Consider the following 57,671-nt stretch of genomic DNA (forward strand, 5'->3'; position numbering starts at 1 on the left):
TGTATCGAAGACCTCCAAGTAAAGCATATGGTGAAAAACCGCAAGTTAGCCAAATCGATCACGGATGCCTCGTGGTCGGAGTTTGTCGCGATGCTTACCTACAAGGCAGCCTGGCATGGAAGAAACGTGGTGAAAGTGGGGAAACAGTTCCCTTCTAGTCAGCTTTGCCCTTCCTGTTGCTACCGAAACAAGGATGTAAAGAACCTCCACCTTCGGGCATGGACATGCCCTACATGTGGCTCTCACCATGACCGAGACATCAATGCATCCAAAAACATCTTGCAAGAAGGACTTCGAGTACTTGCAGTCGGGCAGACCGTTTAAGCTTGGATATGATCCTATCAGTAGACGGGAGCTCCCAAGAATCCCCTGCCTTCAGGCATGGGGAGTGTCAAATAGATGAAGGATATTCAGCAAAGGATACAAACCGACCTGAGCTCCAACGAATGATCCAGGATATCGAAGAGAAAAATATCGATGTTGTATTAGTATTTCGGCTTGATCGATTAACCCGGTCCGTTCTAGATCTGTATAAGCTTCTTGAACACTTCGAAAAGCATAACTGTGCTTTTTCAAGTGCCACTGAGGTTCGGCCGTTTATTTCTCACTCTTGTTGCAGCCCTTGCGCAATGGGAGCGAGAGAATCTTGCAGAACGTGTGCGTTTTGGAATGGAAGAGATGGTTCGACAAGGAAAAAGACCTGGTGGTAGCGCGAGTTACGGCTATAAAAGTGTGGAAGGAAAGTTAATTCCTGTTGAATCGGAAGCAACCATTGTCCGTGAACTGTTTGATCGATATGAAAAAAACCAAGGCATACGTGAGATACAAAGGTGGCTTGAAGATGAAAAGATACCTGCTCCCAAAAAGAAATGGAGTACAACCACCATCAATTACATTCTACGTAGTCCAATCTATATCGGAAAAATCCGATGGAATCTACGCAAAAAAGGAATAGGAAAAACAAATCAAGAAATCATCGTTGACGGAAATCATGAACCCATTATAAGTGAAAACCAGTTTTTTCGTGTTCAAAAGATATTGGACCAACGAAAAAGCGTTGCACCTGTTGTGCTGCAACCAGCGATTTTATCTTTGCGGGGATTACTAGATGTGCAAAGTGTGGATATTCCATGTCTAGTACTTCACGCAAATATAACGGCAAACGATTCAAATACTACGGGTGTGTAAACAGACAAAAAAACTTTCACTGCGATATGCCTTATTTGCGTGAAGAATGGTTGAGGAAGCCATTTTAGATTACATAAAAGTCAACCTGGATAAAAACGATATCGACGAGATCGTAAGTCAGATTGAGAAAGACAAAGAAAAAGAACGGTTAGTTAATCAGGTTGAACAGCTTAAAAAGGATTTGGAGAAGATACAAACGAGGAAACGTAAGTTTCAAATGATGTATGTTGATGATCTCATATCAAAAGAGGATTATATTGAACGTACACAAGAAATGACAACAGAGGAAAAACGCATCAAAGCAACATTGAATGAAATGGTTATACCAAGTGATGAGGATATCCACTACCAAGAAGAACTTCACAACATGCTTTCAGAGTTTCAAAGTATATATGGATCACTGAGCGTCGAAGAGTGGAAAACAATGGTGAACGAAATCATTAAGAACATCACATTGAACGCTTTTAAAGAAAGTCCTCGACAACGGCCAGATATTAAGGTGAACATTGAATACAAATAAAAAGAACAGGTCTTGTCCTGTTCCTTTTTCCCTATGGTGCTGGTGGAGGGAATTGAACCCCCGACCTACGCATTACGAGTGCGTTGCTCTACCGCTGAGCTACACCAGCATGATGCTTCTTTTATGACATTCGGTCTGCCAGCTGAGCTACATCAGCATGTTTGTTTTGGTAGGTATTTGGTGGAGGCGAGCGGAGTCGAACCGCTGTCCGAAAACATCGCCACGTCGGATTCTCCGAGCGCAGTCGCTGTATTGAGATCTCACTCTTTGAACTGCCCAACGACAGGCGCTTCAAAGAGCCAGCTATCTAAGGTTCGCTTTCCGGCCGATAGCGCCTCCAGTCAGCTAGCCCGCTTCAGTTATGAGACCCAAGAACTCCACACGGGCGATGGAGCCATGGATCCTGGCCAGCTATTAAGCAGCCAGAGCGTAGTTTTCTTGTTTGCCAGTTACATTTAGGCAATCCGCGTTTTTAACGAAGGACGCAGCCCCACGGCTCGCTACCGACGCTCGAACTGTTCCCGTCGAATCCCAAAACGCCCCCAAGGTGACAGGCAGGAAATTGAGCGTTAACGAAATATATTGTAACAAAATAATCAACAGATGTAAAGCGTTTCCCTTAAAAAAGGTGCAATTACCGCATCATCTGTTGTTTCAGTTGACGTCGAATTTCTCGGTCAGCATCCCGTTTGGCAACGGCCTGTCGCTTGTCATGCAACTTTTTCCCTTTAGCGAGGGCCAGTTTGATTTTGGCAAACCCATTGCGAAGGTGCAGATCCAAGGGAACCAGCGTAAATCCTTTTTGCTGTGTTAAACCGATCAGCTTATTGATTTCGCCTTTATGCAAAAGGAGCTTTCGCGTTCGGGTTGGATCGTGGTTAAACCGGTTTCCCTGTTCAAAAGGGCTGATGTGCATGTTGAGAAGGTAGACTTCGCCTCTGTCGATCAAAGCGTAGCTGTCCTTCAGATTGACCCGACCCTGTCGGATCGACTTGATTTCGGTCCCAGTGAGCACGATGCCTGCTTCATAGGTATCTTCCACATGATACTCATGCAAAGCTTTTTTGTTCCGTGCAATCACTTTGCTTCCACCCTTTGACATGCGTGCTCACCTCCTTGAAGAATCCATTCTTTACTATAACAGCATCAACGAAGAATCGTCAATAGATCAATTGGCTCGATGCTTCCGTTTGCTTTTTTTCTTTTTCATACGGCTTTTTTTGAAACCCAATCCGTTTTTGTTTCCATTTCGTTTCCGGGCTTCGTTATTGTTTTTTCGTGGTTTGCGCTTTTTCTGTTCCGCCGTCTTCTTCGGGGTCCCCAACCGTTTGGGACGGTGTGGTGGCTTTTGAGCGTTACCTTCTTCCACAAATTCAAAATCCACCTTGCGTTCATTTAAGTTGACTCCAGCGACCCGAACCGTAACTTTGTCACCGATCCGATATGCCTTTTGCGTTCGCTCTCCCACCAAAGACATGGAGCCTTCATGAAAATGATAATAATCATCGGTCATATAACTGACATGAACCATGCCTTCCACCGTATTCTCCAGCTCCACAAAAACCCCGAAGGACGTGACACTGCTGATGACTCCTTCAAATGTTTCTCCCACTTTATCCTGCATAAACTCCGCTTTTTTCAGATCATTTGTCTGCCGCTCTGCATCGACTGCGATCCGCTCCCGCTCAGATGCATGCTGGGCGGCACCTGGCAACCATCCATTCAATTCCGACTTCCGCTTATCGGGGAGGTTCCCATGGTTGTCCAACACTTCCCGGATAATGCGATGAATCACCAAGTCAGGGTAACGGCGAATGGGAGATGTAAAGTGAGAATAGTAGGATGCGGCCAATCCAAAATGACCCAGGCACTCCGGGGAATATTTTGCTTGTTGCATAGAGCGAAGCATCACGGTACTGATTACCGGCTCCTCCGGTTCTCCCTTAATCTCCTCCAATAATTGCTGTAAAACGCGTGGCTTGATCTTGTTCGCTTTTCCTTTGGCCTGATAACCGAAGTGGGTGATAAACTCAAAAAATGCTTGCAGTTTTTCCGGGTCCGGATGTTCGTGAATCCGGTACATAAACGGTATCTTCATTTTAAAGAAATGCTCCGATACCGTCTCATTAGCCGCCAGCATAAATTCTTCAATCATCTGCTCCGCAACAGTTCGAGGCTTGGGAACAATGTCTACCGGTTTTCCCTGATCATCCACAATGATTTTGGCTTCAGGAAAGTCAAAATCAATCGCCCCCCGTGCAAACCGACGCTTTCGCAACACTTCAGCCAGTTGACCCATCAGCCGAAAGTCCTCCACCAAGGATTCATATTGATGGATCACTTCCGGATCTTCATCCACCAATATTTGTTTCACCGCTTGATAGGTCATCCGTTCATTGGTCTGAATCACACTGGGGTAGATTTCGTGATCCACCACATCTCCCGATGAATCGATTTCCATATCGCAGGTAAGGGTTAACCGATCCACCTGGGGGTTGAGACTGCAAATGCCGTTGGACAAGCGTGGGGGCAGCATGGGGATCACCCGATCCACCAAGTATACACTGGTGCCTCGCTCATACGCTTCCCTGTCCAGAGCGGTTCCTTCTTGGACATAATAGCTGACATCCGCAATGTGAACACCCAGACGGATATTTCCGTTCTCCAACGCTTCAACCGATACCGCATCATCCAAATCCTTTGCATCGGCTCCGTCAATGGTAACCATAGTGCGTTCCCGCAAGTCGCGTCTCCCGGCCATCTCCACGACTGAGATGGTATCCGGCACTTCCTCCGCCTCTTTGATCACATCATCCGGAAACGCTTCCGGAAGCTGATGTTGTCGAATAATGGCCAAAATATCCACACCGGGATCTTCTTTGTGACCCAAAACCTCTTTCACTTTTCCTTCGGCGCTCCGACGCCCTTTCGGATAATCGGTCAGTTCAACGACAACCTTATCTCCTTCCTTTGCCCCGTTTTTGGCTTCTTTGGGAATGAAGATATCGGAAGATAACCGCTTATCATCAGCAATGACAAACCCAAAATGTTTGGACGCCTTATAAGTGCCCACCACTTCCGTGCGCCCCCGTTTCAGGATGCGAACAATCTCACCTTCCGGACGCAATCCTTCCTTTTTCATACTGTGTATACGGGCCAAGACCAGATCCCCGTCCATGGCTCCATTCATATCATTCCCGTGGATAAACACATCCTGTTGAAACGGGAAATCCGCATCGGGAATGGCAAAGCCAAATCCCTTTGCGTTTCCCTGAAGCCTCCCCCGAACCAGATTGAGTCTTTCCGGGACACCGTAACGTTTGGTTCGGGTGCGAACAATTTTTCCCTCAGCCTCCATTTGATTCAAAAGAGCAATGAAGGCATTCCAGTCTTCGATGCCGAATGCATGTTGCAATTCTTCTGCTTTCATCGGTTTGTATGCTTTTTTTCGCATATATTCCAAAATCTCATGTTCTTGCATCAACGCTTCAATTCTCCTTTCCCTCCGGTGCGTTTCTCTCACGGTTTTCCGTTACGCGCCGGATAAAGGCATCAACTTCGGTAAACAGTTGCTTCCTTTCTTGATCCAATGTAATAATATGGCTTGATTTTTCAAACCATATCAGCTGTTTGTCCTTGGAAGATATATGATTGTATATGTAACGGGCACTTTTGGGATGGACCGTTTCATCCCTGACGGCCTGAACCACCATTGCCGGTACTTCCACCTTGGACAAACGACGGCGAACATGGCGGATCAATCCGTTTAAACTGGAGATACATTTCAACGGGGTACGATCATACGGTGTCAGATGCACTTCAATATGGGGCGGCTTCTCTCCCTTTCGCTCCAAGTAAGGCTTAAACCAGCGAACCATATTGACAAACCGATGCCTTTTATCTTGTAAATAAACAGGAGCACAAAGGGGGACAACACCGGCCACTTCTCTTTCCTGTGCCAGTTTGAGAGCAAGGGCTCCGCCCATGGAAAGCCCTACAGCCACAATCTGGCGCACTTTCCCTTGCAGGCGCAAGCGGTCATAGGCGTTGAAAACACACGCCCACCAGTCCTTCCATGAAGTGCATTCCATTTCCTCCGGAGAAGTACCGTGACCGGGCAAAAGTGGAGCATAAACAGTATAACCCTGCTTCTCCAGATATCGCCCCATGGGTCTCAATTCTGAAGGTGTACCTGTAAAACCATGAATCAGCAGAATACCGGTCTCTGACCCTTGATAAAAAAAAGGGTCTGGAGGGCGGCGTCGAATCTTCATTTACACAGTCGCCTCCCATTTGATCTCTCCTTGATCCGGTTCCCGGTGTATTCCCATATAGTAAGCCTTTATGGTTCAGTCTTTCCAACCATATCAATTTCAACCAAGAGAGTTTCACCGGAATCACAGGAACGTTATGTTATCAACGATATCACAGAACGACGTCTGGCGAAACGGCAAGACCTCAGAAGAAGTCCATAAAAAAGACAGCTCCTGCGAGCTGTCTTTTTGCCACATGGGCAAATGTATGTTGCCTGGCAACGTCCTACTCTCCCAGGGGCTCGCGCCCCAAGTACCATTGGCGCTGAAGGGCTTAACTTCCGTGTTCGGGATGGGAACGGGTGGGTCCCCTTCGCCATCATCACCAGACAATCTGTATATTATCATGTAACACTAAATGTGACAAGAGGGGAATACATATTTATCATAAAGTCCTTTTGGAATGATATAACCCTTATCAGGTTGAACAAATTACCAATGATCTCCCGACAGTTATTTCTTTTCAGAAATCTGTCCCATGTTAGAATGGACGATGACAACCAAAACGTGAAAGGAGGGTGTATCGTTGCATTGGCTGAATAAAATCCTTTTTTCTCCCCGGTTTCATCGCATCCGTATTATGTATGAACTTTTCGTTGTTTATTGACGCTTACCTATACGATTGTTCTGGTCAGCCAGTGGCTGGATGTTCACCACCAAAACGACTGGATGATGGACCGACTTCAATGGTTTGACCGTATGCTATTAATCTGGTTTGCTGTTGAATACTTGGTTCGCTTTTGGGTTGCATCGCATAAAAAACGTTTTGTGTTGGAAAACTGGTTTGACCTGTTGGCCATTATTCCTTTGGATGAATTTTTTCGCCCTCTTCGTCTGTTACGCTTGATCCGTCTGATCCGTCTGATCCGAATGTCCTCTTTTCTATGGGGGTTTATCCGAACACGGGAAGTACAATTATCCATTCTCGTGGCAACAGTCATTGTATTTTGGGGGTCTGGAGGTTTCTATCTTTTGGAAAAGGACTTTAATGAAGGAATCCAGTCCTTTAATGACGCGATCTGGTGGGCAATTGTCACAACCACCACGGTGGGTTATGGAGACATTTCTCCCGTTACGTTTGGCGGACGCATGATTGCGATTGTATTGATGCTGACCGGAATCGGACTGATTGGCTCCGTCACTGCTAGTGTGGCCACCCATTTCAACCAAGTTCTCAAGGAACATCAACGGGAACAGCGAGAAGAAAATCAAATAAGAGAAGAACTGATGCAGACCGCCAAACAATATATAGAACAGATCAATCAATTATCCCCGGCGGAATATCAAACACTGCTTCGCACTTTGGAAACATTAAGGAGTCAAGATTCCCCTAAAAAAGACAAAATGGAGTGAAAGGAAACGATACAAAAAAACAGCCGGGTTAACCCTGCTGTTTCTCGCTTCATGCGTTAAAGCTATGAGTGTTGTCCTTATTTTACAAAATAACCGGCCAAAAGCGTCAGAATCATAAAAAGAATCGCCAAAACCACAGTTATTTTGCCCAGCAGAGCATCAATCCCACGGGCTTTTGTTTTTCCCAACAACTGTTCAGAAGCGCCGCCGATTGCACCGGACAGACCGGCACTTTTACCTGACTGTAACAGAACAACCAGAATTAATGCCACACTCACTATAGCCAACAAAATATCCACGGCGATTTTCATACGTGGTACACCTCTCGTCAGGGATTTCCCCTTCTTATCACTGGTGATACTGTATCACAACTGTCCCCTCTTTTCAACAAATGGATTTTCCATACAACGAAAAAGACATACCAGGCTTGGTAGCTCTGGTATGTCTTCGTCTTCGGGATCTTTATCTCTTTTTCAGGTGATAAAATGCTCCTTTACCCGGATACTCTGCACATTTGTTCAATTCTTCCTGAATCCGCAACAGCTGGTTGTACTTTGCCACCCGGTCCGTCCGGGAAGGAGCTCCTGTCTTGATTTGTCCTGCACCTGTCGCCACTGCGATATCCGCAATGGTGGTATCTTCCGTTTCCCCGGAACGATGGGAGATTACAGCAGTATAACCGGCCCGTTTGGCCATTTCCACCGCATCAAAGGTTTCCGTCAGTGTACCGATTTGGTTCACCTTGACCAGGATCGAATTTCCCACGCCTTTTTCAATTCCCTCACGCAACCGTTCCGTGTTGGTAACAAACAGGTCATCCCCCACAAGTTGCACCTTGTGTCCGAGACGTTGGGTCAGTTGTTTCCATCCATCCCAATCATCTTCGGCCAAACCATCTTCAATGGAGACAATCGGATATTTTTCCACCATCTCTTCATAATAGGCAATCATCTCTTCTGCCGTTCGGGTCACTCCTTCGCCTTCCAGGTGATAGGAGCCCTCTTTGTACAGCTCGGTAGAAGCTACATCCAAGGCAAATACAATATCGGCCCCCGGTTCGTACCCGGCCCGTTTGACAGCTTCCATAATGGTTTGCAGCGCTTCTTCGTTGGAGGAAAGATTGGGAGCAAACCCGCCTTCATCCCCCACCGAGGTGGAAAGACCTTTTTCTTTCAAGACAGCTTTCAATGTGTGGAAAACTTCCGTTCCCATCCGAAGTCCTTCACGAAACGTATTCGCGCCGACCGGCATTACCATAAACTCCTGAATATCCACATTATTATCGGCGTGCTCTCCACCATTCAGGATATTCATCATGGGTACAGGAAGCACTTTGGCGTTAAATCCGCCAAGGTAGTTATACAAATGAATATCCATTTCATCCGCAGCCGCCCTGGCGACAGCCATCGAGACGGCCAGGATGGCATTGGCTCCCAATCTCCCCTTATTCGGGGTTCCATCCAGCTCGATCAGGGTCCGGTCAATCTCTACCTGATCCGATGCATCCATCCCTTCCAACTTCGGAGCAATGATTTCATTGACGTTTTGAACGGCTTTCAGTACCCCTTTTCCCATAAAGCGCTCTTTGTCTTGATCACGGAGTTCCACGGCTTCATGGGCTCCTGTGGAGGCACCGGAGGGAACAATGGCCCGACCCCAGCTACCGGACTCCAGTATCACTTCCACTTCTACGGTTGGGTTCCCTCTGGAATCCAGCACTTCTTTAGCGTGTACACTATAAATCGTTGTCATTTCGGTCTCCTCCTTGAAGATCAGTACCTCGTCAAGATTCATGGTTCAATCAGGGAACAACCCGTCATTTCTTCCGGTTGAGGTAGGTCTAACAGTTGTAATAATGTGGGAGCCACATCGGCCAATACTCCGCCTTCCCTCAAGGTAACGGAAGGGTCGGTGACGATGCATGGAACCGGAAACGTCGTGTGCGAAGTCACGGGTTCATTCTTTTCATTAAGTACCATATCTGCATTGCCGTGGTCAGCGATGACCATCGCTGTTCCTCCCATGTCATCCAACGCATTCATAATGCGTCCAAGACATTCATCCACCGCTTCCACTGCCCGGACGGTAGGTTCCAGTTTTCCGGAATGCCCCACCATATCCGGGTTGGCGAAGTTTAGAATGATTGAATCATATGTCTCTTCCCCCAACTTCTGAAGCAGGGCTTCCGTTACTTCATAGGCACTCATTTCCGGTTTTAAGTCGTAAGTGGCTACCTTGGGAGAATCAATCAACAGGCGATCTTCTCCAGGAAAGGGTTCCTCACGGCCCCCATTGAAGAAAAAGGTAACATGAGGATACTTTTCTGTCTCGGCAATTCGCAGTTGTTTGAGATCCTGTTGAGAAAGTACTTCCCCATAGGTATTGTCCAAATCCGTCGGCTTATAAGCGACATAACCATCCACGGTTTCGCTAAACTGGGTCAGACAAACATAGTAAAGGTTCTCCGGTCTTCCATCACCCCGGTCAAATCCGCGAAAATCTTTATTGGTAAAGGCCAGGGAGATTTGAATGGCTCGATCCGGACGGAAGTTGTAAAAAATAATCGCATCATCCGATTGGATCAAACCGACTGGTTTTTTATCAGAACCTACAATAACTGTAGGCATTACAAACTCGTCAAAGATGCTTTTTTCGTAAGATTCTTTAACAGCCTGAACCGGGTCCTGATACGTTGGACCCTCCCCATATACCATCGCGCGATAAGCCTTTTCTGTCCGATTCCAGCGATTATCCCGATCCATGGCATAATAGCGCCCCTGGACGGTCGCGATTTGACCGACCCCCAACTGATCCATCTTTTCCTGTAGCTGTTGGATATAGCGTATACCGGAATCCGGAGCCACATCACGTCCATCCAAAAAAGCATGAACATAGACCTCTTTCAGCCCTTCTTTTTTAGCCAGCTCCAGAAGGGCAAACAGGTGTTCAATGTGACTGTGAACCCCGCCGTCAGACAATAAACCATACAGATGCAACTTACTTTGTTTTGCTTTTACATGCTGGATGGCACCGAGAAACGTTTCATTATCAAAAAATGACCCTTCCTCGATGGACTGACTGACCCGGGTCAAATCCTGATACACCACCCGACCGGCCCCAATATTCAGATGACCCACTTCCGAGTTTCCCATTTGCCCCTCAGGGAGTCCGACAGCTCTTCCCGAAGCTTGAAGCGTGGTATGGGGATATTGCGACCACAGACGGTCAAAATGGGGCTTATGAGCCTGAGCCACCGCGTTGCCGTGCACTTCTTTTCGCAGACCGAAACCATCGAGAATAATCAGAGCCACAGGTTTTTTGGGGCTCACCGTTCATCCCCCCGTCGGCTGGCAGCTTTCACTAACTGGGTGAAGGTGTCCGGGTCCAGGCTGGCTCCCCCCACCAAGGCCCCGTCGATATCCTGGTTGGAAAGGAAGGAGTCGATATTGGCCGGTTTGACACTTCCTCCGTATAAAATCCGTACTTCATTGGCAACCTGCTGATCATACTGGTCTGCCACGATCTTTCGAATCCATTGGATCACATCACCGGCATCTTTTTCGGTGGCTGATCGACCGGTCCCAATCGCCCAAACGGGCTCATAAGCCAAAATCAGGCGACTTACTTCCTTGGAACGTAAACCCTGAATGGCCTCAACCACTTGCTGGTGAACCACTTCCTGGGTATTTCCATTTTCCCGTTCTTCTAAGGTTTCTCCCACACAGACGATCGGAATCAGGTCATGATCCAGAGCCGACTTGGTCTTTAAACGAACCTGCTCATCCGTCTCGGAAAAGTAGGTTCGACGCTCCGAGTGGCCGACAATCACATAGGAAACATTCACGGCTTTCAACATGGTTGGGCTGATTTCACCTGTATAAGCCCCTTCCTGCTCCCAATGCATGTTCTGGGCTCCGATTCCAATTCCGCTCCCCTCTGCTTTTTCTGTTAGTGCAGACAGAGCAAGGAATGGAGCGCACAGAACCGTTTCCACTCCCTCATTTTTCACTTCGGCTTGAAAGTTAGACAAATATTCCAGCGACTCCTTCACCGTTTTGTACATTTTCCAGTTTCCTGCGATTACGGGTTGACGCATGGAATCACCACCTTATTCCTTATTATTGAGAGCGGCCACACCGGGAAGCACTTTTCCTTCCATCAACTCCAGAGAAGCTCCTCCCCCTGTGGAAATATGATCCACTTGATCATCCAGTCCAGACTTCTTGATGGCTGAGGCGGAATCTCCGCCCCCAATCACACTGAATGCTTTGGAATCGGCAACCGCACGGGCCACCGCAAACGTTCCTTCAGCAAACCGGGGAAATTCAAACACACCCAATGGTCCGTTCCAGATGACCAGCCGGGATGCATGAATCATCTGTGCAAAACGTTCCCGTGTTTTGGGACCAATATCCAATCCCTGCTGATCACGCGGAATCGCATCAACATCCACTGTTTCAGCCTCCGCATCAGCAGAAAATTCCTTTGCAATCACTGTATCTTCAGGAAGCACCAGGTTAACCCCTTTTTCTTCCGCTTTGTTCATAAAGGATTGAGCCAACTCCACCTTTTCAGCTTCCAGAAGAGACGTTCCAATTTCAAATCCTTTTGCTTTTAAAAATGTATATGACAATCCTCCGCCAATTAAAAGATTGTCTACTTTATCCAACAAATGATCGATGACACCGATCTTATCTTTCACTTTGGCGCCACCGATAATCGCCGTAAAGGGACGTTCCGGACTTTTTAATGCCTTGCCCAATGTCTCCAGCTCTCTTTGCATCAGGAACCCGGCCACAGCCGGCAGGTGTTCGGCAATCCCAGCCGTTGAAGCATGAGCCCGGTGGGCGGCACCAAATGCATCATTGACATAAAGATCCGCCAAAGAAGCAAAAGAACGGGCCAATTCTGGATCATTCTTTTCTTCACCCGGATGGAAGCGAACATTCTCTAACAGAAGAATATCCCCTTCTCTCAATTGCTCCACCTTTTTCTGCACATGTTCGCCAACGAGTTCATCCACCTTCAGCACCTGTTTTTCCAATAATGCGGAAAGACGCTCCGCCACTGGATTGAGACGAAGCTCTTCCACCACTTGGCCTTTGGGTCGCCCCAGGTGGCTGGCAAGAATCAATTTCGCCCCGTGTTCCGACAGATAGCGAATAGTCGGTAATGCCGCTTGAATACGGTTGTCATCCGTGATTTTCCCATTTTCCAATGGCACATTAAAATCCACTCTGCAGAATACGCGTTTTCCTTTGAGGTCCACATCTTGAATTGACAACTTGTTCATCGGGTTGTTCCTCCCTCAAGCGTGCATGAGAAAGAGGAGAGATGTTCCTCCCCTCTGATCTCTTCCTCTCTATTCTAGTCTTCCAAACCTTTGTTGGCAACGTGAAGCATCAAGTCAATCATCCGGTTGGAGAATCCCCACTCGTTATCATACCAAGCAACCACTTTTACCATATTTCCATCCTGGATCATGGTGGAGAGACCATCCACAATCGATGAATGTGGGTCCCCATTATAGTCTTTGGATACCAGTGGTTCATCAGAGAAATCCAGAATTCCTTTCAAGCTCCCGTGAACTTTTTGACGCAATGCCTCATTCACTTCATCCACACTGACGTCTTTCTCCACTTCAGCCACAAAATCCACCACAGAAACATTCGGGGTGGGAACACGCATGGCAAATCCGTTCAGCTTTCCTTCCAGATGGGGCAACACTTTGGAAACGGCCTTGGCAGCACCTGTGGTTGTGGGAATAATGGACAATCCGGCAGCACGGGCGCGACGCATATCTTTATGCGGCAAATCCAAAATTTGCTGATCATTGGTATAAGCGTGTACCGTTGTCATTAAACCACGCCGTACACCAAACGCCTCATCAATGACCTTTACCACCGGTGCCAGGCAGTTGGTGGTGCAAGAAGCATTGGAAAGAACATGGTGAGAAGCGGGATCGTATTGATCATGGTTGACCCCCATCACGACAGTTAAATCCTCTTCTTTGGCAGGGGCTGATATAATTACCTTTTTGGCCCCGGCATGGCGGTGTTTTTCAGCATCTTCCCTTTTGGTGAAACGACCGGTGGATTCTGCAACAATCTCCACTCCAAGCTCCCCCCAGGGCAGCTGGGCCGGGTCCCGTTCCGCCAGCACCTGGATCTCTTTACCGTTTACCATCAAACCATGATCGGTTACTTCCACCGAACCAGGAAACCGACCATGAACCGAATCATATTTCAGAAGATGAGACAACGTATTGGCATCTGTTAAATCGTTAATGGCTACAACTTCCAATTCCGGATGTTCCACTGCAATACGGAACACTGCCCGACCAATCCGTCCAAACCCATTAATCCCGATTTTTGTTGCCATATAGAAACCCCTCCGTGTTTAAAATAGGAACTGACAATGGTTATACAGCAAGGAATGATTGCTTTACTGAAGAGATCATTGGTTTCTTTAATGTTCATAAAGACGCGTGACCTACTGAATTCATCAACATCCGTCATTGTCAAGAATGGCGCGGGCCGCTGCTTCATCCGTAATCAATGTATCGCGTCCAGAAACCGGACAGACAGCTGCCACTGCCTTTGCCTTTCCTGCTCCACCGGCAATAGCAATCGTCGCATCCACATGTTTCAGGTCTTCCAGGCTAAGACCGATGCTTCGTCCCCGGTGGATAATCTCCCCTTCCTGATTAAAGTAATAACCAAAGGCTTCTCCGACGGCTCCCTTTTCTTTCAGTTCCCTTAATAAAGCAGGTGAAGCTTTTCTTCTGGATGCCATGGCTATAGCATCTCCGATCCCGTGAACCACAATGCGGGCGGAGTGCACCAAATCCAACACTTCCTGAATATGCGGCTCACGAAGCAACATTTGATAAGCCTCTTTGCTCAACTGTTCAGGGACATGCATCAAACGATACTTTCCACCTGCTTTCTGTGCCATCAAGGAAGCGATATAATTCGCCTCCAGCTCAACCGCTTCACCCAGCCCCCCCCTAGCCGGAACAAATGTACTCTCTTTCAGGACAGCAGAGGAAGTCATCATCTCTGCAACTGCGGCAACCGTCGTCCCCCCTGCTACCGCCACTACTTGCCCAGGGTGAACGATTTGCTTCAAAAGACGGGCTCCCGCTCTCCCCATTTCTTTCTTCACCAAATCAGAGCGATCCGAGTCGCCTGGAACAACGACGGCTTTTTCCAGATTGAGCACACGGCAAAGGTCAGCCTCCAAATCGGTCAAGCCAAAAAGATCTTTAATCAGGGGCTCCATTTTGGATACAAGATCCCCTCCTGGGTGCGTCAATTGCATCCCGACGGTATCAATCCGAACAAGTCCCCGCTCTTTGAGAAATTCCACTTCACTTCTCAACACCCGCTCAGTCATACCCAATGCGGAAGCGAGACTTCTTCTGCCGATTGGCTGCATCAATTGAAGATGACGAAGTACTTCATATCGTTTCCTCATCACGTCAAGCAAATCAGGAAGCAATTGACGTTGTAATTCTAGGATCGTTTTCATCCAGACACCTCCAGGGACATATTATGTCCCACGTAGCAAATTACGTCCCGATTCGGGTAAAAAAAATGGAGCCTTCCATTTGGATTTTAAACGATCTGAATCGCTTTGGCAAGTGGGAAGGCGTAAATGTGGGTTTTCAATCTTTCATGCGCATATTTATTCATCAAACCGCTGCCGAACCTTGGAAGCTGCGATTCCCATCTCTTCCCGGTATTTTGCAACCGTTCTTCTGGAAACCCGAATCCCATCCTGCTTCAATCGGTCAGCAATTTTTTGATCGGACAAAGGCTTCGTTTTCTCTTCTGATTCAATGATTTGGACCATTTTATCTTTTACAATTCGAACGGACATATTCCCTCCCTTCTGATTGGAGATTCCGGTGGAAAAGAAGAAACGGAAAGGATACAGCCCTCTTGGTGTCTGGATATACTTATTCTTCGTCGCTCGGCTTACGGTTGACTCATGTAGATCCAAAGGGTCCGCAATTTCTTTTAATGTCAAAGGTTTCAGTTGGGAAGCTCCATATTCCAGAAAATCTCTTTGTGCCTCCACAATGGCTTCTGTGACCCGATAAAGCGTGTTTTTGCGCTGTTCAATGCTTTTCATCAGCCACACAGCAGACTGAATCCGGTCTTTGACATAGGATACCGCCTGTTGCGCTTTATCATCTTTGTTTCGTAAAATCTGCTCATAATGTGAACTGATTCCCAAACGGGGGAGATAGCTTTCATTCACCAACACTTCATATCTTCCGTCCGTTTTTTTAATGGTGACATCAGGAAAAATATAATGGGGTCGACTCCCTTGGCAAAGAAGACCTGGTCGCGGATTGAGATTCCGAATTCGATCCACCGCCTTCTGTACATGCAACACGGTGCATTCCAGTGACTTGGCCACTTTCTTATATTTTCCTTCCGCCAAATCACTCAGATGGGATTGCACAATTTGCAACGTCAAGGGATCGGAATCTCCCTTTCTCTGGAGTTGAATGAGGAGACACTCGGATAGATCCCTCGCTCCAACTCCGGCAGGGTCAAGGGATTGAACCACTTGCAAGGCCTCTTCAAAATGATCCCGGCTCAAATTAAAGCGCTTACATAAATTTGCATCATCAACTCTCAGATAGCCGTCCTCATCCAAGTTCCCAATAATAAATTGACAAACCTTCTTTGTTGACACATCCAAAGTCAGATACCGTATTTGCTCTTCCAACACCTCAATCAAACTTTCTCCCGAATCGCTCACTCGATCCACCGGATGACCGTTTTCCTCGTCCCATTTTTCTGAGAAAGGGTACCCTGAATTCTTTTTGACATAAGCATTCCAGTCCGCCAACTTTTCCGGAGATGTAGACTCCAAACCGTTTACCATTGACTCTGGAGTGTTGTCATCCATTTCCAACACAGGGTTTTCCATCGTCTGTTCTTGTATATACTGTATAAGATCCATCGTTGAGAATTGAAGAATTTGAATCGCCTGTCGTAACTCCGGCGTCATGACAAGCTTCATCCGTTGTTCCTGAACCAAGCCATAACCCATGGAGAGAGCCATATGATGTCACCTCCGATTTGTTTCAGTATATGTGCACACCGCCTCATTTGATGAAAAAAACAGATCTTTGAGGTGAAATGGGGTTTGAAGTCGCATTTACAGGGAAAACATAAAGAATATCATGGCTGAAACAGTGAAGCAAAAAACATCGCTTACCTTATCCCTTTCTTTTTATTTTATCACAAAGACTCCGGTCATACCTCTAAACTTCCGGTTTTATTATTTTTATCGGCTGTTGCTGTCTTTCACAATGAAAAACAATTTCCAATCCAATTCAGCCCTTGCTTTTTTATCGGATATTCGTTATAATGAATTTTGTCTTTGTTAGACAGCAATCTGCGCCTATAGCTCAGGGGATAGAGCACTGGTCTCCGGAACCAGGTGCCCAGGTTCGAATCCTGGTAGGCGCACCATCCAAGACGGCAGCCGATCCGATCGGTTGCCGTTTTATTTTGCGCAGGTCATTTTTGACCTATATTGACCATTTCTGTCTGCTGCGTTATGATTGTAATACAGTGTGATCCACCTGAAAGAGGAGGAACCGAGATGAACCTGATACCTTATGTTGTCGAGCAAACCAACCGCGGGGAACGTTCCTACGATATTTACTCCCGGTTATTAAAGGACCGTATCATCTTCCTGGGCAGTGAGATCAATGATGCTGTCGCAAACACGGTCGTTGCTCAATTGTTGTTTCTGCAAACAGAAGATCCCAACAAAGATATTCAACTTTACATTAATTCTCCAGGGGGTTCCATTTCTGCTGGATTTGCCATTTACGATACCATGCAACACGTCAAGTGCGATATTCAGACGATTTGTATTGGAATGGCCGCTTCAATGGGTGCTTTCCTGCTCTCTTCCGGGACCAAAGGAAAACGTCTGGTACTGCCCAACAGTGAAGTGATGATCCACCAACCGCTGGGTGGAGCCCAAGGCCAAGCATCGGATATTGAGATCAGCGCCAAACGCATTCTACGGATGCGGGACCGATTAAACAAGCTTCTCTCGGAACAAACCGGCCAACCGCTAAAGAAAATTCAACAGGATACAGACCGTGATCACTTCATGACAGCAGAGGAAGCCAAAGAATACGGATTGGTTGATAAAATTATCAACCACCAAAAATAAGTTAGACTGTGACAAAGGTAATAAGAGGGGGATTTCCGGTGAAGCGGACCGATGCTGACTTCTTTGCTGGAGGAAAGAGATGGGGAAACGGAAATCCCCTCTCCCCCACTTTGTCGTCTACACTCCGACGTCCCAATTGGCACGTCGGTTTTCTTTTTTAAGAAATAAATGTCTATCTTTTCAGTCATTTCCTGATTAGCGCACCACAACAGGATTTTTGACTGATTTTTATTGATTTTTCAATTGCCTTTCTATACTTGTTATGTTACGTTTGTTTTGGGTACATGATGGGTATTGCTGAGGAGGACATGCATTGAGAACTGCCGCTCTCACATTAATCGTTTTTCTGTTGACTTTTACGGTAGCACCGGCAGCCTTTGCTGAAACTTCCCAGGAGACCGCCGCTTCATCTCTTGAAGCCGTCTACTATACCAAGGATAACAAACATCTTTTGGAAGTAACCCTTCCCGGAGCCACTCAACTGAAAGGGAACTGGGTTGTTACTCTAAACGGGAGCTATGAACAACGTTCTGCGGAAGATGCTGAGATGAACACATTTGTCGCTGAATATGAAGACCTGAACTCAGAAAGAAGCTATCAGGTGAATGCTGTCTTTTATGGCAAGAATGGCGCAGAACCCATCGATCTAGATGCCTGTTTCCAGCTCGAAAATCCGGCCACTACCACCAGCAAGCCCGTCCAATTGAAAGATTGCGGCTTGAATGAAGTGGCGGAAAAGGCCAAAAAATCAAACGCGGAAACAAAAGATTCCAAGAACACAGAAGACGGAAACAGTCAGAATTCCGGGAATGCAGAACAAGAAACAGCCCCTGTTCAAGATGAAGAACCGAATACACTGCAAAATATGAACAGCAGTCCCCAGGAACAAGGAGATTCCTCTGCTGATTCTCCCTTGGCATCAACGGGACTACAGCTGTTTTCGTTAGGTTTCACACTCTTGAGCATCATCGGAAACTGACTGAAGACAGGCAGACGATGGGAGATCCGGTAGTCTCCACAGCAGATACCTCACCCCTTTAGAGGAACCGAGGAAGGTTCAGCGAGGAACAGTGCCAGTGTTTTTACGGATTGGATTGTAACACTGTAACATATCGCTTACGCGTTACCATACTTAAACATGCAGAAGTTCATCACTGTTTGAATCGATTTCTAAATCCTACTATATCGACGCCCATCACCCAACAGCAGACCCCCGATGGGTCTGTTGTTCTATTAAACAGCCGGTCCCTTTATATTCGGGACCGGCATTCTCTTTTTTTGCTATCCTCTTGTCAGAATCCTAATGTATCATTATTCGCTCAGCATCCATTTCAGCCGTTGGACATGCGCCGGCTGATCACTGCTGATAATCAATCGGTCTCCCAAAAGAAGAACCGTGTCACCATGAGGAACAATTACCTCATTGTCCCGTAAGATCCGAAGAACCAATGAATCCCCCAGGATATTCAGATCCCGAACCCGCATCATATGGTAACGTTCATTTAACATGGGAATCTCCTGCAAATGACCTTCAGTTGTGACCAAATTGATTACCGATGGATATTCAATCATTGCTTTGACCAATGTCATATTGGAAAAGAAGCTGGAGATAAACTGGATGTTGCTTCCTTCGGGTAAGGGCTTTTTTTCTTCTACCCTGGCAATTACCTGTTTAACCCCTTGCTTCTCCGCCTCCAGGGCAATCTGGAAATTCCGTTCATCGTCATTCGTATAGACGACAACGATCTCTCTTTCAAAAACCCCTTTATCAGCCAAGTCTTCAGTAGAAAGAGGATTTAATTCCACAATCGGATAGGGAAATTTGTGAACCGGTTCCAGATTGGTTTTGTCGGAACCGTACAATGTCACATCATAACCATCCTTCTTCAAATCTTGCGCCAGCTTCAGTGTAATCGCATTAAAACCAACCAAGGACACTTTTGAAATCACAGGAGCGACTTCCGCATCCGGCACCATACGCTGAAATATGATCGGCGATGTGATCACTGTTACCACAGATGCCAATACCAGTGCTGTATTCGTCGTATTGTTGATAATGTCAAGCTCCATCCCCACTGCTGATGCAGCAATCACCAAACTCAGCTTGGAGCCCAGAAGCACCCCGGATGCAATCGACTTCTTCCAGGAAAACCACTGACGAAAAATCGGGATTACAACCAACTTAGAAAGATAAAAGGCAAGGAGGAAAAGTGGAAACATCGCCAAAGCCTTGGGATCCTCAATCATTCCGCGCAGATCCAATTTCGCTCCCACCATGACAAAGAAAATGGGAATGAGAAAACCAAATCCGAAGCTGTTCAGTTGTTTTACAAATTCCTTCTGCGGTGACAAGAGAGAGAGAACGACACCGGCCAAAAATGCACCCAGAATATTTTCGGCACCCACTCCTTCGGACAGCGCAACAAACAGAAGGATCAATGCAAATACACCGCGGGTTCCGAGGGAAATCGTCTCCCGCTGAATTTTTTCCATTACTTTTTTAGGTTTAGCCGCCACAATTAAACGGTAAATTACAAAACAAACGACAAACAACAGCGAAAGAAGCATAATATTTGAAATCCCGTTCGCTCCTTCCGAAGAACGCAAAAAGGAAACATGGACCGCCAACAGCGTCATCGTAAAGAAATCAGCAAAAACGGCCACCAGAAGAATGGACTGACCCAGCGAACCAGCCAATAACCCCTTGTCTTTCAGTACCGGCATGGTAACACTGACAGAGATCGTAGAGATGATCAATGTCATAAAAAAGACATCTGAAACATATCCCATGATACTTAACAACCAGGCCAGTAAGAGAGAGGCTAGGAAAATACCTGCAAAACTGATGAACCCCAGTTTAAGGGGATTAACTGACCCTGATTTTTTACGGCTTTCCTGAATCAGGTTAAAGTCTACTTCCAATCCAGTCAAAAACATGAGAAAGATGATACCCAGCATGGAAAGCAATTCTAACAACTGGTCTTCATAAATAACCTTTAATCCGCTTTCCCCCAGCAGCAGCCCTGCAGCAATTTCTGCCACCACAACAGGAATGGCATTCCACTTCAGCCGATGGAGGATAATAGGGATTATAAAAGCTACCAGCACTACAATCATAAGCGATGTAACAGAGTGTTCTTCCACAATCGTCGCCCCCTTTCTGGGCCATAGAAATCAAACATAATCTATATATTTCACTAAAAAAACACTATTAAAACCGGTTATATATGGAAAAGCAAAGAAATAGAGCCGCCACCAAAAGTGGCAACGGCTCCAGAAAGCTGATACTCATTCTCTCAGATTTCCTCTTTGCTGACAATGGCAGCGAGTGCCTCCACCGCTTCCTCTGCATCAGAGCCATCAGCGGATATAGTGATTTCAACACGGTTTGCCACCGCTAAACTCATAATCCCCATAATACTTTTGGCATTTACTTTTTTAACACCTTTTTTTACAAATATATCGGATGAATACCGGTTCGCCTCCTGAACAAATAGTGCGGCAGGGCGAGCATGCAGTCCGGCTTTCAGATTGACAACAACATTTTTTTCTACCATTGAGATCCCTCCAAATCGATTCAAGTGTTTATCGCTCATTTTCTATCATGTTGCATAACTTTGTACTTTTGGGCAATCTGATCCAGTTTACGCAATCGATGATTGATAGCCGATTTGCTCACTTTTCTTCCAGGCAACATCTGACCCAGTTCAGTAAGGCTTACTTCCGGATGACGTAGACGTGCCTCCGCCACTTCCCGGAGCCGGTCAGGCAATTGATCAAGGCCCACTTCCCGGTCAATCAATCGAATGTTTTCCACTTGGCGCATAGCGGCCTGAATGGTTTTGTTCAGATTGGCTGTTTCACAATTGACCAGCCGATTCACTGAATTTCGCATATCCTTCATGATCCGGATATCCTCAAAACGAAATAACGTATGGTGTGCTCCAATGATATTCAAAAATTCCCCGATTTTGTCTCCTTCTTTGATATAAACAACAAATCCTTTTTTTCGTTCAATCCATTTGGCATGCAAATGATAACGATTCATCAGTTTGCAAAGGTTTTCACTGTGATCCTGATAAGTGGACACAATCTCCAAATGATAAGAGCCGCTGTCGGGGTTGTTGACGGAACCACCCGCCAAGAAGGCTCCCCTTAAATAGGAGCGCAGGCAGCATTCATTTTTCACCAACTCCGGATCAATTCCGGAAATTCGCTCTACACCTTCACCCAATATGGATAAATCCCGCAGGATTTTTTCCGCACCGGATGGAACTCGAATCACATACGTATTGTTCTTTTTTAGACGGGCCTTCTTTCGAACCAGGACTTCCGGCTGAAGTTGATAAAGCTCTTTCATTCGCTTATACGTATGTCGCGCAATAGAATTATTTTCCGTGGTTACCTCCAAGCCGATTCGTCCGTTTCCGATCTGAACCAAACCATTCATCCGGACCAAAGCGGATAATTCAGCCCGCTTACAACAATTGGGGATATCGTCCATTCGGGTTAATTCCTGCTTGGTGGAGGATGCAAAAGACATCTCCATCACTTCCTTCATTCGCTATCTTATTCATCTCTGCGTTTTGGAACCAGGTTCACAATCCATTCATTCAGCTTTGCGGCATCATGTCGGATCACGGTTTCAATCTGTACCAAGTCATCAGCAATCACTTGACAATCAAATGTTTTTAATCGTTCCACATCTGCCTGAACCATGGTAGCCCCTTCTTCCGCATACCGTTCCAGGGTGGCGGATGGAGGTGCTTTTTTATTGACGATCACTACATCAAAAAAATTCCTCCCCACATGATCAAAAATCGCCGCTACATGGTCCGAAGCTGTAAAGTGATCCGTTTCTCCCGCTTGAGTCATGACATTGCAGATATAGATCTTTTTCGCCGCTGATCGTCGAATGGCCTGGGTGATATCTTTTACCAATAGATTGGGTAAGATGCTCGTATACAGGCTTCCCGGCCCAAAAATAATGCCATCCGCTTCTTCAATCGCATCTAGGGCCGTCGGCAATGGAGCGACGCCTTCCGGTTCCAGAAAGACACGCCGTATCGTTTTTCCGGACTTGGGGATTTGGGATTCCCCTTTGACCAAGGTTCCGTCATCCATCTCCGCCCATAGCTCGACCTCCTCTTCGGTAGAAGGCAGAACCTGCCCTCTTACCGCCAGCACCCGGCTCATATATTGGATGGCATGATTAAAATCTCCAGTAATATCTTTCAGCGCGGCAATCATCAAATTTCCCAGATTATGACCCGCAAGACCATCGCCGTTACGAAAGCGATATTGTAACACGCTTTCCAATAAGGGCTCTGTATCAGCTAAAGCCACCATTACATTGCGAATATCTCCAGGAGAAGGCATTTGTAGATCACTGCGTATTCGGCCGGAACTCCCTCCATCATCGGCAACAGTCACAATCGCTGTAATCTCCACAGGAAGCTTCTTCAACCCGCGCAGCAACACAGCCAACCCGGTTCCTCCTCCGACGACAACGATCCGTGGATTGCTCCCGGATTCCCTGATTTTCATGATGGACACCTCTTTGATGCTGTCAACCGTTCTTGCAGATATCGCGATGCATCACTTGCGATTTTTCCTGATCCTTAAACTTCTGGTTCAGGTATTCTGAGATCGCGACAGAACGGTGTTTCCCCCCCGTACACCCGATGGCCACCACCAGGTTGGATTTACCCTCCCGTTGGTAGTGCGGAATGAGGAACGACAGCATATCTGTCAATTTATCGAGGAATTGCCGTGTCTCTTCCCATTTCATTACATATTGATAGACATCTTGCTCTTTCCCTGTCATAGGTCTTAAAGAGTCCACATAGTGTGGATTCGGTAGGAACCGGACATCAAACACAAGATCCGCATCAATCGGAACACCGTATTTAAACCCGAAACTCTGGATGGTAATGGTTAGTCGACTGTAATCTGTCTGATGAAAACGTGCCGCTATTTTTTCACTCAGTTGAGCAGGCTTCAGCAAACTTGTATCAATAATGTGATGCGCGCGTCCCTTAATTTCTTCCAAGAGTTTGCGCTCTAACTTGATCCCATCCAAAGGTGTTCCGTTCGGCGAAAGTGGATGACGTCTCCGGGTCTCTTTATAACGTCGAACTAGCGTCTGGTCACTGGCATCCAAGAAAAGAATCTGATAGAGAATGCCATGGTGTTTTTCCAGTGTATCCAGCGATTCAAAGAGTGAAGAGAAAAACTCCCGTCCCCTCAAGTCGATCACCAAGGCTGCTTTTCTTAACTGACTGCCGGTACCTTTCAGAAGTTCCGCCAGCTTGGAAAGCAAAGCCGGTGGCAAATTATCGATACAGAAATATCCATGATCCTCCAAGCTCTGCATCGCAATGGTTTTTCCCGCCCCGGACATCCCGGTGATCACCACTAGTTGGATCTCCTTTTTCACTTCGGGAGCCATATCCCTCACCCGCCTTTAATACTCCATTAGTATATGATGAATTTTTAAAGAGTTTCCTATTGAACCGTTAATCTTGCCGCACCGATTATACCTGCATCATTCCCCAGTTCAGCAGGAAGGATTCGAGCATCCGCAAAGGTGTAGGCAGCATACGCCTGACGCAGGGGAGCAAGCAGTTGTTCCCCTGCTCTGGAAACCCCACCACCAATGATAAATGCTGCGGGATTGGTAACGACCGAAAGGATCGACATCATTCGAGCCAAAGCATCCACAGCAACAGCAATCACTTTTTGTGCAACCGGATCTCCTTCAGAAGCCGCATCAAAAATATCCTTTGCCATTAGCTGATCGTTTTTGGCTTTAGAAGCAAGCTTGGTGTGCTCACCGCTCAAAATAGACTCTTTGGCCAACCGGATCATTCCCGTCGCAGAAGCGATCGTTTCCACACATCCCTGCCTGCCGCAACCACAAATCGCTCCATTCTCTTCTACCCGAATGTGTCCGATTTCTCCTGCGAGTCCAGAAGAGCCGTGAATCAGTTTTCCTCCAGAGATCATTCCACCACCGATTCCCGTTCCCAAAGTGATGCAGACCAGATCGCCTAAACCTCTCCCTGCCCCGATCCACGCTTCGCCAAATGCCGCTGCATTGGCATCATTATCAATGGTAACCGGAACATTTAGCTCTTCTTCCAGACGATCCTTTATCGCTATATCTGTCCATGGTATATTCACCAATTTAACAATTTTACCTTGTGGGATATCCAAAAATCCCGGCAACCCAATTCCAACGCCTTCTACAGAGCTCCAGGAAACCCCTGCCTGATCTACCAGTTGACGCGCTTGATCAGCAATCCGTTGAACCCCGACTTCTGCACTTTCCTGAGAGGGAGTTGGAGTTTCAGATGTTTGAAGAAGCCTTCCATCTCCATCAACAATACCTGCTTTGATTGTAGTACCCCCAACATCAATTCCAATCAATGTTTTCCCCATCATCTCAGTTCCTCTCCGCTCTGCTTAAACTTGGTTTGAATATACTCGATCGGACCAAATGGGTCAAGCCGGGTTATTCCAACCGGTTAAGGAAGGTTATGATAAAGCAATTCCTCATCTGAATTGTATACCAGTCGTCCAATAATCAGTTCCCGTCCTTCCAACAGCCGGGTTAAAATCACCCTGTCCATCTCCGAAAGTGATAAATCGGCGATATCATCTTCATTTTGCCACATCAATTCCCCTTCTTCGCTGTATTCCAGTAAATCACCTTGATAATGGTTTGCTCGAAATGTAAACAGCATCCATTCTTTTTGCAAACGTCCTTCTTCCTCCATACACATGGTAAATACACCGCAAAGCGTGGGTTGATCCAAAATCAGTCCGGTTTCTTCTTCATACTCCCGGCTAACCGCCTCCAATACCGTTTCCGAAGGTTCCACTTTGCCACCGGGAGCCACCCACCACCCCCTTCGGGGTTTTTTCAAAAGAAGAACTTTACCATTTGATGTCAATATACAGTTTGCCACACGTTGCATCCGCTTTCACCTCTGTCGTTGAAACATCACCAAGAAGCAGGATGAGACATGAAAAGCGGGTTCCCTGAACCCGCATGTCCATTACTACAAAAAACAAAGGAGGTTCCTTTATTTATAACGGTCAAAATGACACTTTTTTTACAATCTATAGCGCTTTGTCTGCAATCAACATCAGCCTGGACTATGAAGTCTGACCCTCTTTCTGCCTTTCTACCATATCTTCAAGAAATTCCTGCTGAAAAAACTCCGTCACTTTCTCCATTAACACCCGCCGGGTTAAAATTCCCATAAATCGATTGTCAAAATCAATGATCGGGATGTAAGGGCGATCCAGAAGAACATCAAAGGCAAAAGAAAAGATGGAATTGGGCAGGATCGCAGAATGATTTTTATTCATTGCATGACAAACCTGAAATTCAGATAAGCGGTGAAAACGAAAATCATTACTGTTCAACATAAAATCCAGAATATTGGTTTTACTGATCACGCCTTCCACTCTGTCTTCATCATCGATGACAGGAACGGAGGCGTACCCTTTTCGCGTCAGAACCAAAAGCGCTCTCTCCAATGTCCAATCCGGATGAACAGTAATCACTTCTTCTCTGGAAATAATCAGTGGAGATATTTCACGGTCAAACAAGCTCAAATCTTTTTTTTGCATGGGAAACACAACCTTTGATTCTGAAATTTCTGTGTTAAAGGGAAAACAAAGGTCTGATGCCGACTGTAATTTCCAGAAATTATCATACCGCTGAGTTTCTGTTTCAGTCAAGTTTGGGGCATGCCCAAACGGCAACATTGCCCACTGGCCTAACATAAAACGCCAAAAAAAAACCCCGTCAGGTCAAGGAGAGGTTTGAATTATAACCTCTTTCCTTGATCGGTAGGGTGAACACCCAGTTCACCCTCCAATCCCGGCCAATTATCCCAAGGACAAGCCTTTTTTGCGGGTAATCAGAAAAGTAGAGGGACACCCGCAGCAAAAACAGACGTAGTCATCCCTCAAGAACAACAACCTCCCAGCCGACCAACACAGCATATGCACGCAAGCAGCTACTTTATGCCTGGCTTATGAATGGATGGACAGACCTTCTTCAATACTCTTACATGACGTCCCACTGTGGAAGAAGAAACGTGATGTTTTCCGGCAACACATTTCAGCGAAAGGGAGATTCCATGAAGACGGGCAACGATATATTCCAGTGCTGCTGCCCATCCTTCCACCTTGCGAATTTTGGGAAGATCAGCCTGATTTTCTTGCAGGAACTCCTTCCAGATGATCTGGACATCATTCATTTGAATGAGATCGTAGTCTCCATCCATTTTTTTCAAGCAACACTCCAGAACTTTTTCCCATTGTTTTATGCACTCCGGAAGCTGCTCCGTCAACTCATTGGGTCGAATCATCCGCTCCTGTCCATCCAATATGGCACAGCAGGAGTCCTTCATTCCCATCTGAGAAAGGACATGAAGTGCAAACCGTTTCAGATCATCATCTTCATTCTGTTTCATCAGAAAACAGCGAAGAACCTGTTCCACTTCCCGATCAGCAATCCACTCAAACACTTGGAGAACCTGTAGCTTCGTTTCTTTGTCTCCGTGATTTAAGGCCCAGAAAAACGAAGAACGAAGCAACGGATTTTGCTGAACGAGTTCCGGAACAAGATGCTGATGTTGAGTCAGTTGCATCAGTTGCTCTTCAAAGGGCAGTTGATAATGATAACTGACCGTGGGAACCGATGACGGATACAAGTTGGACCATCTGTCCATCCGACTGAGATAAAAAGACGGAATATCCGATTCGGGGTCCAGCTCCTGGGCGATCCGCCAATAGCTTTGAGCCAGCTGAAAACGTTTGTTATTGAAGGCAGCTGCCGCCAAATAATGATAAAGACTTGAGTCTGGACGCTCCTCCCGCTTCAAAAGCTTGCGGAAGAGCCAAAGTGCTGCCTGATGTTCCCCCAAAATTCCCAGAGTGATTGCCAGTTTATACATATGTTCCAGTTGAAGTGGCACCCACTTTTTCAGGAGTGTCACCAACCGCTCTCTGTTTTCCCGATCTCTTTGATGCTGAAACAGAATCGCCAAATTGCAGAGCGCATGAAGATTGTGAGGGTCCGCCTCCAACACCTGTTGAATCAACTCTGTCGCTTTCTTCACATCTCCCATGTAATAATAAGCCAACGCCAAATTATTTTTGCCCGGATAAAAGTTGGGATATTTCTTAATCAACTCTTCCAGGATCTCCGCAGCAAGAAAAAATTGCCCTGATTCCAGACAGTTGCTCGCTTCATCATGTTGTATCAGCCAATCTTGTTTTGGTTTCACCTTTGGACGGCGAGGGCTTCGTCCCTGCTCATAGGCAAGCATATCCAACATCTCTTCCGCTTCAGACACAAACTCCCCTTTGGGAGCCACTTCCAGATATCGAATCAGATAATCTTCAGCCCGTTCAAAATCCTCCAGATTGGCTGCATTATTGGCCATATAAAACCAGCATTCATAAAGTTCAGGATCTGCATGGGACAAGATCTTTTCCAGAATTTCATTGGATTCTTCAAAACGACCCATCTCCGACAGTATTCCAGCAAGATTGCATAGATTGACTGGGTTATCCGGTTCCTTTTCAACAGCCAGGCGAAAATATTTCAACGCTTGATCATACCGGTGCCGATCCAATGAACGAACGGCTCGTTCAAAGAAAAAACCGGCATCCAATCGCAACTGAACAACCTTATGTCCTTTGGATGGCTTCTTCACGTCAGCACATTGCTTTTTCATCGCATCCCCACCCAACAACAGGGTTTGAGCTCCATGGATAACTTCGGGAAAAGTATACCATATTCCAGGATGGATTACATACCTCACCGGAAGTGAGGAAAAGAAGCCGATTTATAAATACTTACAAATATTCAGTTTCTTATTTCCCAACTGATCCGGCAGATACATCAACCGGAATCAGTTATCCAAGAACATTTTCTATTTTGATTGTATGGAAGCAACATGAGACCGTCAACTGACTGAGATTTACCGAGCTGACCCTTGTTTTCTGTGCCGCTTTTCCAGTTCAGCCAAAACGCAATCCAAAGAGAGTCTTTGTTCCCGAAGGAGAACCAGAAGATGGAAAATGAGATCAGAAATCTCCCAAGCAAGCTCTTCAGAAGACCGGTTTTTTGCAGCAATCACCACTTCTGTGGCTTCTTCCCCCACTTTTTTCAGAATCGTATCCACTCCTTCTTCAAAAAGCTGGGTCGTATACGATTTTTCAGGCCGTTCGGCTTCTCTTGTGGCAATCACCTGTTCAAGGGTGTTCAAAATGGCAAACCGATCGTGCAATTTCTCCTCCCCTTTTTGAAAACAGGAGTAATGACCGGTATGACACGCCGGACCCCTGGGGCGAACTTGGATCAACAAGGCATCTTGATCACAATCATAACGAATTGCCGTCACTTTTTGTGTATTTCCCGAAGTCGCTCCTTTGTGCCACAATTCGTTCCGAGACCGACTCCAAAACCATGTCTCTCCGGTTTCCACGGTTTTTTGGAGAGACTGATCATTCATATAGGCCAAGGTAAGGACTTCCTTACTGTCAGCATCTTGAACGATCGCCGGAATCAAGCCTTTTTCATCAAATTGGACAGCGGAACAATCCAGTTCTATGTTCACCGAACATGCACTCCCTTATCTTTTAGCCAAGATTTCAATGGACCCAATGGAATTTCCTGATAATGAAAAACCGATGCAGCCAGTGCAGCGGTTGCACGTGTTTTCTTAAACACCTCATAGAAATGCTCCATGGTCCCTGCTCCTCCGGAAGCGATCACAGGCACCCGGATGGCATCTGTAACCGCTTGGGTGAGTGCCAGATCATACCCGCTTTTATGCCCATCCTGATCCATGCTGGTAAGCAAAATCTCTCCAGCTCCTCTTTCCACCGCTTCCCTGGCCCACTCAACCGCCCGTCGATCCGTTCGGCGCCGGCCTCCGTGAGAATAAACATACCAATCCTTCCTCTCCCGGTCATAACAGGCATCAATGGCTACTACGATACACTGCGTCCCAAACCGGGAGGCTCCTTCTTCAATCAATTCCGGATGTTGAAGACAGGCTGTATTGATGGACACTTTATCTGCTCCAGATCGCAACATGCGAAACATATCTTCCGTAGAGGAAATCCCCCCACCCACAGTAAACGGAATGGAAAGCGTTCCCGCCGCTTTCTGAACCATATCCACCAATGTTTTTCTCCCTTCATGGGAAGCGGAAATATCCAAAAAGACCAGTTCATCTGCTCCAGTATGATCATAATGGGCTGACAGTTCCACAGGGTCCCCGGCATCCCGCAGATTTTCAAAAGAGACTCCCTTGACCACTCGTCCATCTGCTACATCAAGACAAGGAATAATCCGTTTGGTTATCATGATTCACTTCTCCTCACTTACTCTGAGCGCCTCCATTATATCCATATCCCCTGTGTACAAAGCTTTGCCGACAATGGCTCCAGCTACACCTTCATTGTGAAACCGAGCTAGTTCCCTCAAGTGATCGGTATTTTTGACTCCGCCGGAAGCAATCACATTCTTTCCGGTAGCCTTTGCAAGAGATCGAACGGCAGAGGTGTTGGGTCCCATCAAAGTCCCGTCACGGGAAATATCGGTAAAGATAAACGTATCCGCTCCAAGAGCAGCCATTTCTTTTCCCAACTCCTCCGCCCGCACTTTTGAAGTATCCAGCCATCCATGGGTTGCAACCAAGCCATTCCGTGCATCCAGTCCCACAGCAATCCGATCCGCATATCGATTGAGCACAGCCTTTACAAAATCAGGGTTGTCAACCGCAGCGGAACCGATCACCACTCTGGTCACGCCTTCATCAAGAAGCATTTTCAACCTTTTCATGTCTCGAACTCCTCCCCCCACTTGGACAGGAATCCCAACCGTCTGAACGATTTTCCGAATGACGGAAATGTTAACCGGGTCCCCTGTACGGGCAGCATCCAAATCAACAATGTGAAGCCATTTGGCCCCTTTTTTCTCCCATCGAGAAGCTACCGTTACAGGATCATGGTCATAAACGGTTTCCTGTTGAAAGTCCCCCTGGAACAGGCGAACACATCGTCCCGACCGAAGATCAATAGCGGGATAAAGGGTGAACGTCACAAGCGATTCCTCCCTTGCTGACAGAAAGACGCAAATCGATTGAGAAGCTTGAGGCCCGTTTCCCCGCTTTTTTCCGGGTGGAACTGCATGCCAAATAAATGATTTCTTCCAACGATCGCGGTCACTTCCTGATAATAGTCCGTCACCGCCAGAACATCTTCCCGATTATCAGGAAGGACATAATAGGAATGAACAAAATAAACATATCCCTCATCCACCCCTTTAAACAAAGGGTGTGGACCATGAAAACGAAGTCCGTTCCAGCCCATATGAGGAATATTGAAATCCCCTTCAAAACGAACCACATGACCGGCCAGCAAATTAAGGCCCTGATGAAAACCGTGTTCTTCACTGCTTGTAAACATCAATTGCATACCGAGGCAGATTCCTAAAAGGGGTTTACCATCTCTTAAGACGGTCTCTTGGATCACATCCACCAAACCTCGTTTTTTCAACTCCTTCATTGCATCGCCAAACGCTCCTACACCTGGCAGAATCAATCCACTGGAGTGACGGACTTCATCCGGGTCCGATGTGATTTGACAGGGATAACCCATCCGTTCCAAGGCTTGGCTGACACTGTACAAGTTCCCCATTCCATAATCAATCACAGCAATCATTATGACAACACCCCTTTGGAGGATGGGACGGACCGGGTGCGAGGATCAATTTGAACCGCCTCATCCAGAGCCCTTCCTAAAGCTTTGAAGAGAGATTCAATCATATGATGCGTATTTCTTCCATAATGAAGAATGACATGAAGGTTCATCCGAGCCTCCAGCGCCAGCTTCCAAAAAAATTCATGAACTAATTCCGTATCAAAGCTCCCCACCCATTGAGCAGGAAACTGAGCACGAAATTCCAGATGGGGCCGGTTGGAAAGGTCCAGAACCACCTGACCCAAGGTTTCATCCATTGGAATCCAGGCTTGGCCATAGCGACGTATTTGCTGCTTGCTGCCTAAGGCTTCACGGATCGCCTGTCCCAGGCATATTGCAATATCCTCAACCGTATGATGATCATCAATCTCCAGGTCACCGTCTGCCTCCACACGAAGATCAAAGAGACCATGTACCGCAAACAAATCCAACATATGTTCCAAAAAAGGAACGCCGGTCTTCAATTTGGATGTTCCTGATCCATCCAAATTGATGCTGACCAAAATTCGGGTTTCTTTGGTCTCCCTTTCAATCGTTGCTGTTCGATCACTCATTTTCTTCCCCCTTTTTGAAACGGACACGGATGGATTCGGCATGCGCTGTTAATCCTTCGGCTTCAGCCAAGGTAATAATCGACTCTGCATCCCGACAGAGTGCTTCGTGACTGTAAGCAATTAAACTGGTCTTTTTAATAAAGTCATCCACACCCAGCGGGGAGAAAAAACGCGCCGTTCCATTGGTCGGCAACACATGATTGGGTCCCGCAACATAATCCCCGACGGGTTCCGGACTGTCGGGCCCCAGAAAAAGAGCACCCGCATTTTTCACCCGTCCCATCCACTTCCAAGGGTCCTTGACCATCAGTTCCAAATGTTCCGGTGCCAAACGGTTGGCCGTCTCCACAGCTTCTTCCAGATCTCCGGTTAAACAGATCGCTCCATAGTTCTGGATGGATTCAGTAGCAATCTCTTTTCGCAAGAGCCGATCACACTGCTTTTTCAACTCCATGGCGACTGCCTCTGCCAAAGCGGGAGAAGGAGTGAGCAAAACCGCAGAAGCCATCGAATCATGCTCTGCCTGGGATAACAGATCGGCCGCCACATAGACAGGATTGGCACTTTCATCGGCCACTACAACAATCTCACTGGGACCGGCCACCATGTCAATATCCACCTGACCATATACCAGTCGCTTCGCCATCGCGACATAAATATTTCCCGGTCCAACAACCTTGTCCACTTTTGGAATGGATTCGGTTCCATAAGCCAATGCCCCTACAGCTTGGGCTCCACCCACTTTAAATACCTGATGAACCCCCGCTTCCCGCGCCGCCACCAGTGTGGAAGCATAAATACGGTTATCCGGACCAGGTGGGGTCACCATCACGATTTCCTCCACACCGGCCACCACAGCAGGGATTGCATTCATCAATACCGACGAGGGATACGCCGCACGCCCCCCAGGAACATAGATTCCAACCCTGGTCAACGGGCGAATCAGCTGTCCCAGCACCGTCCCCTCTGTCTCTGTCACCATCCAGGACTGGCTCTTTTGCCGTTCATGATAGCAACGAATTCGCTGTGCAGCCTGCCGAAGAGCATCAATAAGGGATTGCGGCACCTGTTGATACGCTTCATCAAATTCTTCCGCAGATACCTGAAGTTCCTGTAGATTAGCACCGTCAAACGTCTGTGTATACCGGATAAGAGCTGAGTCCCCGCCCTTCTTCACTTCAGCCAGAATTTCCTTTACAATCTTTTCCTGGCGAGCTGTTCCTTTCTCTGTTTGACGGCGTGTTGATAGTTGCTCCGGATTGATAATGGAGATCACACAACATTTCCCCTTCCGTTCACCAGACCATCCAATCGTTCACAAAGCCGATCCATCCAACCACTTTTCAGGCGGTAACTGGATCGATTGGCAATCAACCGGGATGTAATCGAGGCGATCTTCTCCAGCTCCACCAGACCATTCTCCTGGAGTGTCCGACCAGTGGATACAATATCCACAATTCGATCTGCCAGTCCAATGATAGGCGCCAGTTCCACCGATCCATTGAGACGAACAACCTCTACCTGCTGTCCCTTTTCCCGAAAATAGCGATCTGCAATCCGGGGATACTTTGTAGCCACTTTCGGGTTGAGTACCGGCTTCCAATCGCTCATTCCAGCCACGGATATCCGGCAAGCACTGATTTTCAGATCCAAAATCTCATACACTTCCCGATTTTCCTCCATCAGGACATCTTTTCCCGCTACACCCAGATCTGCCACTCCATGCTCCACATAAGTGGGGACATCCATGGGTTTCACCAGCAGAAATGAAAGAGATTCTTCCGGCACCTCAACGATCAGCTTTCGTGATCCTTCCATCATTTCTTCTGAAACCGGGTATCCTGCTTGTCTGAACAGTTGCAATGACTCATTGAATATCCGTCCCTTGGGCATGGCAATCACCAGCTTCTCATCAGAGGTTTCCATCCCCGATCACCTCCTCCACCCGATCATATCCTGCAAGGGAATCAAAGGAACGATCCGATTCCTTGACAAAGAGCGATACCGCTTTTCCTTGCCGACGCATTCGATTGGCAATCTGAAACGCTTCATACCGCATGTTGCGGGAATAGACCAACGCCACCCGTTCCGGATGATCAGGACCTTGTGTACTGGCCATCACCAAACGGTCTGTTTTTAGTGCAAACCCCCTGGCGGAAGCGGGACGGTCAAACTGCTCCAACAGGCGATCATACCGACCACCGGATAAAAGATAATAACCTTCCGACCCATACCCTTCAAAATACACCCCAGTATAATAATCCAAACTTCCAACCAAACTGAGATCCAGGACCACCCGCGAAGCGACTCCCCAATCTTCCAATGCATGCCACATAGCTTTCAGGTGAGTCACTTCCTCTGCAACCTGTTTTCCACCATCCATCTTGGCCAACTGATCCAGTCTTTCCTGGCCTCCCTTCATCGTCAACAGAGAGAGAACCATTTGCTTTTTGTCCGAACCATTCAGAGACTGAACGCTTTCCCGAAATTCTACCAGATTGCGACGCCCCAGACTTTGCTTCAGCTTCGCGATCATTTCCGGCTCCTGTACAACATGCTCCAACAGCGCATTTAACAGACGGATATGACCCACTGCCACCTGGATATTCTGTACTCCACAGGCTTTCATCGCTTCCACGGCAAGAGCCACCACTTCAGCATCCGCTTCAGGAGAATGGTCTCCGACCAGTTCCACACCGGATTGAAAAAATTCTGCGTTTCTACCCGCTTCCCTCTCTTGGGCACGAAAGACATTGCTATGATAGCAAAGGCGTATAGGAAAAGGCTCCTCCTTCATCAAGGTTGACACCACACGGGATATGGGAGTGGTTTGATCGGGTCGAAGAACCAAGGTGCGCCCCTGACCGTCCAACAGTTTAAACAATTTTTCCTCTTCAATGGCACTCGCTTTTCCCACTGTATCAAAATACTCCAGCGTGGGAGTGATCACTTCCCGGTAGCCCCAAGATCGGAAGCAGTCTTCCACTTGTTTTTCAACCCACTTCTTCTTGGAAACAAATTCCGGTAGAAAATCGCGGACACCCATCGGCTTTTCAAATATTCGCGGTTTCGCCATCCCATGAACACTCCCAAAACAGAATGCTTTATCTCGCTAATGAAATAAAGTTAAAATAATTTCTTGTTAGTTTAACACTGGTGAAGAAACGCGTCAACGGGTGATCCAGTCAGCCACTTTTTTCAGCACCTTCCCCCGGTATGAATACTGTTGTCTTTCTTGCGGGGACATTTCCGCCAGTGTACGGTGATCACCATTTGGAATAAAAATCGGGTTAAAAGGGAAGCCTGGCTCTGGATCTATATTGCTTGGGATGGTATTTACAATCCGACCGGGCGTTCTGTCGGAAAAAACAGCGCGCTTTCCATCCCATAACACCGCAACCGCTCCTTCAAACCAAGCATCCCGACTCTCCCCATCCAGCAGTTTCATTACCCCTCTGTAACCGATTCCCTGAAACACCCGCTTGGATAAAATACCCGGAAACCGGTTATAAGCCTTAAAAAAAATTCCGGCATCATCTACCATCACCCTTTGGTATCCCAAGCTTTGCACTTGGTTCATCTTTTCTTTGGTGACATCCTCAATCGTTCCCAAATCAGGCTCCACCAAATCCAATGAAAGACTTTGAACCCTGATTCCATAGGGCTGAAGAACCTGTCTAGCTTCTTGCAATTTCCCTTCATTCTGTGTAGCAAAGGGCAGAATCATATGAACTCCCTCCAATCTATATTTCATTATACCCTTTCATCATTCTTGGAATGGATAAACAAAATCACCTGAAAATATGGTATGCTACGTTGAAGAATGCTTAGAAAGGACTAACCCATCGTGTATCCAGTCATTCGAAAACTGTTGTTTCACCTTGACCCCGAATCCGCTCACGAATGGTCAATCCGTGGTCTCCGGACTGCTCAGCGGATTCCGGGAATCCTACAGGTTTTGGAGAAAAACATGTCCATCCGGGATCAGCGGCTGGCAACCCGATGTGGACAGCTCCATTTTCCAAATCCGGTTGGAATGGCAGCCGGATACGACAAAAATGCCACCGTCTATCCGGCTTTGGCCGCTTTGGGGTTTGGCTTTGTAGAGGTAGGAACACTGACTCCCAAACCACAGGCTGGAAATTCACAACCCCGGCTATACCGACTGGTGGAAGACGAAGCAGTCATTAACCGAATGGGGTTTAATAACGTGGGCATCGTTCGGGCGGCCACTCACTTCTCCAAACTTTCTCGCCCGTCGATTCCCATCGGAATCAACCTAGGCAAAAATAAAAAAACACCACAAAAGGACGCAGCCGGTGATTATCGGACAGGATTACGGGCTCTGTATCGATATGGGGACTATTTTGTCATCAATATCAGCTCGCCAAACACCCAAGGACTTCGCGACCTTCAGGAGGCGGAATCCCTTCGTTTTTTGCTCACCGATCTGATGGAAGAACGACAGGAACTTCGTGATGAAACCGGGGAGATTCGCCCGCTTTTTCTGAAACTGGCCCCTGATCTGAGCCGGGAAGGTATGAAAGAAGCGATTCAGATTGCTCTGGACTTGAAAGTGGACGGCTTTATTGCCGTAAATACCACGCTGTCCCGCAACGGACTGAAAAGCCCAAACCGGAACGAAGCCGGCGGTTTGAGCGGACGTCCGCTGAATCAGATGGCTACGGATTGGATTCGATATATTTACCGAATCAGCGAAGGCAAGGTGCCCATTATCGGCGTTGGCGGAATCACCAGTGGAAAGGATGCCTATGACAAAATCCGGGCCGGAGCCTCTCTGATTCAGGTTTATACCGGGATGATCTATCGAGGACCTGCGATTGCCAGAAAGATCAACCAGGAACTCATCGATCTGATGAACCGGGATGGATTATCCTCCATCGGTGACGTCGTTGGAATCGATGCCTGAGAAAAGCCCGTAAAGATCAGTCCAGAATACATGAAGAACCCCTCCATGCGGTTATCGCAGGAGGGGTTCTTCTCAATGATCCTTGACAAATTCATTGCCCTCAATCACTTATTTTCATACGTCGGGTATCGGAATCAAACCAGCTGTATACCACAGGAATGACCACCAGTGTGAGCAGTGTGCTGGAAAAAAGGCCTCCGATGACAGCAATTCCGATAGGCTGCTGGATTTCTGCCCCTTCTCCCAAACCCAGTGAAAGTGGAATCAGGCCCAAAACCGTGGTTGTAGCGGTCATCAAGATCGGCCGAAGCCGAGTCATTCCCGCCTCCACAATGGCATCATAACTGGAGATACCTTTCGCTTTCAGCTGATTGATGGTATCTACCAATACAATGGCATTATTCACCACAATCCCGGCCAGAACGATCAATCCAATCATTGCTGTCACTCCAACCGGCGTTTGCGTCACAAACAACGCAATCGTAACCCCAATCACCATGAGTGGCAATGTCAACATAATTACGAAAGGATATTTAAAGGATTCAAACTGGGCAGCCAACACCAGGAAGATAAACAATACAGCCAGTCCGATTGCCAGGATAAGGTCATCAAAGGAGTCACGGAACAGTTCAGCACTTCCCTTAAGCTCAACGTTTAGTTCCGGTGGAAGGAGCTGATCCAGTTTTTCCATCACCTCTTTTTCCACTGTCCCCAGATCTGTACCATGATATTGCACTTTATACTCAATGCTGTCCTGGAGGTTGCTCCGATTGATGGTGATCGGTCCATCCTCCACTTTCAGCGTTGCCAAGTCAGACAAGGGGATCATTTCAACCGCCTGCACTCCTGCTTGAATCGGAAGATCTTTCAATTGATCCGGAGACTGACGGAACTGATCCTCAAAGCGAAGAAAGACATCATAGGAATCCCCCTTCACATTGGCTCGCGTCACCACCTGTCCCCGTGTGGCGTCTGAGACGGCTGCAATAACCTGGGCAGGTGCCACCCCTTTATCTTCCGCTTTTTTACGATCCACCGATACGGTGAGTTCCGGTTTGGTTTCTTTTTCCGAATCAGAAACCTGTTGTACATAATCTAGCTTTTGAATCTCCGCCGTGATTTTATCGGTCCACTTTTCCAACTCTTTCTTTTTTCCGCTCACTGTAAACTCCAGTGTATCAGGAGCCCCGGCCGCTTCAAAGGAAGATTGTTCGCGCAGATCGATCTCCACTTTTGGGTCAACCTTTGTCAACTGGGGTCTCAAATCATCCATAATCGCACGGGTTGAACGGTTTCGTTCGCTCTTATCCACTACATTGACATAGATCTGGGCAATGTTTCGTCCGGAATCCCCAAACAGAGAGTTTTCATTGTTGGCCGTTCCCATCGTCGCCTGGAAATTTTTAATGTCTTTCTCCTGATCCAGGATCTTCTCCACTTTTGCAGAAACCTGTTTCGTTTTTTTCAGGCTCGTTCCTGGAGGCATCTTCAATTCTGCAATGAAAATTCCTTCATCCGCCGCCGGAAGATATTCCGTGCCCACACTTCGAATTCCTACCAATCCGGTAACCAGCAAAACCAAGGCAATCAATGCCACAGTAAACCGATGGGCCAACGACCACTTCAATGTTTTACGAAAACCGCAATACAAAAAGCTTTGCTCACGTTCTTTTGCCCAACGGGTTTGTGGTTTTTTCATAATCTTTGCTGCCATTACCGGAACAAGGGTAAGGGAGATCAACAATGAAGCCAATAAGCTGAATGTGACGGTAAACGCAAACTCCTTAAACAATTGACCGACAATTCCACTTACAAACATAATCGGTACAAACACAAAAATTGTTGTCAAGGTTGATGCCGTAATCGCCACTGCTACTTCTCCGGCTCCATTGGTTGCCGCCTCTTTTGGCTCTTCACCCATCTGTAAATGCCGATAAATATTTTCAATGACAACAATGGCGTTGTCCACCAGCATTCCCACACCCAGAGCCAATCCACCCAAGGTCATGATATTGAGACTGAAATCAGCCAAATACATTAAAACGAAAGCGGTAATCACAGATACCGGGATCGCCACCCCGATAATCAGGGGACTGCGCAAGGAGCGAAGGAACAAAAAGAGCACCAGCATGGCAAGTATACCGCCGCCAACCATTGTGGAGCTGACATTCTTGACGGTACGATCCACATATTTCCCCTGATCAAATATAATCAGTGTATCTGCATCCACGGTTTTGTTTAGACGCTTCAACTCTGCCCGGACTTCCTTGGAAACCTCGGCGGTATTGGCTCCTGACTGTTTAAAGATATTGATTCCCACACCGGGCTTTCCATTGGTGCGTGTGATTACAGAACGTTCCTTTTTGCCAAGCTTTACCTCTGCCACATCAGCTAATGAGATCTCATCCCCAGTCTTCGGGTTTACTCCCACATGAAGATCCCGAAACGCTTTTATACTGGTCAGCTCTGAAATTGCCCTGGATGGCAGATCATTACTCCCTTTTTGAATGATCCCTCCAGGTTGACTCACATTGGAAGCTTCAATCCGTTCCCGAATGTTGGACTGGGACAGCCCATATTTTTTCATTTCCTCCCCGTCAAGGGTCACCAGAACTTGCTTGTCCAGCAACCCGGAATAGTCCGCACTTGCCACTCCCGGTAACTGAGACAACGTTTGCGTCACCCGTTCCACATCATCCTTGAGTTGGCCGTTTTCTTTCCCGTCTTTCACCATGGACAACTGCATAATGGGAAAAGCGGACGGATCAAACTTGAGGAAACTGGGTGTATCCACTTCATCTGGCAGCGGACTTTGATTAATCTTGGAGATGACATCATTTTGTACCTGGTCAATATCCTGCGACCACTCAAATTCCAGCAGAATCAAAGTCATGCCTTCCTGGGTTTGGCTTTGAATGGTTTTTAGCCCGGAAAGGGTTCCCAATTCTTTCTCCAAGGGTTTTGTCACTTTTTTCAATACCTCATCCGGGTCCGCACCGGGATAGGAAGCTACTACAGCTCCTACGGGAGGCTGGATCTCAGGAAGCAAATCCATCTGTAAATTGAAGAGAGAAACAAAACCCATCACCAGAATGATAATCACGGCCACAGTTGTAAAAACCGGACGTCTAATGGAGAATTTAGCCAACTTCATTCCCTGTTCCTCCTTGTCCTTGTTATTTGCAGGTTTGCTGGAACATATCTGATCATTCACTACGGCGATTGGCTAGTGCTTCGAGAAGCCGACTTCCATCTCCATGCCTCCTGTTCTCTCACGAATGTCAAAACGATCTGCTCCGCCTTATCACCAGGGATAATCCCCAATTCTGTCCCAAATTTCCCCATTGATCCATCATGTATCTGAAATCAACACTTCGTCTTTGTTGTTCCCTCAATTGGTGTATCATCCACGGACTGAGAATCATTTTTTTTATGATTCACCAAACCATAAAGAGCCGTCTTCACCCACTGATCCAGCTCCTTTTCCTCAATCATGTTTTCATGGTGCACGGCTTCAAACAATAATCGAAAAAAGAACCGTTCCCCCAACTCAGGGGGAATGGAGATCTCTCCCCGATCGACTCCTTCCTTCATCAACATGCGGACAGGCTTCAATATATATTGCTCATACAGCTCGTACACTTCGCTTTCCCTTTCGGGAAAAAGCACTTTCACATCTCTGGAAACCGTCTGATGAAAATAACTAATGTCCGGAAAGGCATGGGAAAGGGAATAGAAACTTTTCATGATTAACTCCAACCGATCCGCAACCGGTTCTCCTGAAAGGAGGATGTCGTCTAATCTCTCCTTCCAATGAAGCAATGTAAATCGAATCAAACTGATAAACAGATCCTGTTTATCTTTAAAATAATAATAAATCAGTCCACGACCCAATCCAGCTCTGCGGGCGATTGCCCCCATTTCTGCTCCATAGTATCCCCGTTCGCGATATACACCCAGCGCCGCTTCATAAATCTGCTTCTTTCTCTTTTCACGAATCGCTCGATTTTGTTCAGGTGAACGTGGCATATTCCCACCTCTAGTTTTGAAACCCATTTTGGTTGACATAGGTGTCAACTAAACATTTTATAATTGAATCCATATCTATTCAATGCTCCTCTTTTACAGGATTGTGAATTTTCATATGTTATTTAAATAAAAAAACAGCCTGGGAAGGCTGTGAGGTTCATGACAAAGTGGTGAAGGGGAGATATCCGTTTCCGCATCTCTTTCCTCCAGCAAGGAAGTGGAAGGAGTCCGCTTCACCCCCTCCGGTTCCAACCAGCGGACAAAAGGGGAAAGCAGGTTGTCCGCTAAACGGTTGGAACCTCCAGGGGTTCCGCTGGGTCGTCGGAAAAGGATGCTTCACCGGAAATCCCCCTCTTATTTTCCTTTGTCAGCAGTCTCACAGCCTGGGGAGGCTGTTTTTTTCTATTCCTCACTCTCGTTTTTTCTCTCTCGAATGATCCGAACCGGATTACCCGCAGCAAAAGTATTTGCCGGAATATCCCGGTTAACCAGAGACCCGGCTCCAACCACCGCTCCACTCCCGATACGGACCCCCGGAAGAATGGTGGTATTTGCACCAATCATCACCGAGTCCCCAATTTCTACATCCCCCACCCGAAACTCCTCAATCAAGTATTCATGGGTTAGAAGGGTTGTGTTATAACCGATAATGGAATTCTTGCCGATTTTAATCCGTTCAGGAAACAAAAGATCGACCATCACTTTGTAAGCGATGGCTGTCTCTCTTCCAACCGTCATACTCAACATTCGTCGATATAAAACATTTTTCCATGAAAAAAACGGAAGGACTCGACATAATTCAATCACGAGGACATTTCGGAATACCTTCCAAAATGGAACTGTTTGATAAAGTTGCCAAAGGGAATTCACCTGATGAACAGGGTGGTTTTCCGTTCTCCTCAAGAAGATTCCCCTCCTCCGGATGGCGGAAGACCAACCACTTGCAAGAGGTCTTCCATCGTATCCAATACATGATCCGGTCGATAGCGGAATAGGGAGGTACCGTGAACACTCCAGGAAACAGCTGCGGAAGCCACACCTGCTTGCCGTGCGGCAAGCAAGTCATACTTTGAATCGCCCACCATCAATGTCGTCTTGGCATCCCCATCCAGTCTTTCCAGCGCCAGACGGATCGGTGAAGGGTCCGGTTTCGGTCGATCAGCGTCCTCCCAACAAACAACCGTGGAAAACCAAGCGGACAACTGGCTTTGTTTCAAACCCTTTTGCACCGCCTGTCGTTGTTTATTGGATACAATGCCGAGAAGAAGTCCTTCGCGATACAGCTTTTCCAACACCTGATCCACTCCTGGAAACGTTTGGACATACCGATCATGATTGGCCATATTATAGGCTCGATAAGTGGCAACCATCCGGTCTGCCCGTTCCGGTCCACCAAAATGTCTCATCTGATCCCACAACGGTTCACCAAGACGATGGAATACATCTTGCTCACTATACTGATCCAAGCCATACGTTTTCCATGTATGTTGAAAAGAGGCAACGATCAAGGGAGTGGTATCCAGTATTGTTCCGTCCAGGTCGAACAGGACTGTACGATATCTCAAGTCGGTTCCCCTCCCATGACCTGGTAGGCAGTATTTTGTCCACTCATCCTATATGGACGCACCGTCTTTTATTTCAAGATAAGGTTCCTTGGCCAACCCTTTCATCCGCCGGAAAACAATCAATACGATTCCGGCCAAGACTAGGGAAAGACTGACCAGCTGGGCAACACGAATGTTTCCATCGACCATAAAGCCCGGCTCAAACAATAGTTCCATGGGTGACCAGAGTCCATTTAATATGGAAGCCAGCCAAGCCGGCCCATCAAATGCCAGGCTGTCCGTTCTAAGACCCTCAATAAAGAAACGGCCCAAGGAGTACCAAACCAAATAGGTAAAGAAAATTTCCCCCCGCCGTGGATTTAACCGTCGAAGCAACAGTAACAAAAGAAGGCCTACGACATTCCATAATGATTCATAAAGGAAGGTAGGATGGTAATAGACCCCACCGATCTCCATCTGTTCAATCAGCCAGGCAGGCAGATGCAGATTTTCCAAAAACTGACGGCTCACTTCTCCACCGTGGGCTTCCTGATTGATAAAGTTTCCCCAGCGACCAATTGCCTGTCCAAGAATAATACTGGGGGCAACGATATCCGTCAGTTGCAAAAAAGCGATTCCCCGCTTTTTCACAAAGAAAAAACCTGCAACCAATGCACCGATCAATCCCCCGTGAATGGCCAGGCCGCCTTTCCAGACTGCAATGATATCACCGGGATTCTGCATATAATACTCCCATTCAAAGGCGACATAATAAAGCCGGGCACCCAGTATCGCCGCAGGGATCACCCAGATCATCATGTCAAGAAACAGTTCGCTGTCCAGTCCATGGCGCTTTCCTTCCAGAATGGCAATCCAAAGACCGAGTAGAACTGCCGACCCCATGATCACCCCGTACCAATGAACCTGGACTGGCCCTAGAGAGATGGCGACCGGGTCGATTGCCTGTGCAAATAGCATCCGTATGGCTCCTCCTTTATTTACTGCTTTTGGCGAAAATTCAATACCCATTTTAACCTAATTGTTTAGGAAAAGAAACGTAAAAAGGAAGATTCTATATTTATAGCTCTTCATGATCCTCCAGGCTTTGATTCAGATTTTGCGCAAATGTCTTGGCAGCGTGATACCCCATCCGCTTCAGACGGAAATTCATTGCTGCCACTTCAACAATAACCGCCAAATTGCGTCCAGGACGAACGGGAACGGTGAGAAGGGGAATATTGGTATCAATAATCTGAATCCGGTCTTCATCCAATCCCAGGCGATCATATTGCCGGTCTTCTTCCCAGGCTTCCAGGCGGATCACCATGGAAATGCGTTTGTATTCCCGGACGGCTCCCGCTCCAAAAAGCGTCATGACATTAATAATCCCAAGTCCGCGAATTTCCAGCAAATAGCGGATCAATTTGGGAGCGTGCCCCACTAAACGCTTATCCTCTTCCTGGCGAATTTCCACAGCATCATCCGCCACCAATCGGTGCCCACGCTTTACCAGTTCCAGGGCCGTTTCACTTTTTCCAATTCCACTGGAGCCGGTAATCAACACTCCCACACCATATATATCCACTAAAACTCCATGCAACGTGGTAGCGGGGGCCAAACGCCTCTCCAGATAATTGGTCACTTTGCTGCTGAATCGCGTGGTGGAATCAGGCGTGCGCAAAACGGGGATTCCCCTGCGTTCCGCTGATTGCAGCAACTCCTCAGGAATGTCCTGTCCCCGTGTGATACAGAAACAGGGAGTTTGTTCATCACACAGAAACTTCAGGCGCTCTCTGCGGATGGATTCCGTTAATCCGGATATAAAGGTCAGTTCCGTCCTGCCCAACATTTGAATACGCTCCGCAGGATAATAGGTAAAGAAACCGGCCAGTTCCAGACCAGGGCGATACAGATCGCTGGTAACCAATTCCTTAGTTAGACCTTTTTTCCCACCGATCGTCTCCAGATCGAACTGTTGAACGATCTCTTTCACCGTCACTTTCTCTTCCATCCCCAAGAACCCCCTTTCATAAGAAAACAGCGGTCGGAACCGCCGACCGCCCGGTTGTTGAGATCAGAATACCGTTCTTCAGTCCCTTTGTCAAAAGCATACAATGCAAAAATTCCATTTTCTGTCAATCACGGAGATTCTCCCAAATCCCATTTAACAGCCAGGAAATGATACTGACTAAAATCGATCCCAACAGGGAACCAAGGAAGCCGTCTACCTCAAAGCCCTCAACCAATGCTCCCGTCAACCAGAACAGGAATGCATTCAGGACAAAGATAAAAAGTCCCAGTGTTAGAAACGACAGGGGTAACGTGAAAAAAACCAATATGGGTCTGATAAATGTATTGATCAGACCCAAAACAAGGGCCACCAATAATGCAACCCCGTATCCGTCCACTTCAATTTGCGGCATAAATTGAGAGACAATCAGGACAGCCAGGGCATTGAGCAACAAACGGATGAACAGTCTCATTTTCTCCTTCCTCCTTGTTTGATCCATTCTTTTTCTCATTCTATATGACAAACCAGCTCAACAGGCAACCGATTTTACGGATAAAATCCTTCAATTGTGAACCTCTCTTTTCGGGATCATCCATGCAGTCGCCCTTACGCTGTTCTGAACACTGAATACATTAAAAAAGAAAATCTGAATAAGAGGAGAGAAATAGAATGTGGATTCCTTCGTTTTTACGTCAAAGATTTTCCGGTTTCATATCAGGGGCGGGAAGATGGATCAAGCTTTTCCAACGAGGGCGTCGTTATATGCAGAGATTGATGCGCTTTTTTGGAAAGCTCCGGTCTCTTCAATCCAAATTAAAGCCTCTGCATTCCATGATGAAAGCGTTCATCTGACCATGAAAACCGGCCCCTTCCAAAAGAAAGAGGCCGGTTTTCATGGTGGAGAAAGAGACTTCTCTCACCTATTTCGCTTCATCAATCGCCTGAATCATGCTTTGTTCCGCATCTTCTGCGAGGGTCTTCAATTGTTCATCCTCAGTCATTTCCATCAGTGTGGTCGGGCGCAGCAAACCAATATGTGTCTTCAAGGTTTCTTCACTCTGATAGACTACGATTTTACAGGGAAGGAAGTATCCTCCTTTTTGATTTCGGGTCAATACTTTTTTCGCCACATCGGGATTACAAACTTCCAACACCCGAAAGTCCTGTTCCAAGGCAATTCCTTTTTCCATCAGTTTTGTCGGGATATCCAATTTCCACAAAACACCAAATTTGTGATTGGATAGTGTTTGTTCCAATGCTTGAATAGCTTCATCCACGGTTTTTGTTGTTTCTACGGTATAATCAAACATATGAGGAATCCTCCCTTTCTGATTATTCCCGGTCATGACTGATAGACAGCTAACACGTCCATCAGGGAGCCCGTGGGCTTATCGATCCCATCGAAGGCGGCCATCGTTTCACTGAGTCCCTCGTCTTTTATTTTCTGACAGGGTTATTTCAAGTATTTCCGCACTTCAAAGATTATTGTACCAAAAACTTGTCGGAATTGTCGTATCGGTTCACATTCGTACAAAAATCAATCCCCGGTTACATCGGATGCTGCGGGACACACCCTGAACCGGAGAATCAAAAAGAATCGATGAGGGAATGAGGGAATCATTATGGTCTTTGCATCTCATTCCTTCAGCAAAGAGGCTAACCCGACCTCTTCGTCCCAATCAGCAAACAAAAGGAAAACAGATTGTATGCTGAACGTCTGGGACCTGATGCAACAGATCTGCTGGAGGGTTAGTAGGAAGGGATGCTTCCCTAAAAAGCACCCTTTCTTCCAGAAAGAACTTTGTCAATATCCTCATACATCTTATGCTCTTCAGTCGTTTTTCATTACCATTTAATCGGAAATCTGAGCCGACAACGTTTGAAAGTAGTTTTCCATTCGTTGGCGATCCCTTTCCAGAATGGGTTTCAAAAACTGTCCGGTGTAGGAACGATCGATGTTTGCCACCTCTTCCGGCGTGCCGGTGGCAACAATCGTACCACCGCCCGTTCCTCCTTCGGGTCCGAGGTCAATGATATAATCCGCTGTTTTAATCACGTCCAGATGATGTTCAATCACGAGGACCGAATCCCCATTTTCCACCAACCGGTTCAATACCTTTAACAGACGGGATATATCATCAATGTGAAGGCCTGTCGTTGGCTCATCCAGAATATAGAGGGTACGCCCCTTGCTCCGCTTGTACAGTTCAGAAGCCAGTTTCACCCGCTGGGCCTCTCCTCCTGACAGCGTGGTAGCGGGTTGACCCAGTTTGAGGTAGCCGAGCCCCACATCCACCAATGTTTGCAGCTTCCTCTGAATCCGTGGAATGTTTTTAAAAAATTCCAGCGCTTTTTCTACACGCATATCCAAAACATCGGAAATGGTTTGACCTTTGTATGTCACTTCCAGGGTTTCCCGATTGTAACGTTTCCCCTTGCATTCCTCACAGGGTACATAAACATCGGGAAGAAAATGCATTTCAATTTTGATAATCCCATCTCCACGACAGGCTTCGCAACGTCCACCTTTCACATTAAAACTGAAGCGTCCTTTTTTATAACCTCTTACTTTGGCTTCCTGAGTCGAGGCAAACACGTCCCGAACATCATCAAACAGACTGGTATAGGTGGCCGGGTTGGACCTGGGGGTCCGTCCGATGGGAGATTGATCGATATTGATCACCTTGTCCAAATGCTCTATGCCCTTGATTTCCCGGTGTTCTCCGGGAATCCATTTGGATTTGTTCAGCTTTCTGGATAAGGCTTTCAACAATATTTCATTGATCAATGTACTTTTGCCAGATCCGGATACTCCGGTCACACAGGTAAATACACCCAATGGAATGCTAACATCAATGTTTTTGAGATTGTTTTCAACGGCTCCTTGGATATCCAGCCATTTTCCGTTGGATTTTCTTCGCTCCTCAGGAAGTGGAATAAATGTTCGACCTGATAAGTAACGTCCGGTAATGGAGTGCTCCATCTCCATCACTTCTTCCGGTGTTCCCTGAGCCACGATTTGACCCCCGTGAGACCCTGCACCGGGTCCAACATCAATAATGCAGTCAGAGGCGAGCATGGTATCCTCATCATGCTCCACAACAATCAGGGTGTTTCCCAGCTCTCTCATCTGCTTCAATGTTTGAATCAGGCGTGCATTATCTCGCTGGTGCAATCCAATACTGGGCTCATCCAGGATATAAAGAACCCCCATCAACTTGGAACCGATTTGAGTCGCCAATCGAATCCGTTGGGCCTCCCCTCCGGAAAGCGTCCCGGCGGACCGGTTCAATGTTAAGTAATCCAAGCCCACATTGACCAAAAAGCCCAACCGACTGTCAATTTCCTTGATAATCTGACGGCCGATTTGCATCTCCTTCTCCGACAGTTGCAAATCCCTTAAAAATTCCTTGGCTTCCTGGATCGAAAGGGACGTAACATAGGCAATTGTCTTTCCACCCACCAGTACACTGAGGCTTTCTTTCTTTAAGCGAGCCCCATCACACGCTGGGCAGGCCTTGTTACTCATATAGTTTTCAATCTGTTCCCGGATCATATCTGAACCGGTTTCCCGATACCGTCGTTCCAAGTTTTTTAATACTCCCTCAAAGCGGATGGTCAGTTCTTTTACCTGGCCATAGTCTGTTTCATACCGAAAGGGAATGCGTTCTCCAGTTCCTTCGAGAATGGTTTTTAAATCTTTAGCCGGGATGTCTTTGACCGGAACATCCATATCGATCCCATAATGCTTACATGCTGACTCCAAGAGTGAAGGATAATAATTGCTGGATTTCCCGATCCATGGCTCAATGGCCCCTTCCCGCAAACTTTTGCTTTTATCCGGTATGACCAACTCAGGGTCCACTTCCATCCGGCTTCCAAGACCGTCACAGGTGGGACAAGCCCCATAAGGACTATTAAAGGAGAACATCCGTGGAGAGAGTTCATCCATACTAAACCCGCATTCCGGACAGGCCAGGTTCTGACTGAACAACATTTCTTCCCCATCGATCACATCGATCAGAACCTTTCCTCCGGCAAGATGGAGAGCTGTTTCCAACGAGTCAGTCAATCGGGTTTCAATCCCGGATTTGACAACAATCCGATCCACGACCACTTCAATAGTATGTTTTTTATTTTTCTCCAAGGTCACCTCTTCGGATAGATCCTTAATTTCCCCATCCACCCGAACGCGGACATACCCTTGTTTCCGAATATCGTCCAATAACTTGATATGTTCTCCTTTTCTCCCCTTTACCAACGGCGCCAATATCTGAATCCTCGTTCGCTCAGGGAGCTCCAAAATCCGGTCCGTAATCTGCTGAACGGTCTGGGAGGAAATCTCAATGTGATGTTCCGGACAGAAGGGACGTCCCACACGAGCAAAGAGAAGGCGAAGATAATCATAAATCTCAGTTACCGTCCCCACTGTGGATCGAGGGTTTCGACTCGTGGTTTTCTGATCGATGGAAATAGCCGGAGACAAGCCATCAATGGAATCGACATCCGGCTTGTCCATCTGTCCCAGAAACTGTCGGGCATATGCAGAAAGAGACTCCACATAGCGTCGTTGACCCTCGGCATAAATGGTGTCAAAGGCTAGGGAAGATTTCCCAGAACCGGAAAGGCCCGTCAATACAACAAATTGGTCACGGGGGATGGTAATATCAATGTTTTTCAGATTATGAACCCGAGCACCTCGTATAACAATATTTTCCTGCGACACAGTTAAGCTCCTTCCGCTTTCAGTTCGATAATCATATCCCTCAATTCCGCTGCACGTTCAAACTGAAGGTCTTTGGCCGCTTGTTTCATCTCCTTCTCCAAGCGTTGAATCAATTTCCGACGTTCTCTCACTCCCATTTTTTCCATATCGGGAGCGGCTTGATACGTCTCATTCTCCTCAGCCACCTTCGTGGCTTCAATTACACCGCGAATCTCTTTTCGTATGGTCTGTGGGGTAATACCATGCTTCTCATTGTGTGCCATTTGAATGGACCGGCGGCGTTCTGTCTCTTCAATCGCCTTCTGCATCGATTGTGTGATGGTGTCAGCGTACATAATGACTTCTCCGTTCGCGTTCCTCGCCGCACGACCAATCGTCTGGATCAAAGAGCGTTCTGCCCGAAGAAACCCTTCCTTATCCGCATCCAAGATGGCGACCATGGAAACCTCCGGGAGGTCTAGACCTTCCCGCAACAGGTTGATCCCCACCAGAACATGATATTCTCCCAGTCGAAGCTTTCTTAAAATCTCCATCCGTTCAATGGTTTTAATATCAGAGTGAAGATATTGAACCTTAATCCCCGCTTCTTTTAGATAGTCCGTCAAATCTTCGGCCATCTTCTTAGTCAATGTCGTTACCAACACCCGTTCATTCCGTTCCACCCGTGTGTTCACTTCACCGATTAAATCATCAATTTGCCCTTTGATTGGACGGACATGTATTTTGGGGTCCACCAGCCCTGTGGGACGAATGATTTGCTCGACCACATTCGGTTGTTTTTCCAATTCATAGGGTCCCGGTGTAGCAGAAACATGAATCACTTGATGAACATGGCGTTCAAACTCCTCAAATCTAAGCGGACGGTTATCCAAAGCGGAGGGCAAGCGAAAACCGTGATTTACCAGCATTTCCTTCCGGGAACGGTCCCCCTTGTACATTCCCCCAATCTGAGGAATGGTCACATGGGATTCATCAATGACCATCAAATAATCCTCCGGAAAGTAATCCAACAGGGTATAAGGAGGATCGCCCGGTTTTTTTCCCACCAAATGGCGGGAATAGTTCTCGATTCCAGAACAGAATCCAACCTCTCTCATCATCTCCATATCATAACGGGTTCGTTGCTCCAAACGCTGAGCCTCCAACAGCTTGTTTTGAGCATTCAACTCTTCCAAACGTTCTTCCAACTCTTTTTCAATCTCTTTTATCGCCCGTTGCAGAACATCCTCCTGTGCCACATAGTGAGAAGCAGGGAAAATAGCGATATGTTCCCTGTCTCCCAAAATTTCTCCAGTTACCACATCAATTTCACGAATCCGGTCAATCTCATCCCCGAAAAACTCCACCCGAACCGCTTGTTCACTTCGGGAAGCCGGGAAAATTTCCACTACATCTCCCCGGACCCGGAATGTTCCCCGTACAAAGTTCATATCATTCCGCTCATACTGAATATCCACCAGATCCCGCAGAACCTGATTTCTCTCCTTCTCCATTCCCACCCGCAACGAGGTTACCTGTTTCCTGTATGCCTCAGGAGAACCGAGTCCATAAATACAGGAAACACTTGCCACAACGATCACATCTCTGCGCTCAAACAAGGCACTGGTGGCAGAGTGTCGAAGTTTGTCAATCTCATCATTAATAGATGCATCTTTTTCGATATATGTGTCTGTTTGTGGAACATACGCTTCCGGTTGATAGTAATCATAATAACTCACAAAGTATTCCACTGCATTGTGAGGAAAAAACTCTTTCAGCTCCCCGCACAACTGAGCCGCTAATGTTTTATTTGGGGCAATCACCAAAGTCGGTTTTCCCACCTTGGCAATCGTATGGGCCATGGTAAAGGTTTTTCCTGTTCCCGTTGCCCCAAGCAACGTCTGATACTTTTCTCCTCCCAGGACTCCCTCCGTCAATTGTTCAATTGCTTTAGGCTGGTCACCCTGGGGAGTGTAATCGGAGACCAGGCGAAAAGGCGTTTCAGTCATGGTTGATCACCTCGACTTTTTCACTTTTTTCATTATACCATAAATAGGGCAGACTCAAGAACGCTTGTTCTTCTCCTGGTTGTAAGGTTCATCCAAAAACAAACAAACCCCCCCTTTTTTTGAAAAAGGGAGGACTTTATATGCCTTATTTCATCTCTTTTTTCAATGTTTTCAAGGCAACCTGCAATTGCAGATCACTTTCCGGCTCCCGCAACAGGGATACAAATTCATCTTGAAGTTTCAACGCTGTTTTTTTATCCACTGTTCCAGTAACGGAAAGGTCATTCGTCTTTTGAAAAGCCTTGACTGCTGTTTCCGTCTTTTTGTCAAAGTAACCATCAGTCCGCCCAGGGCGGTACCCCAATCCTTCAAGAATCAGCTGAAGACTCTTTACCTGTTGGGAATTTGTATCCCGTTTCAGTTGATCTTCCGGTTGCGGAGGGGTGGCTGTATAGTATTTCGGAAGCTTCACTTTCACATCGGGCTTGATCCCTTTTTCGTGAATCCAATTCCCCTTGGGTGTTAACCATTTGGCCATGGTCAGTTTCAAATTGCTTCCGTCATCAAAATCTTTTGCTGTTTGAACCGTTCCCTTTCCGAAAGAGGTTTGACCCACAATTTTGTAACCGCCGGATTCTTTCAGTGCCGCCGCCAGAATTTCTGAAGCACTTGCCGATCCTTTATCTGTCAGAACAACAATCGGATAGTCTTTCTTTTCTTCCAGCTTGGACTTGTATTCCATTCGGTTTCCCTGTTTATCTTCCGTCATCATGATCTTTTTCTCATGAGGAACCAGTTGTTCACTGATCTCCAGAACAGCCGGCAACAGTCCGCCGGGATTCCCGCGAACATCGATGACAAGCCCTTCCATTCCCTTTTTCTCCAGTTTCTCCAATTCCTCAATAAAGTCAGAAGAGGTATCTTCGGAGAACTGGGAGATCTCGATTTTACCGATTTTATCTTCCATCATTTTCGTATGGACCGTCTCAATCGGTATCTCATCGCGGACCACCGTAATCTTTAAGATATCATCCTGGCCGGGACGCATCACTTCCAAACGCGCTTTCGTCCCTTTTTTTCCTTTGATTTCGGATACCGCCTCATTTAAGTCCATTCCTTCCAGACTTTTTCCATTCACTTTAAGAATCTGGTCTTCAGGGCGCAAACCCGCTTTTTCGGCAGGCGACTCCTTAAATGGGGAAACAATGGTTACTCTTCCCTTTTTCATCGTTACCTCTGCACCGATTCCCTGAAAGGATGACTCCAGTGAAGAATGAAATTGTTTCGCCGTCTCCTGATCCATATAAGCGGAATACGGATCTTCCAGAGATTCCACCATTCCACGAATCGCCCCGTCGATCAGTTTTTGATCCTTTACCTCACCGATATAACGGGACTTAATCATGGCATAGGCTTCTTTCAGTTTATCCAAATCATCTTCAAACCCTTGAGAATTTCCATTTCCCGTTACCTGCGATAACAGTCCATTTTCGCCTACCACCGCCGCAGTTGTCAGACTGCTGAAAAGAACGGTGAAGACGACAATCAAAGCAACGGTACGTCCGCGCATATACATTCAGACACCACCTTTTTCATCCATCTCATGGGCGACCATACCGCCCTTTTCCTGAAACAGGTCCGTTCACCTTCTATACACTTGTCACGAACCCACAGGAGTTGGTTCATGTATATGACAAGCAGGTAACTGTTAGTATCAGATCCACTCTAGCAAATTTCAGATCTCCAGACAAGATTGCGGTAGTCCTCCATTTATAACTACAGACCCATTGAAAAAACCCGATGCTTTTCGCATCGGTGGGACAAAGTGGGGATCAGGAAATCGCTTTCCCCGCAAAGAGGTTAAATGTGGCCCTCTTCACTTCCCGGTCCTAACCGGCTGGATAAAAGGGAAAATAGGTTGGCTGAACGGTGAAACCTGCGGGGTTTTCTTTGGTGGGAAAAGCAAATCCACCAAAAAATCGACTCCCTTTTCTGAAAGTGTTTTTATTCAATCGTCTCACCCAATGCCATTGTGCATCGGAACAGGTCTTTACCAAACAGATGCTTGGGACTTTTACAGTTTCTCAATCCGTTTTGCGCAGACGACTATTCCAGATAATTCATCGGGTTTTGCAACTTGCCGTTCTTTCGCACTTCAAAATGATTGTGGGGACCCGTTGAGTAACCATTGCTCCCAATGCTGGCAATACGCTGTCCCCGTTCAACATAATCCCCTCTCCGAACCCGAACGGTATGGGGATACATATGTGCATAAAGCGTTGTTAGTTTACTGCCGTGATCAATCATAATGATCCATCCATATCCGGAGGAAGGACGACTGGCAATCACTACCCCATCCGCAGCAGCATATATGGGAGCACCGGCTTTCCCTGCGGTGTCAATTCCTGTATGCATTTTATATACTCCTGTCACCGGATGTTTGCGATAACCATAAGAAGAAGTGACTCGGTGGCTGTCACCTGGCCAGTGGAAGGGACCACCTGGATATTCAAATGTTCCATTTCGCAATGCCAGGAGGTTCATCTTTCGAACCTCTTTTTCCTGAATCCTTTCTTCCTCTTGAATTTCGGCCAGTTTCACCTTGTTTTTCTGTTTGACCTCCTGCAACTCTTCATAAGCCTGTTCAGCCTCTTTTGCTTGTTTTTCCCAATCCTTGGTCAGGTCATCCAACTTCTTTTTCTCTTTTAACTCCACCTTTTTTTCACGAACAATTTCATTGACCAAATGGCGATCCTGTTTCACAATTAGTCGCAACATTTCAAACCGACTCAAAAACTCGGAAAAAGAAGATGCTGCCAACAAGGAGGACATGTGTCCCATTTCTCCATTTTGGTACATGATTCTTAAGCGTTTCTTATAACGCTCTTCTTTTTTTTCGAGACGCTTCTGGATGGTTTTCAGCTTCTTGTTCACTTGGTAAATCTTATCATTGGTCTGATCGATCTTTTGGGCGATTTTGTCCATCTTTTTCTGCTTCTCTTCCATCTCTTTGACAACGTCTTTCATGTCACCCTTGATTTCCTTCTTTTGTTCACGGATCTCATCCAATTCTTCGCGAGCCTTCTTTACATTACTTTCCGCCCGAAGAGAATTGACGGAGATCAGGGTGGTTACCAAGCACAATACCAACAATCCAGAAATTGTACGTACTTTCATTTAAACCATTCACTCCAAGTGTACGACACTGTGCCAAAGATATTGATGTTACTTGAGATACGGCATCGGATCGGTATGCTCTCCGTTTTTCAGCACTTCAAAGTGCAAATGGGGACCAGTAGACCAACCGTTATTACCTACCTCAGCAATCTTTTGACCTTTTGATACCGTTTGACCCACGCTGACATTGACATCCTGAGCATACATATGGGCATACAGTGTGGATAAACCGCCTCCATGATCAATCACCACAATATACCCGTATCCTGTTGAAGGGCGCGATTGAATAACCTTCCCTCCAGCAGCAGCATAAATCGGCGTTCCCAGTGAAGCACCAAAGTCCACACCGGTATGCATTTTATATGTCTTTCGAATCGGATGGTAACGCATCCCGTAAGTGGATGTAATCTCTCCTTTTACCGGGCGGGCAAACGTTCCTCCGTCATAGGTGGAGGATTTTGATTTTGATTGCTGTTGCTGCTTCCGAACCATATCCCGAATCTGTTTTCTTTCCTCTTCATTTGCCTCTTCCAGGTGCTCTTTTTCTTTCGCCAGTTCCTGGATTTGCTTTTCATGCTCTTTATAATCTTTAATGAGCCGGGAATGAATGGAATGCGCCTTTTTTGCCTTCTTTTTCCGATCCGCCAGCAACTTTTCATATTTTTCTTTTTCTTTCTTCAGTATTACTTGATCCTGCTGATATCGCTTAATCAATTCCCGGTCTCTTTTCTCCACAATACGAATATAACTGAGCCGGCTGATAAATTGATCCAGGTTTTTTGCATTTAAAACAGACTCAATATAAAACATATCACCCTGTTGGTAAATGGTTCGAAGGCGGCCTTCGTAGAGTTGCTTCATTTCGTTAATGCGAGTCTCTTTCTTTTTCAGCTTCTTTTTTTTGTCACGCAATTTCTTTTCGAGAGAAAATACTTCTTTGTCCAGCTTTGCAAGTTTACGCTTTTTTTCTTCCAATTCAGCAAATATGGATTTAAGCTCTTTTTTTGTGTACGCTTTTTCCTTTTCTAACTGCTGGATTTCCTTATCCCGTTTCTTGATGTTCTCTTTTTTCTCTTCTATTTTCTCTGCATGAATGATAACGGGAGAAAGGAGGGTGGCACCAACAATCAACGAAGTCCACCCACATACAAGCTTTGTGAAAAGCTTTCGTTTCATAACCTTTCTCCTCCCCATATGGATCTTTTGTATTAGGTACGCAGGAACCGTCGAATGGAAATCAAACTTCCCCAAACCCCGATCAGAATACCAAGCAAGGTCGTGATTCCTGCTACATAAAGAGATAGAGGCCACATACCGAGCAATTTAAAGAAGCTGTACGCTTTGTCTGCATCCAAAATACCGAGCAAGCCATTGTAACCCAACAACACCACCGTAATGGGTACCATAGCACCCAGAACTCCAATCACTGAACCCTCAATAAAGAAAGGCCAGCGAATAAACCAGTTACTCGCCCCCACCAGACGCATAATTTCAATTTCCCGACGGCGGGCAAAAATGGTCAGCTTAATGGTATTGGAGATTAAAAACGCTGCCAGAACTGCCAAGCCTAAACCAAAAATCAGGACGATATTTCGCACCCAACCCGACAGATCAAGAATCCGATCCGATACCCCTTCTCCATAATCCACCTGCTCTACATTGTTGGGGTAATTCTTTTTGATTTTTTCAGCGAGCGCTTCCGTCTTTTGAGGATCAGCGGCATAAATCTCCAACATATCCGGCAAAGGATTATCTTTTTCCAATCCTTCCAAAAATTCCTTGTCATCCCCCCATTGCTGTTTCATCGTCTTCAATCCTTCTTCTTTTGAAACGAAACTAACATTTTTCACCTGAGGGTCTTTTTTAATTTGAGACTGAATATCATCGATCTGGTCATCGGTAATCGAAGGTGCCAATGAAGCTCGGATAGCCACCTGTTTATCCAGCTCTGCAGCCATATAACTGATATTGAAAGCAAATACCAGGAAGATACCAAAAATCAGGAGGGTAACACTGACAGCACTGACAGCAGCAAATGTCATCCAGTTGTTCCTCGTCAGGCTTCGGAAGGCTTCCCGGAAGTGTCGAATAATTGTATCAATCTTCATAGCCGTACTCTCCCCCCTGCTCGTCGCGAACGATCACACCCTGTTCAATGGCAATAACACGCTTACGCATTGTATTTACGATCTCTCTGTTATGCGTAGCCATCACAACCGTCGTTCCTCTGGCATTAATCTCTTCCAGCAAATACATAATATCCCATGAGTTCTCCGGATCAAGGTTCCCTGTCGGCTCATCGGCAATCAAAAAATTGGGATTATTTACCATAGCCCTAGCGATGGAAACCCGTTGCTGCTCCCCACCAGAGAGCTGGGAAGGCCGTGCATGCATACGGTCATAAAGACCAACCAACTCCAACACTTCCTGAACCCGTCTGCGAATTTTCCGTTTCGGAGCTTCCACCGCTTCCATTGCAAAAGCCACGTTTTCATATGCCGTCAGGTTAGACAACAATTTGTAGTCCTGAAATACGACGCCGATATTCCGGCGCAGGTATGGAATCTTCCAGTCTCTCACCCGCTTGACATTGACTCCATTGATCAAAATGACACCATGAGTTGGCTTTTCTTCTCGATACATCAGCCGGATAAACGTACTTTTACCCGCACCGCTCGGTCCAACCACGTAAACAAACTCACCCTGATCAATCTTTGTATTGATTCCATTTAATGCTTTTACGCCGTTGGCATATACCTTGTACACATCATGCATTTCGATCATGCTATATCACCTACATATGTTTTAGGGTCACGGCCTACCTTCCTGACCGCTCAGAGTAAGCAATCGTTGTGAGGGAAAACAGGGGTTATAAGTCCGAAAAACCTTTTACCATTATATCATTTCTATGTTTTTTTCCCATAAGCAACAAGTAGGATTGTTTACAAAATGACATAGGAAAACCTGCCAACAGACTTATTGGCAGGTCTCTAGAGATCTTCCATTTTTTAATAGATAACGGTATTTAACCAGTCAAGGGTTTCATCAATCTCTTTCCTTTTTTTCCGCAATACTTCCAGAACTCGCTCACGAGCTGTCCCACTACCTGATTTTCTGGCATCTGTCACATTGCTGACCTGTAATTTTTCGTAAACATCTTCTTCAATCAGCGGACAAACCGTTTGATATGCTCCCAAATCTACATCCAATAGAGTAATGCCTTTCTGAACACAATCCAGAACAATCCGTCCCACCACTTCATGAGCCTGTCGGAAAGGCAATCCCTTGTTCACGAGGTAATCGGCCAGATCGGTCGCGTTGGA

At 46.7% G+C, this 57,671-nt stretch carries 56 protein-coding genes, 2 tRNA genes, 1 rRNA gene, 1 other RNA gene and 2 pseudogenes (1 of these 62 running past the window's edge); 12 read left to right on the top strand and 50 right to left on the bottom strand.

The features are described 5' to 3' along the window. The 6 genes and pseudogenes from FN782_RS08370 to FN782_RS08390 form a co-directional block, all read left to right on the top strand. The coding region (locus tag FN782_RS08370) for an RNA-guided endonuclease TnpB family protein (RefSeq protein ID WP_142505345.1) at window positions 1-324 on the top strand (324 nt) is incomplete at its 5' end. A 122-nt stretch (window positions 325-446) separates the two neighbouring features. Beyond that, window positions 447-527: pseudogene (locus FN782_RS17475) on the top strand (hypothetical protein); the annotation flags it as partial. Between the two features lie 49 nt (window positions 528-576). Continuing rightward, window positions 577-645: pseudogene (locus FN782_RS17480) on the top strand (hypothetical protein); the annotation flags it as partial. Between the two features lie 24 nt (window positions 646-669). After that, window positions 670-1,188 carry a recombinase family protein gene (locus tag FN782_RS08380; protein WP_142505347.1) on the top strand — a complete coding sequence of 173 codons (519 nt, stop codon included), beginning with the start codon at window positions 670-672 and terminating at the stop codon, window positions 1,186-1,188. Then, window positions 1,131-1,256 carry a recombinase zinc beta ribbon domain-containing protein gene (locus FN782_RS17485; RefSeq protein ID WP_142505348.1) on the top strand — a complete coding sequence of 42 codons (126 nt, stop codon included), beginning with the start codon at window positions 1,131-1,133 and terminating at the stop codon, window positions 1,254-1,256. Before FN782_RS08380 ends, FN782_RS17485 begins: the two co-directional genes overlap by 58 nt. After that, window positions 1,235-1,708, top strand: coding sequence for a hypothetical protein (locus FN782_RS08390; RefSeq protein ID WP_142505349.1), 474 nt, complete (start codon window positions 1,235-1,237; stop codon window positions 1,706-1,708). Before FN782_RS17485 ends, FN782_RS08390 begins: the two co-directional genes overlap by 22 nt. 34 nt (window positions 1,709-1,742) lie before the next feature. Here FN782_RS08390 and FN782_RS08395 read toward each other — a convergent pair. From FN782_RS08395 to rrf, 6 genes are all read right to left on the bottom strand, one after another. Continuing rightward, window positions 1,743-1,817: transfer RNA gene (locus FN782_RS08395), tRNA-Thr, on the bottom strand. Between the two features lie 69 nt (window positions 1,818-1,886). Further along, window positions 1,887-2,252, bottom strand: a transfer-messenger RNA (tmRNA) gene (ssrA, locus tag FN782_RS08400). A gap of 90 nt (window positions 2,253-2,342) precedes the next feature. Beyond that, window positions 2,343-2,810 carry an SsrA-binding protein SmpB gene (smpB, locus tag FN782_RS08405; protein WP_142505350.1) on the bottom strand — a complete coding sequence of 156 codons (468 nt, stop codon included), beginning with the start codon at window positions 2,808-2,810 and terminating at the stop codon, window positions 2,343-2,345. A gap of 66 nt (window positions 2,811-2,876) precedes the next feature. Next, window positions 2,877-5,189 (bottom strand): ribonuclease R, encoded by a 2,313-nt coding sequence (gene rnr, locus FN782_RS08410; protein WP_142505577.1) that lies wholly within the window; start codon window positions 5,187-5,189, stop codon window positions 2,877-2,879. A gap of 7 nt (window positions 5,190-5,196) precedes the next feature. Next, on the bottom strand, window positions 5,197-5,982 hold the full coding sequence (locus FN782_RS08415) for an alpha/beta hydrolase (RefSeq protein WP_142505351.1): 786 nt from the start codon (window positions 5,980-5,982) through the stop codon (window positions 5,197-5,199). 252 nt (window positions 5,983-6,234) lie between these two features. Beyond that, a 5S ribosomal RNA gene (rrf, locus tag FN782_RS08420) occupies window positions 6,235-6,351 on the bottom strand. 273 nt (window positions 6,352-6,624) lie between these two features. Here rrf and FN782_RS08425 point away from each other — a divergent pair. Further along, window positions 6,625-7,374 carry a potassium channel family protein gene (locus FN782_RS08425; protein WP_142505352.1) on the top strand — a complete coding sequence of 250 codons (750 nt, stop codon included), beginning with the start codon at window positions 6,625-6,627 and terminating at the stop codon, window positions 7,372-7,374. Between the two features lie 77 nt (window positions 7,375-7,451). Here the strand turns inward: FN782_RS08425 and secG are convergent, their stop codons facing one another. The 8 genes from secG to rpoN all read right to left on the bottom strand — a co-directional run bounded on the left by secG (window position 7,452) and on the right by rpoN (window position 16,458). Then, window positions 7,452-7,685 carry a preprotein translocase subunit SecG gene (gene secG, locus FN782_RS08430; RefSeq protein ID WP_142505353.1) on the bottom strand — a complete coding sequence of 78 codons (234 nt, stop codon included), beginning with the start codon at window positions 7,683-7,685 and terminating at the stop codon, window positions 7,452-7,454. A gap of 151 nt (window positions 7,686-7,836) precedes the next feature. Further along, on the bottom strand, window positions 7,837-9,126 hold the full coding sequence (gene eno / locus FN782_RS08435; protein WP_142505354.1) for a phosphopyruvate hydratase: 1,290 nt from the start codon (window positions 9,124-9,126) through the stop codon (window positions 7,837-7,839). 38 nt (window positions 9,127-9,164) lie between these two features. Next, a complete protein-coding gene (gene gpmI / locus FN782_RS08440) occupies window positions 9,165-10,703 on the bottom strand; it encodes a 2,3-bisphosphoglycerate-independent phosphoglycerate mutase (RefSeq protein ID WP_142505355.1) in 1,539 nt (512 codons plus the stop codon). Then, window positions 10,700-11,470 (bottom strand): triose-phosphate isomerase, encoded by a 771-nt coding sequence (gene tpiA / locus FN782_RS08445; RefSeq protein ID WP_142505356.1) that lies wholly within the window; start codon window positions 11,468-11,470, stop codon window positions 10,700-10,702. Before tpiA ends, gpmI begins: the two co-directional genes overlap by 4 nt. A gap of 12 nt (window positions 11,471-11,482) precedes the next feature. Continuing rightward, window positions 11,483-12,667 (bottom strand): phosphoglycerate kinase, encoded by a 1,185-nt coding sequence (locus FN782_RS08450; RefSeq protein ID WP_142505357.1) that lies wholly within the window; start codon window positions 12,665-12,667, stop codon window positions 11,483-11,485. Between the two features lie 74 nt (window positions 12,668-12,741). Further along, window positions 12,742-13,755, bottom strand: coding sequence for a type I glyceraldehyde-3-phosphate dehydrogenase (gene gap, locus FN782_RS08455; protein WP_142505358.1), 1,014 nt, complete (start codon window positions 13,753-13,755; stop codon window positions 12,742-12,744). A 123-nt stretch (window positions 13,756-13,878) separates the two neighbouring features. After that, window positions 13,879-14,907 (bottom strand): sugar-binding transcriptional regulator, encoded by a 1,029-nt coding sequence (locus FN782_RS08460; protein ID WP_142505359.1) that lies wholly within the window; start codon window positions 14,905-14,907, stop codon window positions 13,879-13,881. A gap of 156 nt (window positions 14,908-15,063) precedes the next feature. Then, entirely contained in the window at window positions 15,064-16,458 is a 1,395-nt protein-coding gene (rpoN, locus tag FN782_RS08465; protein WP_142505360.1) for an RNA polymerase factor sigma-54, read from the bottom strand. A gap of 338 nt (window positions 16,459-16,796) precedes the next feature. On the opposite strand from rpoN, the gene FN782_RS08470 reads away from it, so the two are divergent. From FN782_RS08470 to FN782_RS08480, 4 genes are all read left to right on the top strand, one after another. Continuing rightward, window positions 16,797-16,871: transfer RNA gene (locus tag FN782_RS08470), tRNA-Arg, on the top strand. Window positions 16,872-17,004: 133 nt separating this feature from the next. Then, window positions 17,005-17,589: an ATP-dependent Clp endopeptidase proteolytic subunit ClpP gene (gene clpP / locus FN782_RS08475; protein ID WP_142505361.1), complete on the top strand. Its 585-nt coding sequence runs from the start codon at window positions 17,005-17,007 to the stop codon at window positions 17,587-17,589. A gap of 38 nt (window positions 17,590-17,627) precedes the next feature. Beyond that, window positions 17,628-17,750, top strand: coding sequence for a hypothetical protein (locus FN782_RS17285; protein WP_281285929.1), 123 nt, complete (start codon window positions 17,628-17,630; stop codon window positions 17,748-17,750). Window positions 17,751-17,902: 152 nt separating this feature from the next. After that, entirely contained in the window at window positions 17,903-18,568 is a 666-nt protein-coding gene (locus FN782_RS08480) for a hypothetical protein (RefSeq protein WP_142505362.1), read from the top strand. Between the two features lie 332 nt (window positions 18,569-18,900). On the opposite strand, the gene FN782_RS08485 is transcribed toward FN782_RS08480, so the two are convergent. The 18 genes from FN782_RS08485 to FN782_RS08570 all read right to left on the bottom strand — a co-directional run bounded on the left by FN782_RS08485 (window position 18,901) and on the right by FN782_RS08570 (window position 35,670). Continuing rightward, the gene (locus FN782_RS08485) at window positions 18,901-20,733 is read right to left on the bottom strand and encodes a monovalent cation:proton antiporter family protein (protein ID WP_142505363.1); all 1,833 of its coding nucleotides are present in this window, start codon (window positions 20,731-20,733) and stop codon (window positions 18,901-18,903) included. Between the two features lie 152 nt (window positions 20,734-20,885). Further along, window positions 20,886-21,146: an HPr family phosphocarrier protein gene (locus tag FN782_RS08490; RefSeq protein WP_142505364.1), complete on the bottom strand. Its 261-nt coding sequence runs from the start codon at window positions 21,144-21,146 to the stop codon at window positions 20,886-20,888. Window positions 21,147-21,181: 35 nt separating this feature from the next. Next, window positions 21,182-22,132 (bottom strand): DNA-binding protein WhiA, encoded by a 951-nt coding sequence (gene whiA, locus FN782_RS08495; protein ID WP_142505365.1) that lies wholly within the window; start codon window positions 22,130-22,132, stop codon window positions 21,182-21,184. A 26-nt stretch (window positions 22,133-22,158) separates the two neighbouring features. Next, on the bottom strand, window positions 22,159-23,136 hold the full coding sequence (locus FN782_RS08500; RefSeq protein ID WP_142505366.1) for a gluconeogenesis factor YvcK family protein: 978 nt from the start codon (window positions 23,134-23,136) through the stop codon (window positions 22,159-22,161). 22 nt (window positions 23,137-23,158) lie between these two features. Further along, the gene (gene rapZ, locus FN782_RS08505) at window positions 23,159-24,040 is read right to left on the bottom strand and encodes an RNase adapter RapZ (protein WP_142505367.1); all 882 of its coding nucleotides are present in this window, start codon (window positions 24,038-24,040) and stop codon (window positions 23,159-23,161) included. A 56-nt stretch (window positions 24,041-24,096) separates the two neighbouring features. Beyond that, window positions 24,097-25,035 (bottom strand): ROK family glucokinase, encoded by a 939-nt coding sequence (locus FN782_RS08510; protein ID WP_246064901.1) that lies wholly within the window; start codon window positions 25,033-25,035, stop codon window positions 24,097-24,099. 83 nt (window positions 25,036-25,118) lie between these two features. Continuing rightward, window positions 25,119-25,571 (bottom strand): 8-oxo-dGTP diphosphatase, encoded by a 453-nt coding sequence (locus FN782_RS08515; protein ID WP_142505368.1) that lies wholly within the window; start codon window positions 25,569-25,571, stop codon window positions 25,119-25,121. Between the two features lie 181 nt (window positions 25,572-25,752). After that, window positions 25,753-26,232, bottom strand: coding sequence for a CBS domain-containing protein (locus tag FN782_RS08520; protein ID WP_185956160.1), 480 nt, complete (start codon window positions 26,230-26,232; stop codon window positions 25,753-25,755). 392 nt (window positions 26,233-26,624) lie between these two features. Beyond that, entirely contained in the window at window positions 26,625-28,352 is a 1,728-nt protein-coding gene (locus FN782_RS08525) for a tetratricopeptide repeat protein (RefSeq protein ID WP_142505370.1), read from the bottom strand. A 246-nt stretch (window positions 28,353-28,598) separates the two neighbouring features. Further along, window positions 28,599-29,231, bottom strand: a complete 633-nt coding sequence (hisIE, locus tag FN782_RS08530; RefSeq protein ID WP_425462700.1) for a bifunctional phosphoribosyl-AMP cyclohydrolase/phosphoribosyl-ATP diphosphatase HisIE — start codon at window positions 29,229-29,231, stop codon at window positions 28,599-28,601. 2 nt (window positions 29,232-29,233) lie between these two features. Then, window positions 29,234-29,992: an imidazole glycerol phosphate synthase subunit HisF gene (gene hisF, locus FN782_RS08535; RefSeq protein WP_142505371.1), complete on the bottom strand. Its 759-nt coding sequence runs from the start codon at window positions 29,990-29,992 to the stop codon at window positions 29,234-29,236. Window positions 29,993-29,995: 3 nt separating this feature from the next. Beyond that, window positions 29,996-30,730: a 1-(5-phosphoribosyl)-5-[(5-phosphoribosylamino)methylideneamino]imidazole-4-carboxamide isomerase gene (hisA, locus tag FN782_RS08540; protein WP_142505372.1), complete on the bottom strand. Its 735-nt coding sequence runs from the start codon at window positions 30,728-30,730 to the stop codon at window positions 29,996-29,998. After that, the gene (gene hisH / locus FN782_RS08545; protein WP_142505373.1) at window positions 30,727-31,350 is read right to left on the bottom strand and encodes an imidazole glycerol phosphate synthase subunit HisH; all 624 of its coding nucleotides are present in this window, start codon (window positions 31,348-31,350) and stop codon (window positions 30,727-30,729) included. The genes hisA and hisH overlap by 4 nt, the downstream gene beginning before the upstream one ends. Next, complete coding sequence (gene hisB, locus FN782_RS08550; protein ID WP_142505374.1) at window positions 31,350-31,943, bottom strand: imidazoleglycerol-phosphate dehydratase HisB; 594 nt, start codon at window positions 31,941-31,943, stop codon at window positions 31,350-31,352. The genes hisH and hisB overlap by 1 nt, the downstream gene beginning before the upstream one ends. Continuing rightward, a complete protein-coding gene (hisD, locus tag FN782_RS08555) occupies window positions 31,936-33,219 on the bottom strand; it encodes a histidinol dehydrogenase (protein WP_142505375.1) in 1,284 nt (427 codons plus the stop codon). The genes hisB and hisD overlap by 8 nt, the downstream gene beginning before the upstream one ends. Continuing rightward, complete coding sequence (gene hisG, locus FN782_RS08560) at window positions 33,216-33,869, bottom strand: ATP phosphoribosyltransferase (protein WP_142505376.1); 654 nt, start codon at window positions 33,867-33,869, stop codon at window positions 33,216-33,218. The genes hisD and hisG overlap by 4 nt, the downstream gene beginning before the upstream one ends. Continuing rightward, entirely contained in the window at window positions 33,856-35,019 is a 1,164-nt protein-coding gene (locus FN782_RS08565) for an ATP phosphoribosyltransferase regulatory subunit (RefSeq protein ID WP_142505377.1), read from the bottom strand. The genes hisG and FN782_RS08565 overlap by 14 nt, the downstream gene beginning before the upstream one ends. Window positions 35,020-35,112: 93 nt before the next feature. Further along, the gene (locus FN782_RS08570) at window positions 35,113-35,670 is read right to left on the bottom strand and encodes a non-canonical purine NTP pyrophosphatase (RefSeq protein ID WP_185956161.1); all 558 of its coding nucleotides are present in this window, start codon (window positions 35,668-35,670) and stop codon (window positions 35,113-35,115) included. Window positions 35,671-35,790: 120 nt separating this feature from the next. On the opposite strand from FN782_RS08570, the gene FN782_RS08575 reads away from it, so the two are divergent. Continuing rightward, entirely contained in the window at window positions 35,791-36,873 is a 1,083-nt protein-coding gene (locus FN782_RS08575; RefSeq protein ID WP_142505379.1) for a quinone-dependent dihydroorotate dehydrogenase, read from the top strand. 100 nt (window positions 36,874-36,973) lie between these two features. Here the strand turns inward: FN782_RS08575 and FN782_RS08580 are convergent, their stop codons facing one another. The 18 genes from FN782_RS08580 to argH all read right to left on the bottom strand — a co-directional run. After that, a complete protein-coding gene (locus FN782_RS08580; RefSeq protein ID WP_142505380.1) occupies window positions 36,974-40,027 on the bottom strand; it encodes an efflux RND transporter permease subunit in 3,054 nt (1,017 codons plus the stop codon). A gap of 212 nt (window positions 40,028-40,239) precedes the next feature. Next, window positions 40,240-40,902, bottom strand: a complete 663-nt coding sequence (locus FN782_RS08585; protein ID WP_185956162.1) for a TetR/AcrR family transcriptional regulator — start codon at window positions 40,900-40,902, stop codon at window positions 40,240-40,242. A 157-nt stretch (window positions 40,903-41,059) separates the two neighbouring features. Next, window positions 41,060-41,242 carry a hypothetical protein gene (locus tag FN782_RS08590; protein WP_142505382.1) on the bottom strand — a complete coding sequence of 61 codons (183 nt, stop codon included), beginning with the start codon at window positions 41,240-41,242 and terminating at the stop codon, window positions 41,060-41,062. Window positions 41,243-41,304: 62 nt separating this feature from the next. Continuing rightward, complete coding sequence (locus FN782_RS08595) at window positions 41,305-41,805, bottom strand: acyltransferase (RefSeq protein WP_142505383.1); 501 nt, start codon at window positions 41,803-41,805, stop codon at window positions 41,305-41,307. Next, complete coding sequence (gene ppaX / locus FN782_RS08600) at window positions 41,802-42,467, bottom strand: pyrophosphatase PpaX (RefSeq protein WP_142505384.1); 666 nt, start codon at window positions 42,465-42,467, stop codon at window positions 41,802-41,804. Before ppaX ends, FN782_RS08595 begins: the two co-directional genes overlap by 4 nt. 48 nt (window positions 42,468-42,515) lie before the next feature. Further along, the gene (lgt, locus tag FN782_RS08605; protein WP_142505385.1) at window positions 42,516-43,424 is read right to left on the bottom strand and encodes a prolipoprotein diacylglyceryl transferase; all 909 of its coding nucleotides are present in this window, start codon (window positions 43,422-43,424) and stop codon (window positions 42,516-42,518) included. Between the two features lie 100 nt (window positions 43,425-43,524). Then, on the bottom strand, window positions 43,525-44,457 hold the full coding sequence (gene hprK / locus FN782_RS08610) for an HPr(Ser) kinase/phosphatase (RefSeq protein ID WP_142505386.1): 933 nt from the start codon (window positions 44,455-44,457) through the stop codon (window positions 43,525-43,527). Next, window positions 44,442-44,585: a hypothetical protein gene (locus FN782_RS16820; RefSeq protein WP_185956163.1), complete on the bottom strand. Its 144-nt coding sequence runs from the start codon at window positions 44,583-44,585 to the stop codon at window positions 44,442-44,444. The genes hprK and FN782_RS16820 overlap by 16 nt, the downstream gene beginning before the upstream one ends. Beyond that, the gene (locus tag FN782_RS08615; RefSeq protein ID WP_142505387.1) at window positions 44,582-44,929 is read right to left on the bottom strand and encodes a phage holin family protein; all 348 of its coding nucleotides are present in this window, start codon (window positions 44,927-44,929) and stop codon (window positions 44,582-44,584) included. The genes FN782_RS16820 and FN782_RS08615 overlap by 4 nt, the downstream gene beginning before the upstream one ends. A 448-nt stretch (window positions 44,930-45,377) precedes the next feature. Beyond that, window positions 45,378-45,767 carry a DUF302 domain-containing protein gene (locus FN782_RS08620; protein ID WP_142505388.1) on the bottom strand — a complete coding sequence of 130 codons (390 nt, stop codon included), beginning with the start codon at window positions 45,765-45,767 and terminating at the stop codon, window positions 45,378-45,380. 542 nt (window positions 45,768-46,309) lie between these two features. Further along, a complete protein-coding gene (gene uvrA, locus FN782_RS08625) occupies window positions 46,310-49,183 on the bottom strand; it encodes an excinuclease ABC subunit UvrA (RefSeq protein ID WP_142505389.1) in 2,874 nt (957 codons plus the stop codon). 2 nt (window positions 49,184-49,185) lie between these two features. Then, window positions 49,186-51,171, bottom strand: a complete 1,986-nt coding sequence (uvrB, locus tag FN782_RS08630) for an excinuclease ABC subunit UvrB (RefSeq protein ID WP_142505390.1) — start codon at window positions 51,169-51,171, stop codon at window positions 49,186-49,188. Window positions 51,172-51,316: 145 nt separating this feature from the next. After that, the gene (locus tag FN782_RS08635) at window positions 51,317-52,741 is read right to left on the bottom strand and encodes a S41 family peptidase (protein WP_142505580.1); all 1,425 of its coding nucleotides are present in this window, start codon (window positions 52,739-52,741) and stop codon (window positions 51,317-51,319) included. Between the two features lie 536 nt (window positions 52,742-53,277). Then, a complete protein-coding gene (locus FN782_RS08640) occupies window positions 53,278-54,348 on the bottom strand; it encodes a murein hydrolase activator EnvC family protein (RefSeq protein WP_142505391.1) in 1,071 nt (356 codons plus the stop codon). Between the two features lie 48 nt (window positions 54,349-54,396). Next, a complete protein-coding gene (locus FN782_RS08645) occupies window positions 54,397-55,524 on the bottom strand; it encodes a murein hydrolase activator EnvC family protein (RefSeq protein ID WP_185956164.1) in 1,128 nt (375 codons plus the stop codon). 32 nt (window positions 55,525-55,556) lie between these two features. Further along, a complete protein-coding gene (gene ftsX, locus FN782_RS08650; RefSeq protein WP_142505393.1) occupies window positions 55,557-56,456 on the bottom strand; it encodes a permease-like cell division protein FtsX in 900 nt (299 codons plus the stop codon). Next, entirely contained in the window at window positions 56,446-57,132 is a 687-nt protein-coding gene (gene ftsE, locus FN782_RS08655; protein ID WP_142505394.1) for a cell division ATP-binding protein FtsE, read from the bottom strand. Before ftsE ends, ftsX begins: the two co-directional genes overlap by 11 nt. 224 nt (window positions 57,133-57,356) lie before the next feature. Further along, a protein-coding gene (argH, locus tag FN782_RS08660) for an argininosuccinate lyase (RefSeq protein ID WP_142505395.1) crosses the window boundary here: on the bottom strand, window positions 57,357-57,671 show its 3' end. It continues 1,089 nt past the right edge of the window; the window shows 315 of its 1,404 coding nt (coding positions 1,090-1,404); the start codon falls outside the window, past its right edge — the gene reads right to left on this strand; the stop codon is at window positions 57,357-57,359.

The organism is Melghirimyces algeriensis (assembly GCF_900182565.1).
Taxonomy (GTDB): Bacteria; Bacillota; Bacilli; order Thermoactinomycetales; family DSM-45169; genus Melghirimyces; species Melghirimyces algeriensis.

What these genes read in the sequence shown, in the direction of transcription:
- FN782_RS08380 (WP_142505347.1), top strand. Translation starts at nt 670, where the DNA reads ATGGAAGAGATGGTTCGACAAGGAAAAAGACCTGGTGGTAGCGCGAGT.
- FN782_RS17485 (WP_142505348.1), top strand. Translation starts at nt 1,131, where the DNA reads ATGTCTAGTACTTCACGCAAATATAACGGCAAACGATTCAAATACTAC.
- FN782_RS08390 (WP_142505349.1), top strand. Translation starts at nt 1,235, where the DNA reads ATGGTTGAGGAAGCCATTTTAGATTACATAAAAGTCAACCTGGATAAA.
- smpB (WP_142505350.1), bottom strand. Translation starts at nt 2,810, where the DNA reads ATGTCAAAGGGTGGAAGCAAAGTGATTGCACGGAACAAAAAAGCTTTG.
- rnr (WP_142505577.1), bottom strand. Translation starts at nt 5,189, where the DNA reads ATGCAAGAACATGAGATTTTGGAATATATGCGAAAAAAAGCATACAAA.
- FN782_RS08415 (WP_142505351.1), bottom strand. Translation starts at nt 5,982, where the DNA reads ATGAAGATTCGACGCCGCCCTCCAGACCCTTTTTTTTATCAAGGGTCA.
- secG (WP_142505353.1), bottom strand. Translation starts at nt 7,685, where the DNA reads ATGAAAATCGCCGTGGATATTTTGTTGGCTATAGTGAGTGTGGCATTA.
- eno (WP_142505354.1), bottom strand. Translation starts at nt 9,126, where the DNA reads ATGACAACGATTTATAGTGTACACGCTAAAGAAGTGCTGGATTCCAGA.
- tpiA (WP_142505356.1), bottom strand. Translation starts at nt 11,470, where the DNA reads ATGCGTCAACCCGTAATCGCAGGAAACTGGAAAATGTACAAAACGGTG.
- FN782_RS08450 (WP_142505357.1), bottom strand. Translation starts at nt 12,667, where the DNA reads ATGAACAAGTTGTCAATTCAAGATGTGGACCTCAAAGGAAAACGCGTA.
- gap (WP_142505358.1), bottom strand. Translation starts at nt 13,755, where the DNA reads ATGGCAACAAAAATCGGGATTAATGGGTTTGGACGGATTGGTCGGGCA.
- FN782_RS08460 (WP_142505359.1), bottom strand. Translation starts at nt 14,907, where the DNA reads ATGAAAACGATCCTAGAATTACAACGTCAATTGCTTCCTGATTTGCTT.
- rpoN (WP_142505360.1), bottom strand. Translation starts at nt 16,458, where the DNA reads ATGGCTCTCTCCATGGGTTATGGCTTGGTTCAGGAACAACGGATGAAG.
- clpP (WP_142505361.1), top strand. Translation starts at nt 17,005, where the DNA reads ATGAACCTGATACCTTATGTTGTCGAGCAAACCAACCGCGGGGAACGT.
- FN782_RS08490 (WP_142505364.1), bottom strand. Translation starts at nt 21,146, where the DNA reads ATGGTAGAAAAAAATGTTGTTGTCAATCTGAAAGCCGGACTGCATGCT.
- whiA (WP_142505365.1), bottom strand. Translation starts at nt 22,132, where the DNA reads ATGTCTTTTGCATCCTCCACCAAGCAGGAATTAACCCGAATGGACGAT.
- FN782_RS08500 (WP_142505366.1), bottom strand. Translation starts at nt 23,136, where the DNA reads ATGAAAATCAGGGAATCCGGGAGCAATCCACGGATCGTTGTCGTCGGA.
- rapZ (WP_142505367.1), bottom strand. Translation starts at nt 24,040, where the DNA reads ATGGCTCCCGAAGTGAAAAAGGAGATCCAACTAGTGGTGATCACCGGG.
- FN782_RS08510 (WP_246064901.1), bottom strand. Translation starts at nt 25,035, where the DNA reads ATGATGGGGAAAACATTGATTGGAATTGATGTTGGGGGTACTACAATC.
- FN782_RS08515 (WP_142505368.1), bottom strand. Translation starts at nt 25,571, where the DNA reads ATGCAACGTGTGGCAAACTGTATATTGACATCAAATGGTAAAGTTCTT.
- FN782_RS08520 (WP_185956160.1), bottom strand. Translation starts at nt 26,232, where the DNA reads ATGCAAAAAAAAGATTTGAGCTTGTTTGACCGTGAAATATCTCCACTG.
- FN782_RS08525 (WP_142505370.1), bottom strand. Translation starts at nt 28,352, where the DNA reads ATGAAAAAGCAATGTGCTGACGTGAAGAAGCCATCCAAAGGACATAAG.
- hisF (WP_142505371.1), bottom strand. Translation starts at nt 29,992, where the DNA reads ATGATAACCAAACGGATTATTCCTTGTCTTGATGTAGCAGATGGACGA.
- hisH (WP_142505373.1), bottom strand. Translation starts at nt 31,350, where the DNA reads ATGATTGCTGTGATTGATTATGGAATGGGGAACTTGTACAGTGTCAGC.
- hisB (WP_142505374.1), bottom strand. Translation starts at nt 31,943, where the DNA reads ATGAGTGATCGAACAGCAACGATTGAAAGGGAGACCAAAGAAACCCGA.
- hisG (WP_142505376.1), bottom strand. Translation starts at nt 33,869, where the DNA reads ATGGAAACCTCTGATGAGAAGCTGGTGATTGCCATGCCCAAGGGACGG.
- FN782_RS08565 (WP_142505377.1), bottom strand. Translation starts at nt 35,019, where the DNA reads ATGGCGAAACCGCGAATATTTGAAAAGCCGATGGGTGTCCGCGATTTT.
- FN782_RS08570 (WP_185956161.1), bottom strand. Translation starts at nt 35,670, where the DNA reads ATGATTCTGCCCTTTGCTACACAGAATGAAGGGAAATTGCAAGAAGCT.
- FN782_RS08580 (WP_142505380.1), bottom strand. Translation starts at nt 40,027, where the DNA reads ATGAAGTTGGCTAAATTCTCCATTAGACGTCCGGTTTTTACAACTGTG.
- FN782_RS08585 (WP_185956162.1), bottom strand. Translation starts at nt 40,902, where the DNA reads ATGCCACGTTCACCTGAACAAAATCGAGCGATTCGTGAAAAGAGAAAG.
- lgt (WP_142505385.1), bottom strand. Translation starts at nt 43,424, where the DNA reads ATGCTATTTGCACAGGCAATCGACCCGGTCGCCATCTCTCTAGGGCCA.
- hprK (WP_142505386.1), bottom strand. Translation starts at nt 44,457, where the DNA reads ATGGAAGAGAAAGTGACGGTGAAAGAGATCGTTCAACAGTTCGATCTG.
- FN782_RS08615 (WP_142505387.1), bottom strand. Translation starts at nt 44,929, where the DNA reads ATGAGACTGTTCATCCGTTTGTTGCTCAATGCCCTGGCTGTCCTGATT.
- FN782_RS08620 (WP_142505388.1), bottom strand. Translation starts at nt 45,767, where the DNA reads ATGTTTGATTATACCGTAGAAACAACAAAAACCGTGGATGAAGCTATT.
- uvrB (WP_142505390.1), bottom strand. Translation starts at nt 51,171, where the DNA reads ATGACTGAAACGCCTTTTCGCCTGGTCTCCGATTACACTCCCCAGGGT.
- FN782_RS08635 (WP_142505580.1), bottom strand. Translation starts at nt 52,741, where the DNA reads ATGCGCGGACGTACCGTTGCTTTGATTGTCGTCTTCACCGTTCTTTTC.
- FN782_RS08640 (WP_142505391.1), bottom strand. Translation starts at nt 54,348, where the DNA reads ATGAAAGTACGTACAATTTCTGGATTGTTGGTATTGTGCTTGGTAACC.
- FN782_RS08645 (WP_185956164.1), bottom strand. Translation starts at nt 55,524, where the DNA reads ATGAAACGAAAGCTTTTCACAAAGCTTGTATGTGGGTGGACTTCGTTG.
- ftsX (WP_142505393.1), bottom strand. Translation starts at nt 56,456, where the DNA reads ATGAAGATTGATACAATTATTCGACACTTCCGGGAAGCCTTCCGAAGC.
- ftsE (WP_142505394.1), bottom strand. Translation starts at nt 57,132, where the DNA reads ATGATCGAAATGCATGATGTGTACAAGGTATATGCCAACGGCGTAAAA.